The organism is Nocardioides epinepheli, assembly GCF_037936805.1.
In the GTDB taxonomy this organism is placed as follows: Bacteria; Actinomycetota; Actinomycetes; order Propionibacteriales; family Nocardioidaceae; genus Nocardioides.
On the sequence record NZ_JBBMMC010000008.1, the window covers coordinates 1 to 53,959 of the forward strand.

63 protein-coding genes (1 of these 63 cut by a window edge) are annotated in these 53,959 nt (G+C 69.5%); 20 read left to right on the forward strand and 43 right to left on the reverse strand.

Annotation, left to right across the window (positions count from 1 at the left end; all coding sequences use genetic code 11):
- Positions 1-363 precede the first annotated feature (363 nt).
- The 4 genes from WMR31_RS12000 to WMR31_RS12015 all read right to left on the reverse strand — a co-directional run bounded on the left by WMR31_RS12000 (position 364) and on the right by WMR31_RS12015 (position 3,484).
- A complete protein-coding gene (locus tag WMR31_RS12000; protein ID WP_340539071.1) occupies positions 364-927 on the reverse strand; it encodes a TetR/AcrR family transcriptional regulator in 564 nt (187 codons plus the stop codon).
- Positions 928-955: 28 nt separating this feature from the next.
- Positions 956-2,068, reverse strand: a complete 1,113-nt coding sequence (locus WMR31_RS12005) for an alpha/beta hydrolase (protein ID WP_340539072.1) — start codon at positions 2,066-2,068, stop codon at positions 956-958.
- Positions 2,069-2,200: 132 nt separating this feature from the next.
- Entirely contained in the window at positions 2,201-3,259 is a 1,059-nt protein-coding gene (locus WMR31_RS12010; RefSeq protein ID WP_340539073.1) for a PLP-dependent cysteine synthase family protein, read from the reverse strand.
- 36 nt (positions 3,260-3,295) lie between these two features.
- Positions 3,296-3,484: a hypothetical protein gene (locus tag WMR31_RS12015; protein ID WP_340539074.1), complete on the reverse strand. Its 189-nt coding sequence runs from the start codon at positions 3,482-3,484 to the stop codon at positions 3,296-3,298.
- 97 nt (positions 3,485-3,581) lie between these two features.
- Between WMR31_RS12015 and WMR31_RS12020 the strand changes: the two genes are divergently transcribed.
- Entirely contained in the window at positions 3,582-4,298 is a 717-nt protein-coding gene (locus tag WMR31_RS12020; protein ID WP_340539076.1) for a DUF5067 domain-containing protein, read from the forward strand.
- Positions 4,299-4,316: 18 nt separating this feature from the next.
- On the opposite strand, the gene WMR31_RS12025 is transcribed toward WMR31_RS12020, so the two are convergent.
- From WMR31_RS12025 to WMR31_RS12070, 10 genes are read right to left on the reverse strand one after another with little or no spacing between them, the layout of a single operon-like run.
- Positions 4,317-4,613, reverse strand: a complete 297-nt coding sequence (locus tag WMR31_RS12025) for a PhlB family protein (protein WP_340539077.1) — start codon at positions 4,611-4,613, stop codon at positions 4,317-4,319.
- Positions 4,610-5,755, reverse strand: coding sequence for a thiolase family protein (locus WMR31_RS12030; RefSeq protein WP_340539078.1), 1,146 nt, complete (start codon positions 5,753-5,755; stop codon positions 4,610-4,612). The genes WMR31_RS12025 and WMR31_RS12030 overlap by 4 nt, the downstream gene beginning before the upstream one ends.
- Positions 5,752-7,326 (reverse strand): class I adenylate-forming enzyme family protein, encoded by a 1,575-nt coding sequence (locus WMR31_RS12035; protein WP_340539079.1) that lies wholly within the window; start codon positions 7,324-7,326, stop codon positions 5,752-5,754. The genes WMR31_RS12030 and WMR31_RS12035 overlap by 4 nt, the downstream gene beginning before the upstream one ends.
- Positions 7,323-8,279 (reverse strand): TIGR03619 family F420-dependent LLM class oxidoreductase, encoded by a 957-nt coding sequence (locus WMR31_RS12040; RefSeq protein ID WP_340539080.1) that lies wholly within the window; start codon positions 8,277-8,279, stop codon positions 7,323-7,325. Before WMR31_RS12040 ends, WMR31_RS12035 begins: the two co-directional genes overlap by 4 nt.
- A 7-nt stretch (positions 8,280-8,286) precedes the next feature.
- Positions 8,287-9,042, reverse strand: a complete 756-nt coding sequence (locus tag WMR31_RS12045; RefSeq protein ID WP_340539082.1) for an enoyl-CoA hydratase/isomerase family protein — start codon at positions 9,040-9,042, stop codon at positions 8,287-8,289.
- Entirely contained in the window at positions 9,035-9,757 is a 723-nt protein-coding gene (locus tag WMR31_RS12050; protein ID WP_340539083.1) for an ABC transporter ATP-binding protein, read from the reverse strand. Before WMR31_RS12050 ends, WMR31_RS12045 begins: the two co-directional genes overlap by 8 nt.
- Positions 9,754-10,506, reverse strand: a complete 753-nt coding sequence (locus tag WMR31_RS12055) for an ABC transporter ATP-binding protein (RefSeq protein WP_340539084.1) — start codon at positions 10,504-10,506, stop codon at positions 9,754-9,756. The genes WMR31_RS12050 and WMR31_RS12055 overlap by 4 nt, the downstream gene beginning before the upstream one ends.
- Positions 10,487-11,500, reverse strand: a complete 1,014-nt coding sequence (locus WMR31_RS12060; RefSeq protein ID WP_340539085.1) for a branched-chain amino acid ABC transporter permease — start codon at positions 11,498-11,500, stop codon at positions 10,487-10,489. The genes WMR31_RS12055 and WMR31_RS12060 overlap by 20 nt, the downstream gene beginning before the upstream one ends.
- Positions 11,497-12,354: a branched-chain amino acid ABC transporter permease gene (locus WMR31_RS12065; RefSeq protein ID WP_340539086.1), complete on the reverse strand. Its 858-nt coding sequence runs from the start codon at positions 12,352-12,354 to the stop codon at positions 11,497-11,499. The genes WMR31_RS12060 and WMR31_RS12065 overlap by 4 nt, the downstream gene beginning before the upstream one ends.
- Before the next feature lie 9 nt (positions 12,355-12,363).
- Complete coding sequence (locus WMR31_RS12070; protein ID WP_340539087.1) at positions 12,364-13,578, reverse strand: ABC transporter substrate-binding protein; 1,215 nt, start codon at positions 13,576-13,578, stop codon at positions 12,364-12,366.
- Between the two features lie 146 nt (positions 13,579-13,724).
- Between WMR31_RS12070 and WMR31_RS12075 the strand changes: the two genes are divergently transcribed.
- Genes WMR31_RS12075 through WMR31_RS12085 form a run of 3 tightly spaced genes read left to right on the forward strand, consistent with a single transcriptional unit; the run spans position 13,725 to position 15,265 of the window.
- The gene (locus tag WMR31_RS12075; protein ID WP_340539088.1) at positions 13,725-14,213 is read left to right on the forward strand and encodes an FAS1-like dehydratase domain-containing protein; all 489 of its coding nucleotides are present in this window, start codon (positions 13,725-13,727) and stop codon (positions 14,211-14,213) included.
- Positions 14,210-14,614, forward strand: coding sequence for an HTD2 family dehydratase (locus tag WMR31_RS12080; RefSeq protein ID WP_340539089.1), 405 nt, complete (start codon positions 14,210-14,212; stop codon positions 14,612-14,614). Before WMR31_RS12075 ends, WMR31_RS12080 begins: the two co-directional genes overlap by 4 nt.
- A gap of 45 nt (positions 14,615-14,659) precedes the next feature.
- The gene (locus WMR31_RS12085) at positions 14,660-15,265 is read left to right on the forward strand and encodes a TetR/AcrR family transcriptional regulator (protein WP_340539090.1); all 606 of its coding nucleotides are present in this window, start codon (positions 14,660-14,662) and stop codon (positions 15,263-15,265) included.
- Positions 15,266-15,273: 8 nt separating this feature from the next.
- Here WMR31_RS12085 and WMR31_RS12090 read toward each other — a convergent pair whose 3' ends face one another.
- From WMR31_RS12090 to WMR31_RS12135, 10 genes are all read right to left on the reverse strand, one after another.
- Entirely contained in the window at positions 15,274-15,636 is a 363-nt protein-coding gene (locus tag WMR31_RS12090) for a MaoC family dehydratase (RefSeq protein WP_340539091.1), read from the reverse strand.
- Positions 15,633-16,043 (reverse strand): hypothetical protein, encoded by a 411-nt coding sequence (locus WMR31_RS12095; protein ID WP_340539092.1) that lies wholly within the window; start codon positions 16,041-16,043, stop codon positions 15,633-15,635. The genes WMR31_RS12090 and WMR31_RS12095 overlap by 4 nt, the downstream gene beginning before the upstream one ends.
- Positions 16,040-16,957 (reverse strand): hydroxymethylglutaryl-CoA lyase, encoded by a 918-nt coding sequence (locus tag WMR31_RS12100; RefSeq protein WP_340539093.1) that lies wholly within the window; start codon positions 16,955-16,957, stop codon positions 16,040-16,042. Before WMR31_RS12100 ends, WMR31_RS12095 begins: the two co-directional genes overlap by 4 nt.
- A complete protein-coding gene (locus WMR31_RS12105; RefSeq protein ID WP_340539094.1) occupies positions 16,954-18,207 on the reverse strand; it encodes an acetyl-CoA hydrolase/transferase family protein in 1,254 nt (417 codons plus the stop codon). The genes WMR31_RS12100 and WMR31_RS12105 overlap by 4 nt, the downstream gene beginning before the upstream one ends.
- Positions 18,204-18,593, reverse strand: a complete 390-nt coding sequence (locus WMR31_RS12110; protein ID WP_340539095.1) for a cobalamin-dependent protein — start codon at positions 18,591-18,593, stop codon at positions 18,204-18,206. The genes WMR31_RS12105 and WMR31_RS12110 overlap by 4 nt, the downstream gene beginning before the upstream one ends.
- Before the next feature lies 1 nt (position 18,594).
- Positions 18,595-20,214: a methylmalonyl-CoA mutase family protein gene (locus WMR31_RS12115; protein ID WP_340539096.1), complete on the reverse strand. Its 1,620-nt coding sequence runs from the start codon at positions 20,212-20,214 to the stop codon at positions 18,595-18,597.
- A 138-nt stretch (positions 20,215-20,352) separates the two neighbouring features.
- Positions 20,353-20,751, reverse strand: coding sequence for a PEP-utilizing enzyme (locus WMR31_RS12120; protein WP_340539097.1), 399 nt, complete (start codon positions 20,749-20,751; stop codon positions 20,353-20,355).
- Positions 20,752-20,891: 140 nt separating this feature from the next.
- Positions 20,892-21,668 carry an HNH endonuclease signature motif containing protein gene (locus WMR31_RS12125; protein WP_340539314.1) on the reverse strand — a complete coding sequence of 259 codons (777 nt, stop codon included), beginning with the start codon at positions 21,666-21,668 and terminating at the stop codon, positions 20,892-20,894.
- A complete protein-coding gene (locus WMR31_RS12130; protein ID WP_340539098.1) occupies positions 21,661-21,909 on the reverse strand; it encodes a hypothetical protein in 249 nt (82 codons plus the stop codon). Before WMR31_RS12130 ends, WMR31_RS12125 begins: the two co-directional genes overlap by 8 nt.
- A gap of 293 nt (positions 21,910-22,202) precedes the next feature.
- Positions 22,203-22,811: a helix-turn-helix transcriptional regulator gene (locus tag WMR31_RS12135; protein WP_340539099.1), complete on the reverse strand. Its 609-nt coding sequence runs from the start codon at positions 22,809-22,811 to the stop codon at positions 22,203-22,205.
- Positions 22,812-23,028: 217 nt separating this feature from the next.
- Between WMR31_RS12135 and WMR31_RS12140 the strand changes: the two genes are divergently transcribed.
- Genes WMR31_RS12140 through WMR31_RS12170 form a run of 7 tightly spaced genes read left to right on the forward strand, consistent with a single transcriptional unit; the run spans position 23,029 to position 31,908 of the window.
- Positions 23,029-24,294, forward strand: a complete 1,266-nt coding sequence (locus tag WMR31_RS12140) for an MFS transporter (RefSeq protein WP_340539100.1) — start codon at positions 23,029-23,031, stop codon at positions 24,292-24,294.
- 13 nt (positions 24,295-24,307) lie between these two features.
- Entirely contained in the window at positions 24,308-28,027 is a 3,720-nt protein-coding gene (locus WMR31_RS12145) for a nitrate reductase subunit alpha (RefSeq protein ID WP_340539101.1), read from the forward strand.
- Position 28,028: 1 nt separating this feature from the next.
- The gene (gene narH, locus WMR31_RS12150; RefSeq protein WP_340539102.1) at positions 28,029-29,678 is read left to right on the forward strand and encodes a nitrate reductase subunit beta; all 1,650 of its coding nucleotides are present in this window, start codon (positions 28,029-28,031) and stop codon (positions 29,676-29,678) included.
- Complete coding sequence (narJ, locus tag WMR31_RS12155) at positions 29,678-30,355, forward strand: nitrate reductase molybdenum cofactor assembly chaperone (RefSeq protein WP_340539103.1); 678 nt, start codon at positions 29,678-29,680, stop codon at positions 30,353-30,355. The genes narH and narJ overlap by 1 nt, the downstream gene beginning before the upstream one ends.
- Positions 30,355-31,083 (forward strand): respiratory nitrate reductase subunit gamma, encoded by a 729-nt coding sequence (gene narI, locus WMR31_RS12160; protein ID WP_340539104.1) that lies wholly within the window; start codon positions 30,355-30,357, stop codon positions 31,081-31,083. The genes narJ and narI overlap by 1 nt, the downstream gene beginning before the upstream one ends.
- Before the next feature lies 1 nt (position 31,084).
- A complete protein-coding gene (locus tag WMR31_RS12165) occupies positions 31,085-31,588 on the forward strand; it encodes a hemerythrin domain-containing protein (protein ID WP_340539105.1) in 504 nt (167 codons plus the stop codon).
- Positions 31,570-31,908 (forward strand): cupin domain-containing protein, encoded by a 339-nt coding sequence (locus WMR31_RS12170; RefSeq protein WP_340539106.1) that lies wholly within the window; start codon positions 31,570-31,572, stop codon positions 31,906-31,908. Before WMR31_RS12165 ends, WMR31_RS12170 begins: the two co-directional genes overlap by 19 nt.
- Positions 31,909-31,941: 33 nt before the next feature.
- Here WMR31_RS12170 and WMR31_RS12175 read toward each other — a convergent pair whose 3' ends face one another.
- Positions 31,942-32,478: a hypothetical protein gene (locus WMR31_RS12175; protein WP_340539107.1), complete on the reverse strand. Its 537-nt coding sequence runs from the start codon at positions 32,476-32,478 to the stop codon at positions 31,942-31,944.
- 364 nt (positions 32,479-32,842) lie between these two features.
- Complete coding sequence (locus WMR31_RS12180) at positions 32,843-33,175, reverse strand: nuclear transport factor 2 family protein (RefSeq protein WP_340539108.1); 333 nt, start codon at positions 33,173-33,175, stop codon at positions 32,843-32,845.
- Between the two features lie 115 nt (positions 33,176-33,290).
- Between WMR31_RS12180 and WMR31_RS12185 the strand changes: the two genes are divergently transcribed.
- Complete coding sequence (locus tag WMR31_RS12185; RefSeq protein ID WP_340539109.1) at positions 33,291-34,514, forward strand: glucose-1-phosphate adenylyltransferase family protein; 1,224 nt, start codon at positions 33,291-33,293, stop codon at positions 34,512-34,514.
- Positions 34,515-34,516: 2 nt separating this feature from the next.
- Here the strand turns inward: WMR31_RS12185 and WMR31_RS12190 are convergent, their stop codons facing one another.
- The 7 genes from WMR31_RS12190 to WMR31_RS12220 all read right to left on the reverse strand — a co-directional run bounded on the left by WMR31_RS12190 (position 34,517) and on the right by WMR31_RS12220 (position 39,179).
- The gene (locus WMR31_RS12190) at positions 34,517-35,113 is read right to left on the reverse strand and encodes a TetR/AcrR family transcriptional regulator (protein ID WP_340539110.1); all 597 of its coding nucleotides are present in this window, start codon (positions 35,111-35,113) and stop codon (positions 34,517-34,519) included.
- Between the two features lie 46 nt (positions 35,114-35,159).
- Complete coding sequence (locus tag WMR31_RS12195; protein WP_340539111.1) at positions 35,160-35,828, reverse strand: ABC transporter ATP-binding protein; 669 nt, start codon at positions 35,826-35,828, stop codon at positions 35,160-35,162.
- A complete protein-coding gene (locus WMR31_RS12200) occupies positions 35,825-36,964 on the reverse strand; it encodes an ABC transporter permease (RefSeq protein WP_340539112.1) in 1,140 nt (379 codons plus the stop codon). Before WMR31_RS12200 ends, WMR31_RS12195 begins: the two co-directional genes overlap by 4 nt.
- 76 nt (positions 36,965-37,040) lie before the next feature.
- Positions 37,041-37,397, reverse strand: a complete 357-nt coding sequence (locus WMR31_RS12205) for a DoxX family protein (protein ID WP_340539113.1) — start codon at positions 37,395-37,397, stop codon at positions 37,041-37,043.
- Positions 37,398-37,781, reverse strand: coding sequence for a nuclear transport factor 2 family protein (locus WMR31_RS12210; protein WP_340539114.1), 384 nt, complete (start codon positions 37,779-37,781; stop codon positions 37,398-37,400).
- Between the two features lie 3 nt (positions 37,782-37,784).
- Positions 37,785-38,306: an SRPBCC family protein gene (locus WMR31_RS12215; RefSeq protein ID WP_340539115.1), complete on the reverse strand. Its 522-nt coding sequence runs from the start codon at positions 38,304-38,306 to the stop codon at positions 37,785-37,787.
- A gap of 66 nt (positions 38,307-38,372) precedes the next feature.
- Positions 38,373-39,179 (reverse strand): enoyl-CoA hydratase/isomerase family protein, encoded by an 807-nt coding sequence (locus WMR31_RS12220; protein WP_340539116.1) that lies wholly within the window; start codon positions 39,177-39,179, stop codon positions 38,373-38,375.
- Between the two features lie 154 nt (positions 39,180-39,333).
- Between WMR31_RS12220 and WMR31_RS12225 the strand changes: the two genes are divergently transcribed.
- The 3 genes from WMR31_RS12225 to WMR31_RS12235 all read left to right on the forward strand — a co-directional run bounded on the left by WMR31_RS12225 (position 39,334) and on the right by WMR31_RS12235 (position 41,749).
- A complete protein-coding gene (locus WMR31_RS12225) occupies positions 39,334-39,525 on the forward strand; it encodes a hypothetical protein (RefSeq protein ID WP_340539117.1) in 192 nt (63 codons plus the stop codon).
- 89 nt (positions 39,526-39,614) lie between these two features.
- A complete protein-coding gene (locus WMR31_RS12230; protein ID WP_340539118.1) occupies positions 39,615-41,003 on the forward strand; it encodes an MFS transporter in 1,389 nt (462 codons plus the stop codon).
- A complete protein-coding gene (locus tag WMR31_RS12235; protein WP_340539119.1) occupies positions 41,003-41,749 on the forward strand; it encodes a class I SAM-dependent methyltransferase in 747 nt (248 codons plus the stop codon). The genes WMR31_RS12230 and WMR31_RS12235 overlap by 1 nt, the downstream gene beginning before the upstream one ends.
- On the opposite strand, the gene nuoH is transcribed toward WMR31_RS12235, so the two are convergent.
- Positions 41,722-43,074, reverse strand: a complete 1,353-nt coding sequence (gene nuoH, locus WMR31_RS12240; RefSeq protein WP_340539120.1) for an NADH-quinone oxidoreductase subunit NuoH — start codon at positions 43,072-43,074, stop codon at positions 41,722-41,724. The genes WMR31_RS12235 and nuoH overlap by 28 nt on opposite strands.
- 9 nt (positions 43,075-43,083) lie before the next feature.
- On the reverse strand, positions 43,084-43,452 hold the full coding sequence (locus tag WMR31_RS12245; RefSeq protein ID WP_340539121.1) for a DoxX family protein: 369 nt from the start codon (positions 43,450-43,452) through the stop codon (positions 43,084-43,086).
- Positions 43,453-43,561: 109 nt separating this feature from the next.
- Here WMR31_RS12245 and sigJ point away from each other — a divergent pair, with 109 nt between their 5' ends.
- The 4 genes from sigJ (at position 43,562) to WMR31_RS12265 (ending at position 47,256) form a co-directional block, all read left to right on the forward strand.
- Positions 43,562-44,500: an RNA polymerase sigma factor SigJ gene (gene sigJ, locus WMR31_RS12250; protein WP_340539122.1), complete on the forward strand. Its 939-nt coding sequence runs from the start codon at positions 43,562-43,564 to the stop codon at positions 44,498-44,500.
- 28 nt (positions 44,501-44,528) lie between these two features.
- Entirely contained in the window at positions 44,529-45,143 is a 615-nt protein-coding gene (locus tag WMR31_RS12255) for an MSMEG_1061 family FMN-dependent PPOX-type flavoprotein (RefSeq protein WP_340539123.1), read from the forward strand.
- Positions 45,144-45,198: 55 nt separating this feature from the next.
- Positions 45,199-45,654, forward strand: a complete 456-nt coding sequence (locus WMR31_RS12260) for a DUF6924 domain-containing protein (protein WP_340539124.1) — start codon at positions 45,199-45,201, stop codon at positions 45,652-45,654.
- A gap of 549 nt (positions 45,655-46,203) precedes the next feature.
- Positions 46,204-47,256, forward strand: a complete 1,053-nt coding sequence (locus tag WMR31_RS12265) for a nucleotide kinase domain-containing protein (protein WP_340539315.1) — start codon at positions 46,204-46,206, stop codon at positions 47,254-47,256.
- Between the two features lie 26 nt (positions 47,257-47,282).
- Here the strand turns inward: WMR31_RS12265 and WMR31_RS12270 are convergent, their stop codons facing one another.
- The 8 genes from WMR31_RS12270 to WMR31_RS12305 all read right to left on the reverse strand — a co-directional run bounded on the left by WMR31_RS12270 (position 47,283) and on the right by WMR31_RS12305 (position 53,064).
- A complete protein-coding gene (locus WMR31_RS12270) occupies positions 47,283-47,888 on the reverse strand; it encodes a dTMP kinase (RefSeq protein ID WP_340539125.1) in 606 nt (201 codons plus the stop codon).
- A 17-nt stretch (positions 47,889-47,905) separates the two neighbouring features.
- On the reverse strand, positions 47,906-48,793 hold the full coding sequence (locus WMR31_RS12275) for a nucleoside triphosphate pyrophosphohydrolase family protein (RefSeq protein WP_340539126.1): 888 nt from the start codon (positions 48,791-48,793) through the stop codon (positions 47,906-47,908).
- Positions 48,794-48,811: 18 nt separating this feature from the next.
- Positions 48,812-49,417 (reverse strand): C1 family peptidase, encoded by a 606-nt coding sequence (locus tag WMR31_RS12280; RefSeq protein WP_340539127.1) that lies wholly within the window; start codon positions 49,415-49,417, stop codon positions 48,812-48,814.
- Positions 49,418-49,517: 100 nt separating this feature from the next.
- Entirely contained in the window at positions 49,518-50,915 is a 1,398-nt protein-coding gene (locus tag WMR31_RS12285; RefSeq protein ID WP_340539316.1) for an ImmA/IrrE family metallo-endopeptidase, read from the reverse strand.
- Positions 50,916-50,926: 11 nt separating this feature from the next.
- Complete coding sequence (locus tag WMR31_RS12290; RefSeq protein ID WP_340539128.1) at positions 50,927-51,319, reverse strand: helix-turn-helix transcriptional regulator; 393 nt, start codon at positions 51,317-51,319, stop codon at positions 50,927-50,929.
- Between the two features lie 43 nt (positions 51,320-51,362).
- Entirely contained in the window at positions 51,363-51,758 is a 396-nt protein-coding gene (locus WMR31_RS12295; RefSeq protein WP_340539129.1) for a holo-ACP synthase, read from the reverse strand.
- A 2-nt stretch (positions 51,759-51,760) separates the two neighbouring features.
- A complete protein-coding gene (locus WMR31_RS12300) occupies positions 51,761-52,609 on the reverse strand; it encodes a hypothetical protein (protein ID WP_340539130.1) in 849 nt (282 codons plus the stop codon).
- Positions 52,606-53,064 carry a hypothetical protein gene (locus WMR31_RS12305; protein WP_340539131.1) on the reverse strand — a complete coding sequence of 153 codons (459 nt, stop codon included), beginning with the start codon at positions 53,062-53,064 and terminating at the stop codon, positions 52,606-52,608. The genes WMR31_RS12300 and WMR31_RS12305 overlap by 4 nt, the downstream gene beginning before the upstream one ends.
- A gap of 184 nt (positions 53,065-53,248) precedes the next feature.
- Here WMR31_RS12305 and WMR31_RS12310 point away from each other — a divergent pair, with 184 nt between their 5' ends.
- Positions 53,249-53,959, forward strand: partial view of a hypothetical protein gene (locus tag WMR31_RS12310; RefSeq protein ID WP_340539132.1) — the 5' portion only. 120 nt of this gene lie beyond the right edge of the window; only the first 711 of its 831 coding nucleotides appear in the window; its start codon is at positions 53,249-53,251; its stop codon lies off the right edge, out of view.

Here is a 53,959-nt window from a genome sequence, read left to right on the forward strand (position 1 = left end):
TACATCGCCCGCGAGATCTACCGACACCTCGCCACCACAATGGCTTGACAACCCATAGAAGCGTCTCAACCTCCGGCGGGAGGGCAACTTCGGAGGTTGAGCAAGCGGTGCGCGTGAGGAACGAGCGCGGACCGCGTCGACGAAACCCCGCAACCGACCCGGAAACGCGAGCCGCGCGAGCCGGGCGCGAGCGAGTCAGCGACGGCGGAGCGAGCAGGGGTGGCCGCGCAGGCGGCGGCGCGGGCGGAGCCCGTGCCGGCAGCGCGCCGGCCCACCGACCACAATCGCGCAGTCCGCCGCCGGGGTTTCGTCAGCGCTCGCTGGCTGTTCGCTTGCTCAACCTCCGACCGGACGATCACCGGCTCACTGCCGGGCGCCGATCCCGATCAGCCAGGCGCGGAGCACGTGAGCGGCGTCCACCCGTGAGCCGCGGACGCCGTTGCCGGCCAGCCGGTCGAACAGCAGGCCGTTCATCACCCCGATGAAGTCGATGGCTCGCTGGTCGGGCTCGGGCACCCCGAGGCTGGAGAGCATCCGTGCCACCTCGCCCAGCAGCTTGACGCGCACCGGGGACTCGGTGGTCAGCAGGGTGTGCAGCTCCTCGTCGTCGACGTAGTCGAGGGAGAGAGACATCCGGGCCCGCGTGTCCACGCCCCGTTCGATCGTCGTCTCCAGCGCCGGGACGAGCTGCGCGACCGCTTCGTCCACCGTGCTCGGCAGGGGTGGGTTGCCGCCCCGGATGTCGGCGAGGGCCGCGACCTCGTCGATCGCCATGCGCACCAACGCGCGGCGGTTGCGCGCGTAGTTCGACGTCGTCCCCTCCGGCAGGCCGAGCCGGCGGTCGATCCGGCGATGGGTCAGCGCATGGCTGCCGCCCTCGGAGACCAGCTCCAGCGCCGCGGCGCCGATCGCTTCCCGTCTGCCCATGCCCCCCACTCCTCGCCGTCGGCCGAGATCACGACGACCGTAGTCCACGGGGTCTGGGGAGCACGGATCGGGCGAGGAAGGCATCGACGCCGTCGATCACGGCGGCAGTGCGCCAGGAGAGCAGCGCATCGAAGCCGTGCTGCGCACCGGGAGGCTCGACGTACCACGTGGGTCGAGGGGAGCCTGCCTCGAGGTGCCGCCGCAGGGCTCGCGCATCCTCCACGGGGGCGTAGGAGTCGTGGTCACCGTGCGCGATGAAGAACGCCGGCGCGTCACCTGGGTCCAAGGCCAACGGCGTCGAGACGGGCGACTCGTCCACACCGCGGCCGTAGTACCTGCCGTAGTAGCCGTAGAGGCAGACGGCTGCGTCGACGGGAGGGCGATGGGGGTCGTCCCGATCCTGGGTGAGCGCGCACAGCGAGGCCAGGTGCGCCCCCGCGGAGCTGCCCGCCATCACCAGCGTGCTCGGGTCGCCGCCGTACTCGGCGGCGTGGTCGTGTGCCCAGCGCAGGGCGGCGCGGGCGTCGTCGAGATGGTCGGTGAAGTCGGCCGACGGGCGGAGCCGGTAGGTCGCGCTGAGGCAGACCCAGCCTCGCGCCGTGAGGTGGTGCAGCAGGCCCTTCCCCTCGCGTCGGTTGCTCCCGGAGAAGTAGCCGCCGCCGTGGAGGTAGACGAGCACCGGCCCGGCCTCCCCCACGTCCTTGCGCCGGTACACGTCGAGGCGCTGACGCCGGTGGTCGCCGTAGCGGATCGGCCCGACCCGCGTCACCGACCGGGGACGCCACGGGAACGGGAAGAGCCATGGGCGCAGCCTGCGCCGGGCCCGAGGTTCGGCGCCGTGCGCGCGGACGACGGCGGCCACCGCCCGCTCGGCGAGCAGTCCGCGCCGGGCGAGTTCGCCCAGCGCGACGAGCAGCGCCGCCGCGCAGCCGAGCAGGATCACACCGGGCACGCCGTCGAGGTCGCCCTCGCTCCAGGCGAGCGCGGTGGCCAGTAGCAGACCGAGCGCCGCCCAGTGCGGGAGCTCGTTGATCGCGACCGCGAGCGCATATCGCTTGCGGCTCATCCGCCGTGGGCGGGTCAGGGCCGCCAGTGCGCAGACGCCGAGCAGGGACAAGGTGATGAGGTAGCCGACGGGCACGTCGTCTCCAATGATCGGAATCACTACGTACGTTGTGACCATACCACTGCGATCGTAGTAGCCCGAGCCCATCGTCGAATGAAGCCCGGCACGCGAGCGCGACCGGACCGGGGCAGCGGATCCCCGGGCGGCTCAGGCCTCGGCGGTCAACCGCGCCCGGAGCTCGCCGAGGAACGGCTCGATGTCCAGGCCGAGGGACGACACCCACTCCGGGCAGTAGTAGGTGTCGGCGTAGCGCTCGCCCCGGTCGCACAGCAGGGTGACGATGCTGCCGCGCTCCCCGGACGCCGCCATCTGCTCGGCCAGCTCGAGCGCAACGACGAGGTTGGTGCCGGTCGAGGGTCCGGGGGCGACGCCGAGACGTTCGTGCACCACGTGCATGGCGGCGATGGAGGCGGCGTCCGGGACGGTGCGGACCAGGTCGACGACCTGCGGCAGGAACGACGGCTCCACCCGCGGGCGGCCGATCCCCTCGATCCGCGATCCGCAGGCGGTGAGGTCGCGGCGTCCGGTGCGCCAGGCCTGCTCGTTCACCGAGCCCTCGGGGTCGGCGACAGCGATCCGGGTGTGCGCGCCGTGGTAGCGCGCATAGCGGGCGATCGTGGCGCAGGTGCCCCCGGTGCCGGAGCCGACGACGACCCACGACGGCTCGGGATGCGGCTCCGCGGCGAGCTGCTCGAAGATCGAGCAGGCGATGTTGTTGTTGCCGCGCCAGTCGGTGGCGACCGAAGCATTGCCGAACTGGTCGAGGTAGTAGCCGTGGGTCTCGGCCGCGATCCGCTCCGCCTCGGCATACATCTCGCCGGCCGAGGCGACCGTGGCGCAGCGGGCGCCGTACTCCTCGATCAGCTCGATCTTGCGGTGGCTGGTCGACTCCGGCACCACCGCGATGAACGGCAGCCCGAGCAGGCGGGCGAAGTAGGCCTCGGAGATCGCGGTGGAGCCGCTCGAGGCCTCGGTGAGCGTGGTCTCCGGACCGATCCGGCCGCCCACCAGGCCGTAGAGGAACAGCGAGCGCGCGAGCCGGTGCTTGAGTGAGCCGGTGGGATGCGACGACTCGTCCTTGACGTACAAGTCGACGCCCCACGACGACGGCAGCGGGAACTGCAACAGGTGCGTGTCAGCGCTGCGGGTCGCGTCGGCGTGCAGCTTGCGGATGGCCTGGTTCACCCAGGCGCGGGTCGACGTCACGGGTCCTCTCCTGATGCCGGATGAGAGGACACTAGTTCACCCCGCCAGCTGGGCGGACAGCTCGGCGAGCGCCCCGGCGTAGATGCCCGCAATCACTTCCCGCAGCCCCGTCTCCTCCTCGTCTTCGTGCTGGACGATGCGCTCTCGTGGGCCACTCCCCGCCGCCGGCGACTCCGCGGTGCGCGTGTCGTCGGCCAGGCTGCTGGACTCGATGGCCGGATCCACGAGGCGATCCCGTCAGCGCCGAGAACCTTCCGGGAGTGGGGCGCGTCCGGCCCGGGATGGTGCCGGCGCCTGATCTGGTGGCCAAGACTGACGGCCGATGTACGGTTCGCCTGACGTCGATCGCAGAGACGGCGATACTGCCGAGAACCCGATCGACTCCGAAAGCGAACCACCGATGCTGCACCTACTTCGTTCCATGCGTCTGCTGCGCGCGCTCCAAGCCTCCGTTGCCCTGTCGGCCGGGCTTCTTCTTGCGGGATGTGGCACCGGCGGGGGCACAGCTGAGGCTCCAGCCGAGACGGTGACGGTGACGGTCACCGCTGGAACCGAGGACCCAGATTCCCCCGACGAGGCCGACAGCACGGACGAGACCGGCGAGGACTCCCAGGTTCCGGAGGACGCCAGCGGTTCGACCTTCCAGGACGGAGTCCTCTCGACCTCGGAGCTGCGGATCAAGATCACCCGTCACGAGGTCATCGACGTCGGCGCCCCGGGCAACGAATACGGCGACAAGCCGGTGATCGCGTTCTGGTATGAGACGACCAATCTGTCGGACGACGAGGTCGATCCCTCGGCCTTCATCTTCCATTTCAACGCGCTGCAGGACAACAATCCCGACGCGATCAACGAACTCGAGGTCGGCATGCTCCCAGACGACAGGTTCCTCGAGACTCAATCGGAGAAGATCAAGCAGGGCGGCACCGTCGAGTGCGCCATCGCGTACGAGTTGGACGACACCGTCACCCCTGTGGAACTGGTGGCGTACGAGGGATTCGACGAAGTCCTCGGGTCCGCCGTGTACGAGCTCAAGTAGCCGGGCTGCGCGAAGGGCTCACGACACAGCCGACCACCACCGCGTCTCGTCCGCCCCCACCCGGTCTCCGGCGACGAGCCCGTGGCAGCCTCGACCCATCACGACCGGTCCGTCGTCGAGCTGTACCAGGATCAGGACGGACGTCGTGTGATCCGATCCGGTGACCGCGGTACGCGCCAGACAGACACCCACACTCGGAACCAGGTGCTCGATCGGGTCACGGCCGCCACATTCCACGCAGAACGCCCGGGTGACGACCTCGACGGCGCCGCAGTGGTCGCAGCGGAAGACGCGGGTGGACGCGGGCCAGGTCATGTCGCCGCCCTCAGCACGAGAGCGACATGGGCGGAGAGCACGCCGCCTTCGGCGTGCACGTAGGCGTAGCGGGGACGCACGACCTGGTGGCCGGGGCGGTCGTGGCGTAGTTGGAGCACGGCCTCGACCAGATGGGCGAGGCCGCCGGCAACACCGCAGTGGCCGTAGGACATCAGGCCGCCGTGGGTGTTGAGGGGAAGATCGCCGTCGAGGCCGAACCGACCTCCCCGCGCGGACGCCCCGCTCATCCCCGGTGCCACGAAGCCGGTCTCCTCCAGGATCATCGCGAGGGTCACGGTGAAGCTGTCGTAGACGGCGAGGACGTCGATCTCCTCCCGCGAGATACCGGCCTCGCCCAGCGCCATCGCGGCGGCGTCGCCGGCGCCGGTGCGGGACGGGTCGAGCGTGCTGAGGTGCTGGTGTCGGTTGGCGCTGCCCAGTCCGACGATCGCCGGCGCGCGCGCGTCCGCGGCGGCCGAGACGAGGATCGCCGCGCCGCCATCGGAGACCGGGCAACACTGGAGCAGGGTGAGCGGGTTGGCGATCATTCGCGCCTCGAGGACGTCGGCCTCGGAGACGAGGTCGGTGAACTGGGCGCCGGGAGTGCGGGAGGCGTGCACGCGCTGCGGCACCGCGAGCGCCGCGAGGTCGCGAGGCCCGAGTCCGCGATCGGCGAGGTAGCGGGAGGCGAGGAGTCCGTAGTAGGCCGGCACCGTCGCGCCGAGTGGCACCTCGAGGTCGGGATGCCCGACGTCGGCGAGGGTGGCGGTGGTCGCGGCACGCGATCGCCCGCTGGCACGGTCCTCCCCCGCCACGACCAGGACCCGGCGCGCGCGACCCGCCTGCACCAGTGCGGACGCCGTCGCCACCATCGCCAGCCCGGTGGCTCCGCCGACGCTGGCACCCAGCGCGATGGCCGGCCGGATGCCGAGCCGCTCGGCGAAGGCGTTCGCGGGCATCAGATGCGGCGTCGTCGTCGAGTAGCCGACCAACAGACCGTCGACCGCCCCCGGCTCGAGATCGGCATCGTCCAGCGCGGCTCGAGCCGCGCGCACCTGCCAGCCGAGGGTGTCGGTGCCGGGTTGCACGCCGTACGGCGTTCGCGCGACACCTCGGATCCAGACGTCCGAGCCGCCGGTCATCGCGGCAGAAGGTCGCGCAGCCGGGCCTTCTGGATCTTCCCGCTCCCGGTCTTCGGCAGCTCGGCGCTGATCACGACCTCGCGCGGCACCTTGAACCCGGCCAGCCGCGACGCCGCGAACTCCGAGAGCTCGTCGGCGCCGATGCCCGCGCCGTCCTGGAGCACGACGAATGCCGCGGGCACCTCTCCCATCCGCGCGTGCGGGCGGCCGATCACCGCTACCTCCCGGACGTCGGGGTGCTCGAGCAGCGCTGCCTCGATCTCTGCCGGCGCGACGTTCTCGCCGCCGACGCGCAGCATGTCCTTGGCTCGGCCGTCGTAGCTCAGGTTGCCGTCGGAGTCGATGACGCCGAGGTCGCCGGTGTGTAGCCAGCCGTCCGCGGTGAACGCCGCGCGGGTGGCCGCCTCGTCGCGGTAGTAGCCGCGGGTCACGCACGGCCCGCGCACCTCGATGATGCCGGTCGTCCCGGCCCCCACCGGCGCGAGGGAGTCGGGGTCGACCACGCGCACCTCCATGCCCGAGTGCGTGGTGCCGCAGGTCATCCGTTGCTCCACGGGCCAGTCCGCGTCCGCTACGCACACGTTCGGCGAGGCCTCGGAGAGCCCATAGACATTGACGATTCCGGCGAGACCCATCCGCTCGTGCACCGTGCCGACCAGGTCTGCAGGAGCCGCAATCCATCCCGTGCGGACACCCGAGACGCGCGACGGCGAGAACGACGGGTGCGTCATCAGCTCCAGGAAGAACGCCTCGACGCCGCTGTAGACGGTGACTGCATGACGCTCGAGATGATCGAGCACCTCGCCCGGGTCGAAGCGCCCGAAGGAGTGCACCTCGGCACCGGAGACCAGGCCGACGCCCAGAGTCAGCGTGCTCCCCGCACAGTGGAAGAACGGCGAGGGCGAGCACACGATGTCGGTGTCGCGCACGTGCAGACGGCCGGCCACGCCGCGGGCATTGAGCAGGATCTGGCGGTGCGAGAGCATCACCCCCTTGGGGAAGGCGGTGGTGCCCGAGGTGAACTGCATGAGCAGGTCGTCGTCGGGCTCCGGGCCTTCCCACGTACTCGGGTCGATGCCGGACAGCGGCAGCAGGTCTCCGACGTCGGGCGCCCACGGCTCGCCGGCGCCGCCGCCGTCGGTCACCACCTGGCGCAACGACGGAAGGTCAGCCCGCACCGTGGTGCCGTCGGCCACGACGTCGCGGGCGGCGTCGATGGTCGCTTCGCTGAGCGCCAGCATCGTCGCGTCGGAGAAGTTGATCTGATAGGCCAGCTCGGCACCCCGTAGCCGGGTGTTGAGCGGCACCACGACCGCACCGTGGCTGGCGATCGCCAGGAGCCACACCGCCGCGGCCACCGAGTTCGGCATCAGGACGGCGACCTTGGAGCCGCGCCGCACGCCGCGCTCCTGGAGCAGCGCGCGTACCGCGTCGACGCGGTCGGCCAGCTCGGAGTAGGTCACCGACTCCCCGTCGATCTGCAGTGCCGCCGCGTCGGGGGCGTCGGCTCGCAGTTCGGCGAGGACGGCCGGGATCGTCAGACCGGTGGGTACGTCGGGGCGCCGGATCATCGACTCGCCGACAGCCCGACGGCGTCGGCCACCGTCTCCAGAGTGCGGATCCGTCGGGACGGACTGCCACCGAAGGTGAGCACGATGTGGTCCAGCCCGGCCTCCTCGTAGGCACCCAGGGTGTCGGCGAGAAAGGCCGGCGGCCCCTCGACCCGGCCGAGCTCGCACGGCGAGCCGCCCACCCGCTCGGTCAGCACCAGCGGGCAGTGCAGCGCGACTCCGATCTCGACGTCGCCGCGCCCCGCCGCAGCAGCCAACTCGCCCATCTCCTCGCGGCTGGCGTGCACGAGAGCAGGGGACGTGGTCCGCACGTGCGGATGCCACACGTCGCCGAGCCGGGCGGTGCGACGGCGGGCGGTGAGACCGTTCCCGCCCACCCAGACCGGCGGCGTCGAACCGCGCGCTCGAGACGGATTGATGTGCATGCCGTCGACCCGGGAGAACTCGCCGTCGAAGCTGACCGGCCCGTCCTGCGCCCACGTCGTACGCAGGAAGCGCAACGTCTCGTCGACCTGGCGGCCCCGAGTCGAGAACTCCGCGCCGAGCACGTCGAACTCCTCCTTGAGCCAGCCGACGCCGGCCCCCATCACGATTCGACCCTCGGCCAGCACATCGAGGGTGCCGATGGTCTTGGCCCAGACCGCCGGCGGCCGGTAGGGCAGGATCGCGACGCTGACGCCGAGGGTGATCTGCTCGGTCACCGCACTGAGGTAGGCGAGCGACGTGGTCGCTTCCAGGAACGGTCGGTCCGACGGAACCTCATAGCTGTCGTCGACGTCCTCGCCGCCGTACGGGTACGACGACTCCTGGACCGCCGGCAGAACGATGTGGTCTCCCACCCACATCGAGTCGTAGCCGAGGTCCTCGGCTGCGCGGCCGACCTCGCGCAGGGCGCTCGGCCCTGCGGCATTACCCGTGTGGGGCGCCAACACCCCGATCTTCAGGCGGCTCATGCTGATCTCACTTCTTCTTGAACTCGGCGATGCGGTCGCGGAAGGCGTCATAGGACGTCGTCATCCCGAACAGGGCGGCCTCGCCGGCAAGACCGGACGCCAGGCCTCCCTCGGACGCCACCCGCACGGCGTCGAGGATGAGCGCGGTCGTACGTGGATCGTTCTCGCAAAGCCGTCGGGCCAGAGCCGTCACGTCGTCGAGGAGCCGTTCGGCGGGGACGACGTCGTCGACGATCCCCAGCCGCAGGGCATCCTCGGCGGCTATCAGGTCGCCGAGGAGCAGCATCCGGAGCGCAACGCCCGGCGGCGCGAACCGCAGGATCCGCTGGGTTCCTCCCGCCCCGGCGAGGGTGGCCATGCGGACCTCGGGGAGTCCCACCTTCGCCCGATCCGAGGCCACCCGGAAGGTGCAGCACAGCGCGAGCTCCAGTCCGCCGGCCAGTGCGAGACCGTTGAGCATCGCGATGGTGGGCTTGCGCAGCTGCGCGAACTGGTTGCCGACGCTCTGGAGCCGGATCGCGTTCTCGTAGGCGGCGTACGCATCTCGCTCGGCCAGCTCGCCGAGGTCGGCGCCCGAACAGAAGGCCCGCTCGCCGGCGCCGCGGAGCACCACGACCTGTGCTCGCTCGTCGGCGCCGGCTGCGGTGGCCGCACGGGACAGATCGGTCCAGTCGTCGTAGGACAGGGCGTTGTGCTTGTCGGGTCGGTCGAGGGTGATCCAGGCGACGTCGTCGTCGATCTCCAGCCGTACGTGCTCAGACATGCTCTCCTCCTAGGTAGATGCCGGCCACCCGGTGGTCGGCGGCGAGCTCCACGGCTGGACCCTCGAGCGCGACCCGCCCCCGCTCGAGCACGTAGCCGTAGTCGGCGACGGCGAAGGAATGGGTGACGTTCTGTTCGACGATGAGCAGCGCGAGTCCCTGCGTGGTGAGAGCCACCAGGCGCTCGTAGATCTCCTCCACGACCTTGGGAGCCAGGCCGAGCGACGGCTCGTCGACCATCAACACCCGCGGCTCGCCCATGAGCGCCCGGCCGATCGCGACCATCTGCTGCTCTCCCCCAGACAGGCTGCCCGCGGGGACGTTCCAGCGGCGGGCCAATCCCGGGAACACCTCGCGCACCCAGGCCAGGTTGTCTGAGCGCTTGGCTCGCACCCGCTTGAAGGCGGAGGCCACCTTGAGGTTCTGCTCGACGGTGAGGTCCGGGAACAGGTGGCGTCCCTCAGGCACGTGGAGCAGTCCGCGGCGGGTGCGCTCGTGAGCGGCGAGCTTCGAGATGTCGTCGCCGTCGAATCGGATGGCACCGGAGGTCTGGTCGGCCACGCCCGACAGCGTCTTGAGCAGCGTGCTCTTACCGGCGCCGTTGGGCCCGACGACAGCAACCACGTGCCCGGCGGCGACCGACAGCTCGAGACCGTCGAGCACCTGGAACTGCCCGTACCCGGAGGCGAGGGCCTCCACCGAGAGAATCGTGCTCATGAGGACTCTCCCGTCTCGGGAAGGGCTGGATCCGTACCGACGCTCGACCCGAGATAGGCGGACCGTACGCCCTCGTCGCGCGCGATCTCGGCGGGCGAGCCGGATGCGATCACCGAGCCCTGGTCGAGGACGACAACGCGGGTGCACAGGTCGGCGATCATCGGCATGTCGTGCTCCACCAGGACGACGCTCGTCCCGTCCTCGTGCAGAGCCCGGACGGTCTCGGCGACCCGCCGACGTTCGGACATCGTCAGCCCGCTCATCGGCTCGTCGAGGAGCATCACCCGGGGCTCGAGTGCGAGGACTCGCGCGAACTCGAGCAGGCGTTGCCGGGCCAAGGACAGGGACTCGACGCGATCGTCGGCCATCGGCTCGAGTCCAACGAACTCCAGGCAACGCCGGGCGGCGTCCGCGGCCCTGCTCGGCCTGCGATGTCGCACGTGGCTGGTGACCATCACCGACTCCAGGCAGGTCATGCCGATGATCGGCTCGACGATCTGGAAGGTGCGGCCCAGGCCGCGCCGCACTCTCGCGGCCGCCGAACGGGTCGTGACGTCCTCGCCGAGCAGGTGCACGGTGCCGGCACTCGGCGGCACGAAGCCGGAGAGCAGGTGCAGCAGGGTGCTCTTGCCGGCGCCGTTGGGACCGACGAGGCCGAGACACTCGCCGTCGTCGAGCTCCATCGAGACCGTGTCGAGTGCGGTGACCCCTCGGTAGTGCTTGCTCACCTCATGCGCGGTCAGCAGCATGGGCGTCCACCTCCTCCGGCGACGAGTGCTCGGTCTTGCCACGAAGCCGTGCCCGCACCCGATCGACGACATCGAGCACGCCGCCGGGCATGAAGATCACCACCGCGATCAGCAGGAAGCCGCGCAGCAGGCCGGCGTACCCGGGATCGGCGTTCTGCCGGATGAGCTCCTCGAGCGGGATCAGCAGGAGCGCGCCGACCAGCGGCCCCTCCGCCCGCGACCTGCCGCCGACGATCACCGGGAGCAGGATCGCCAACGACACCGACCAGTGCAGCAGGCTGGCCGGGTCGACGAAGAGATTCTGCTGGGCGTAGAACGTGCCGCCCAGAGCGGTGAGCCCGCCGCCGATCGCCATGCCGACCGACGACACCAGGGTCGGGCTCAGGCCGCTGGCCTCCGCGGCGCGATCGTTGGCGCCGACCGCCGCGATCCACTTTCCCCATCGACGTCCGCGAAGCCACCAGGTGAAGATCAGGACGCCCATCGTCATCACCGCGATGATCCGCAGCAGCGCGGCCGGATCAGCGAACTGGTAGTCGGCGGCGCCGTCCGGACTCAGGGGCACCAGCAGACCCTGGGCACCGCCGAGGGTGCCGATGTTGGAGACCAGTTGGGCAGCCAACAGGGTGAGCGCGAGGGTCACCATGGCGAAGAAGATGCCCTCGAGCCGGTAGCGCGAGGCCAGCCAACCGACCAATGCCCCGCACGCCGCCCCGACCACCACGCCCAGGAACATCCCGATCCACGGCGAGATCCCCTGGTTGATGAAGAGCAGGGTCGAGGTGTAGGCGCCGGCGCCGAGGAAGATGGCATGGCCCAGGGAGAGCCGTCCGCCGTAGGAGCCGGTGACGTTCCAGCAGGTCCCGAGGTAGGCGTAGAACAGCGCACTGGTGGCGATCACCTGGATATTGATCGTGGCGAACAGCGGGAGCCCGAATCCGAGGAGAGCCACGACCGCCAGGGCGATGAGCTGGGTCCGACGACTGCTGTTCATACCCGATTCCCCATCAGTCCCTGCGGTCGGAAGAGAAGCACCAGCACGAAGAGGATCCACACCGCGCTCAGCCCGAGCGTTCCGGGCAGGTAGGCCGCCCCGAGCGTCTCGGTCAGCCCGACGATCACCGCCGCGATCGCGGCTCCGCGGATGCTGCCCGCGCCGCCCAGGATCACCACGACGAACGCGAGCAGCACGAACCGGTCGCCCAAGGTGGGCGAGACGCTCGTGGTCGTCACCAGGAACGGCGCGATCAGGCCGAGGACGCCGATGCCCATCGCCATCGCGACGGCGAGCACCTTCTGCACCGAGATGCCGGACAACTGCGCGGCCATGGTGTCCTGAGAGGCCGCGCGGATCTGCTGGCCCAGCTCAGAGCGGGTGATGAACAGGTACAGCGCGATCGTGATCGCCACTCCGATCGCCGCGAGCGCCACCCGGTTCCAGGGCAGCGCCGCACCGAGGATGCGCAGCGAGCCGTCGATCCCGGCGTCGGGACGGCTGCGGGGCTGGGCGCCGAAGTAGAGCAGCGCGGCGTTCTCCAGCACCACCGCCAGGCCCAGCGTGATCAGCAGCTGGAAGGTGTGGTCGAGGTGATAGGCAGGCCGGATCAGGGCGAGGTAGACGACGCCGCCGGCGATCGCCATAATCGCGAACAGGAGCAGCATCGTGATCCAGATCGAGCCGAGATCGCCCACCTCGATCGCGACGTACATCGCGACCATCAACAGTGCCCCGTGGGCGAAGTTGACGACCCCCATCACGCCGAACACCAGAGCGAGACCGACCGAGACCGCCATCAGCAGGCCCGCCTCGAGCAGACCGCTGAAGAGCGCCTGGACGAAGACATCCATGAGCTCGGGTCAGCCGCCGCTCGGCACATAGTCGGAAGAGGCGAACTCCTCGGGGAAGACCGAGTTCCACACGCCATCCTCGGCCTGGGCCATCAGGATCGCCGGGTGGGCCTGGCCCTTCTCGTCGAACTTGAGCGTGCCGCCGGTCGGGATGATGTTGGCTCCCTCGGAGGTGAACTCGGCGGTACGCAGCGTCTCCGCGATCGCCTCCGCATCCGCGTCCTCGCCGGCCTTCTCGATGGCTTCCTTGATCAGATAGGCGGCGGCGTAGGCGTAGGCGGCGTCATCGGTGGGCTCGGCGTCGTACTTGGCCTTGTATGCCTCGGCGAACTTCTTGCTCGCCTCGTTGTCGATCGTCGAGGCCCATGACGTCGTGCTCGTGACCCCGTTGGCGAGCTCGCCGAGATCGAAGAACGCCGGTGCGACGATGCCCGAGCCGACCGTCATGTACGGCACGTCCCAGTCGAGCGAGTCCAGGGTCCGGATCGCGCCCATGCTCGACTCGAGGTAGGTCGAGGCGAGAATCGCCTGGGCCCCGCTATTGCGCAGCTGGGTCATCTGCGCCGACAGGTTCGTGTCTCCCTGGGTCAGGGTCCGCTTGTCGACGACGGTCAGCCCGGCGGCCTGCGCTGCCTCCTCGTAGGCCGCCGCCGCGGTGTCGCCGTACTCGGTGCCGTCGACCAGCAGTCCGACCTTCTCGACCGGCTGACCACCGTTGTCGGCCTGCCAGGTGAGGAAGTCGGTCATCGTCTTGGCCCATTCGGGCAGCGGGGGGCGGGTACGGAAGGTGTAGGTGAAGCCCGACTCGGTGATCGAGGTCGCCGAGGAGTACGGGACGATGTACGGCGCCTTGAGCTGCTCGGCGGTCTGGGCGACCACGAGCGTCACGCCCGACTCGTAGGAGCCGGTCAGAGCGACCACCTTGTCCTGCTGGACCAGGGTGCGCGCCTCGCGGGCACCGGTCGCCGGGTCGCCGGCGTGGTCGCCGAACTTGAACTCGAGATCGCGCCCGTCGATCCCGCCGTCGGCGTTGATCTCCTCCTGCGCCAGCTCGTAGCCACGCTGGATGTACTCGCCCACTCCGGCAGTGGGGCCCGAGAGCGGGATGACGACGCCGACCTCGATCGCGTCCTCACTGCCGCCTGAGTCGCCATTGCATGCCGCCAGGACCAGCGAGGCGCTCAGCAGAGCCGCCACCTTCCAGGCCCCGCGCGTTCGACGCATTCCGCTCATGTTGCTCCTCCAGGATCCGTGCCGAGAGTCACTTGCTGACTAGCAAGCAAACACACTGGACGATGCTTACGTCAATAGTTCAGCCCATGAAATTCGCTCACTTGCGCAAGAGCAAGGAAATGCGATTCCCTGGAGGGGTGTCCCAACCACCAGCGTCTCCGCCGACCGCGGGCGTCGGCGACCAGATCACCTACCCGGTGTTCCACGTGACGTGCACCGACATCGCCCGATTCGCGCACAGCATCGGCAGCCGGGCCCCGGAGTACTTCGATGCCGGGGCGGCCAGATCGCGCGGGCATCGCGACGTCGTCGCCCCCTTGGGCTACTACGTCGCGATCCGCCACCAGACCGCGAGTCTGGTGGCGCTCGAGGAGCTCAGCGTCGACGGCATGCCTCCCGATCTGACCCCGGCCACCACCTACCTGAGGCGGGCTGCGGGCGAGTCCCGCGCCCGGTTCCACGACAGGTTCGTCGCGGGTGATCGGGTAGTCGTCACCAAGACCCTGGTCGACATCGCAGACAAGCAGGGCCGTAGCGGGGCGTTCACCGCGGTCACCCACGAGCTCCATTACGACACCGACCGGGGGACCGCGGTCGTCGAGCACTTCGTGAGGATCCTGCGATGACGCCACCATCGCCGCTCGCCGGCTTCGAGGTGTGCCCGGGCCCGCTCCAACTGTTCGCCTTCTCCGCAGCCACAGGGAACCCGCACCGGATCCACTACGACCGCGACTACGCCACGGCGGTGGAAGGACTGCCCGGCCTGCTGGTGCAAGGACCGCTGCTGGGGACCTGGATGCTCGAGCTGCTCGACCGGTGGGCCCAGCCGTCCGGGTCGGTCGAGTCCTTCACCTACCGATCGATCCGCCCGGTCACCGAGGGCGCGGTCCTGCACGTGGGGGGCGGGGTCGAGCCGTCCGCGTCGGAGCCCGGCATCGCAGTGCTCGAGACGTGGGTGCGCACCTCCGACGGCGAGACCGTCGCGACCGGTCGGGGCCGGGTTGCTACTAGAACCGAGTCGGCATGATTCGATCCATCCCAGGTGGATCACGTTGAGAAGGGGGAGCACGACGTGCCCAGACAGGCAGTGACGCGCCGCGAGGTGCTCAACCAGTCGGCGAGACTCTTCGCGACGCACGGCTACAAGGCGACCAGCCTCGCACTGGTCTCCGAACGGCTCGGCGTCACCCGGCAGGCGCTCTATTACCACTTCAAGAGCAAGGGCGCGATCCTCGCGGCACTCTTCGACGAGTTGATGACCAAGCTCGAGGCCGCCGTCGGCGAGGTCGAGATCACCGCTGCCGGTGAACGGTTCGAGGCTCTGCTCCGTGCGCACCTCACCGTGTGCGCCAACAACATCGACCTGCTGGCGCTACTCATGCACGAGCGGCCCGAGATCGCGAAGATCGAAGGCCTGCGGGCCAACAAGCGGCGTCGCGAGTACTCCGAGGGTCTGACGGCCGCCTACGACGAGGGCGTGTCGGCGGGAGTTCTCAGCGACGTCGACAGCTGGGTCGCGGTCAACGCGGCACTCTCGGCCGCCAACGGGATCAGCCTCTGGTTCCACGGCGCTCGCGCACAGCGGATGTCGACGGCGACGCTGGTCGACCTCCTCGTGGGCATGCTGGCGTCGGGCTACGCGACCTCCGGGCGCCCGTTCGTCGCGGGTGCCGAGTAGCCCATGCGTCAGCAGGGCTGAACCGCTAGACCCTCGACCACCAGCGTGCCGTCGCTCATGTCGACGACCTCGACATGCGCCTGCCCGCCGTCGGGCTCCCCCACCATCACCCGGTAGCGCCCACCGGGCCGCACCGGAGCTCGAAACCGGAGGTCGCGGAGCACGCCGCCGCGCAGCCACCGCTCGCCCCAGGACTCGAGAAGCAGGTCCTCGATGACCGCGAGCGTGTAGTGACCGTGGGCGATGGTGCCCCCGAAGCGGGTGCCTTCCGCATAGCCGATGTCGACGTGGAGCGGGTTGTGATCTCCCGACAGGTCGGCCCACGCGTCGATGACGCGTTGACTCATCTCATACTCACGGGCGAACTTCATGAGGGCCATCCCGCCTTGATCCGCACGGTTGCGACGTGGGTGTCGTCTTGGCGGGCTGTGGTCACGAACACGATCTGACGGCGACCGCGATCGTCCTCGACCGCGCTCTCGACGACCGACTTGATCCGCAGTGGTCTGGACGCCGACGCGGGCGCCAGCCAGGTGATCTCCTGGCCGAGTAGGACTCCCCCGCCGGGCATCGCGTGCTTGCGCAGGTAGCCCAACCGGCCGAAGATCGCCGCGATCCCGGGCGGCAGCACCTCGGTCGGCGTCGACCCGACGATGCGGTGGTAGTCGGCGAGCTCGTCCTCGTCGAAGTGGAGGTCGAACTCGGGGAACTCCCCCAGGTCGCGGGCGAGCTCGAAGGTGAGGGTCGGCAACTCGTCGTCGGCGTCGAGACCGGTCATGAGGCCGCTCCTTCCCAGTCGAACAGGCGGTGCCTCGGCGAGCGACTGGCGAGCGGGACGTCGAGAGCAGCGGCGAACCAGTTGCCCGCGCCGGCGATCGCCTCACGGTCGACACCGGTGGCGATGCCCATGCCCTCGAGCACCCAGACGACGTCCTCGAGAGAGACGTTTCCGGCCGCGCCCGGCGCGAACGGACAGCCACCGAGACCGGCGAGCGAGGCATCGACCAGCCGCGCCCCCGCCTCGACCGAGGCGACCACGTTGGCCACCGCGGCGCCGCGTGAGTCATGGAAGTGGACGCCGATCTCGACCTCGGGCAGATCGCGGCGGAGCCGGCCGACCAGGTCACGGGCCTGCGTCGGATTGGCGACGCCGATCGTGTCGCCGAGCAGGATCCGCTCGTAGCCCGCCTCCGCGAGACGGCTTGCGAGATCGACGACCCGGTCGGGCGCGACCTCGCCGGCGAACGGACAGCCGAAGGCCACCGCCACGGTCGCGCTCATCGCGACGTCGCCGGCCGCCGCCTTCATGGCGCGCGCCTCCTCGATCATCTGGGGGACGTCGCGCCGGAAGTTGGCCTGCGACATCTCGTCGGTCGCCGGAACCGCCATCGAGATCTCGTCGGGCTCCGCCTCCAGCGCGCAGTCGATCCACGAGGCCGTGCCGACGAAGACCGAGAGCCTCGCCGGCGGACGGTCGGCGACGAACCGGCGGGTCAGGTCGGCGGCGTCGGCCAGTTGCGGCACGACCTTGGGGGAGACGAACGAGGTGACCTCGACCTCTCGCACACCGGCGTCGACGACGCGGCGGACCAGCTCCTCCTTCAGCTCGGTGGGGACCTGGTGTGGGTGGTCCTGGAGACCATCTCTCGGGCTCACGTCGCGGAGCACGACATCGGGTGGTTGAGAAGTCACGAAGCCTCTTCCTCTCGGGCCGGTCGGACGGGGTCGGCGGCCGGCGGTGCGATGCTCAGCAACGCCTCGGCCCGCTCGGCGAGCGGGAGCGCCGCCAGGCTGACCGCGCCGTGCTCGGTGACCACCCATTCGACCGAGTGCCGAGGTATCGACACCTGCGCTCCCGCGCCGAGCTCGGGGACGATCTTGCTCACACCGCGACGCACATCGCTCGCGGGCAGGGCGATCACCCGGACACCGCCCTCGGAGTGCATCGCGGACTCGAAGAAGTCGACGCTTCCACCTACGCCGCTGACCTGCTTGCCGCCGAGCGCCTCGGCCGACACCTGTCCGGTGAGGTCGACGGCGAGGGCGGAGTTGATCGAGACGAAGCGGTCCATGCCCCACAGCGTGGACGCGGTGATCCCGCGCTCGGTGCTGTAGGTGCCCAGCGCAGGGTTGTCGTCGGCGAAGTCCATCAGGGTCCGGGTGCCCATCAGCTCGGCCGACATCACCGGCGGGTACTCGCCGCGGCCGCGGTCGATGAGCCCGGCGGCGAAGAGGTCGGCGATCCCGTCGGTGGCCATCCCGGCGAACCGGAGGCCGGCGACACCTTCGGCGAGCAGCAGGTCGACGAACGCCTCGGGGATCGCGCCGATCCCGATCTGGATCGTCGGGCGCTCGGGGAGCAGGGCGAGCAGATGCCGGGCGATCTGCTCGCTCACCTCGCTGCTCGGTGCTCGCCGGTACTCCGGAAGCGGCCGTGCGGAGCGGATCGCCAGGTCGATCTGGTCGACGTGGATCTCGCTCTCCCCACGTGTGCGCGGCACGGCTTCGTCGATCTCGGCGATCACCGTGGTGGCCAGCTCGACGGCGGTGCGCGGATAGCTCACCGATGCCCCGAGGCTGCAGAACCCGTGCCGATCGGGCGGGCTGACGCGGATCAGCGCGGTGTCCATCTCCAAGGCACCGAGCAGCCAGGGCACCCGAGAGGCACGGACCGGATAGAAGGGCACGGTGCCGGCCTCGACGAGCTCTCGTACCGCGGGCATCACGTGCCACGTGCCGTAGGCGATCTGACCGGACTCGACGGCGTCGAGGAAGGGGTAGTCGCCCAGCAGCAGGCCGGAGTAGAGCCGGAGCCCGGGGAGCCGGTCGGCGTGCTCGCCGATCAGGGCGAGGAGGGTCGAGGGCTCACCGCATCCGGGCGAGGCGACCGCGGTGGCGCCCGCCAGCCGCTCGACGATCTCCGCGGGCGTGACCCACCTCATCGGGAACGCTCCTGGAACCAGGTGCGGATGTCGTCGAGGGTGCTCCCGATGCCGAAGACCGCGGCCGCGCCGGCATCGAGAAGGGGCTGGACGTCGTGGGGCGGGACCGTGCCGCCGACCACGACGTCGACGTCCTCGGCGAGGCCGCGGGTGCGCAACTCGGAGAGTACCGCCTCGGTGAGCACCTGGTGCGCGCCGGAGAGGATCGAGAGGCCGATCACGTCGGCGTCCTCCTGCTCGGCCGCCGCGACCACGAGCGCGGGCTGCTGGCGCAGTCCGGTGTAGATGACCTCGTGGCCGTCGTCGCGGAGCAGGCGGGCGACCACCTTGGCGCCGCGGTCGTGTCCGTCGAGCCCGACCTTGGCCACCACCACTCTCGTGCTCATCTCAGACTCCCGTCGGCTGCTGATAGACGCCGAGCACGTCGTCGATCACCCGCGAGATCTCGCCGATGGTCGCGTAGGCCTCGGCCGCGACGATCATCGGCTGGACGACGTTGGTGCCCTCGACCAGCGCGTGGCGTACCGACTCGAGCGCGGCGTCGACGGCGGCGGCGTCCCGCTCGCTCCGGAGCTTCGCGAGTGTGCCCTTGCGTTCCTCGAAGAGCCCGGCATCGGCCTGATGGAGCTCGAGGGAGGGGATCTCGTCGGGTACGTAGATGTTCTCGGAGACGATCAGCCGCTCACCGCGCGCCAGCTCGTTCTCCAGCTCGTAGGCCCGCTCGGCCAGCATGCCCTGCGCGCGGCCGGAGGTGATGGCCTCGACGACCCCCTCGGAGCCGCCGAGCAGTTCCATCTGCTCCACGGCCGAGGCCTCGATCGTGTCGGTGAGCGCTTCGATGAAGTAGGAGCCGCCGAGCGGATCGACCGTCGCGCACACGTCGGACTCGAGGGTGACGATCTGCTGGGTGCGCAGGGCCAGTCGCTGGGTCTCCTCGGTGGGGATGTCGTAGGCCTCGTCGATCGTGGTTCCCAGCATCGCCTGCACGCCTCCCAGCGCGCCAGCGAGGACGCCCAGGGTGCCGCGGACGAGGTTGAGCTGCGGGTCGGCGGCGGTGAAGTGGCTCCCACAGGGCGCCACGGAGGTGAGCTTGAGCCGCAGGCTCGCGGGCTTGGAGGCGCCATACCGCTCCGCGAGCAGACGGCACCACAACCGACGGGCCGCGCGGAACTTCGCGGCCTCCTCGAGGAAGTGGGTGCCGGTGCCGAAGAAGAACGACATGCGCGGCGCGAAGTCGTCGATGTCGAGGCCGCGCGCGATGAGCTCGTCGACGTAGCGACACGCGATCGCGAAGGTGAAGCCGATCTCCTGGCCGGGATGGGCGCCCGACTCGTGCAGCAGGATGCTGCGAATGTTGAAGGGGTAGAGCCTCGGCGTGTGCTCGGTGGCGTACTCGACGACGTCGGCCATCAGCCGAAGCGCACCGGTCGGCTCGTTGCGCCACATCCCGCGGGCGAGGTACTCGTGCAGGATGTCGTTGGCGATGGTGCCCGACAGCGCGGCCGGATCGACCCCCTGCTTCCGGGCGGTCGCGACAAGCATGGCCAGCACGATCGGAGCCGTGGTGTTGACGTTGAACGACAGCGGGATCCGGTCGAGCGGGACCTGGTCGAACATCACCTCGAAGTCGGCCAGCGAGTCCAGGGCGACGCCGACGCGGCCGACCTCGCCCATCGCCAGCGGGTCGTCGGAGTCCAGGCCGATCTGCGTGGGAAGGTCCGAGGCCACGTTGGCTCGCCCGTTCCCCTGGGCGAGCAGATAGCGGTACCGCTCGTTGGCCTCCTCCGGACGCCCGAAGCCCGAGTACAGGCTCGGCGCCCACGGCCGCTCGCGGTAGCCGGTCGGGTAGATGTGTCGGGTGTACGGCGGCTTGCCCGGACGTCCGATGCCGTCCAGAACGCTAGCGTCGGTCGCGCCATGAGCGCCCGGTCCGTACTCGGCCTCGATGGCCGGACCGGTCTCGCTGCGCCAGCGAACCTCCCCGTCGACATCCTCTCGCACTGCCATGTCGAGCAGTCTCATACTTGCTTTCGCGCAAGTCAAGAAGTTGGTCCGACGGGTGTCCTCGCTAGCGCCTCTCTTGCCTGGGCGCAAGCGCTAGCGACACCGGGCGATCACCGAGGTCACTCGGTGCCCAGACGGCGGTCATGCGGTCGCCTCGGCCCGGTCGGCGACCCGGTCGGCCGCACCGCGCACGATTCGCGCTGCCTCGGCGTCGGAGAGGTCGATCGACACCGTCTCGCCGTCGGTCACCTCGCCGGCGAGGTCGGCGGCGAGCACGCACGGCACGGCCGACTCGCGGCACAGGATCGCCAGATGCGACTCGTGGCTTCCGGCGCTGCACACGATCGCCCTGAGGTCGGGAAGGATCGGCGACAGGAACGTCATCCCGCCCTTGTTGACGAACGCGATGGTCTCCTCGAGGTCGTCGTCGTCGATGGCGAGCACGTCGGCGGTATCGAGGAACCAGCGCTCCGTCCAGGTCATCGTCGGGCCGGCGAACAGGTTGGTGCCGGTCCCTATGAGGTCGTCAGCTGCGGTCATCGTGGCTCCGTTTCCTGGGCGCGAGATCCGCTCCGTCTCGGAGCCGATGCCTGCACGCTAGAAACGTGTGAGGCCGGTCACGATCCATCTTGGGGACAGTCCCGGATCTGCTCGACGCGAACCCCGGCACCGCCGTCGACCTACGTCCGCATCGGGTGCGACTTGCCGGAGGCGTGGATCTGGTGGTGATGGAAGGGGCAGTGGGGTCGGGCGTCGTGGAGGTTCGCGTGGCCACCTCGGCTCCAGGGCTGGTCGTGGTGCGCGTGGCAGTACGCGGCGGGGACATCGCATCCCACGGATTGGCAGTGCTTCTGCTCGACGGTCATCGCGATGCGTTGGGCTCGGGCGTGGAAGCGGCGAGTCCGGTCGAGGTCGAGGACTTCGCTGCGGCTGCCGAGGACGGCGGGGATGATCCCGGCCTCGCACGCAAGCCGTCGGGCTTGCCCGGGTGAGACAGCCACGCCGGTGTCGAGGTGCGCGGCCTTCAGCTCTCCGAGGAGGGCGTCGAGGGTCATGGTGACGATGACGGTCGCGTTGAGCCCGTCGGTCCTCGGGAGCCGGGCGGCGGGGAACCGCTCCACGTACTCGGCGAACGCCCGTCCGAGTTTCTCGGGGGTCGGTCGCTCGTAGTCGTAGGTCCCGGCGCCGTCAGTGGCGCGGACGTGTTTGGGTGCGGCGAGGGCGGCGAGGGCTTTGCGGAGCATCGAGCCCTGGGCTGCAGGCAGGGTGAACCGGCCGTGAGTGAGTCCCTGGTCGTCGTCGTAGATCGAGAACGACGTGTGCCTGCGGGCCCGTGCTTCTTCGGCCTCCAAGAGCCGGGCTTCGTGTTCGTCGGCGCGAGCCGGATCGATGACTTCGAGGATGCGGCGGCCGAAGATCTTGAGCCCTTTCGCGTCGTGATGGGCGGCCTCACTGATGAGGTGTTTTCTCGGCCAGGTCGCGGTGGGTGGGGTCGAACTCGTCGACGGCCGCGACGATCACCTGCGCCTGGTCCGGCAGCACCCTGCCTTCGGCTGCGGCGCCCCTGGTCTGTTCGTGGCTGGCGAGCTCATGGGCGAGGCGCGCGGTGCGGTGCGCCTGGCCGGGGGTGATCGGGACCAGTCGGCGCAGCCAGGCGCCGATGCTGCCGGGCATGTCGAGTGCTTCGGCCTGGCTCACCGCTCGGGCTTTGGAGTGCCGGGGTTTCGTCGGCGCTCGCTGGCGCTCGCTTACTCAACCTCCGGCCGCAGGAGCTGCGACGAAGGAGCAGATCCGTCGCGGACGGAGGTTGAGCGAGCCCCGCGGCTGAGGAACGAAGCCGCGTCGGGCGAGACGAAACCCTCGTGACCGTCCTCGGGAACGCTGGCAAGAACGGTCGCCGGGGTTTCGTCAGCGCTCGCTGGCGCTCGCTTGCTCAACCTCCGGCGGAGGGGCGCGCTCCGGACCCCCAGGTTTCGTCGGCGCTCGCTGACTCAACCTCCGGCAGCGCCGTCGCGACCCAGCTTCAACACACAAGCCCCCGGCTCGGCGAACGGGAGGAGCTCGGAGCCCTCGGGGTCGGCGCCGTACTCGGTCAGGGCACCGCGTGCCAGGCCGAGGTGGACGCCGCAGACGGCGACCGGGTAGCGATGCGCGGCCTCGAGCAGTGGGCAGCGGGTGAGCTTCACGGTGTGGTGACCGTCTGCGGAGGTGGGCTCGAAGCCCATCTCGTCGAGCAGGTCCTGCACGCGCTCGCGCGCGACGGTCTGCTCAGTGGCAGCAGCGCCTCGAGCCTGGGCGAGATCGCGGCCCCAGTCCTCGCCCGCAGCCACCGCCGGATCCCAAGGCTCGTCGGTCGTCTTGTGGATGGCAGCGGCGAGGGCGGCGGCGAGGCCGGCGTACTCGGGCGCGGCGGCGGCGTCGGGGCCGGTCGCCTCGTAGAGCCACGCGGGGCGTCCGCGCTCCCCGGTCTCCAACGGATCGCGTTGGGCGAGCCCCATGCCGACCAGCGCGGACAGGTGCTCGCGCACCGTGTTCTCGTGCAGACCGGACAACGCGACCAGGGCCGCCAAGGTGGTGGGCTCGATCTGTGCGCGCAGCACCTCGAGGACCTTCGCGCGCGAGGGAGACAGTGGCCGGCGGGACCGTCCGAGACCCGGTCGCGGCCCCCGCCGCGTCGGATTATTTTCCACGGACCTCACTCTATTAGCGTCCCGAACGTGGCGCCGGGGCAGACCGATTCGGCCCCGACACCCGGTTGACCAACGACACTCGCGAGGTCACTCGCGTCGTGTCCCACGTGTCTGGAGGGAACGTCGGATGTCTGCTCCCGAGAGCCGAGAGGCCGGCCAGAACCCTGGCGGGTCGCCCTGGCTGATGCTCGTCCTGGCCACCATCGGCTTCGCGGTGAACTTCTGGGCATGGGCGCTGATCAGCCCGCTGGGTGCCCTCTACCTGAAGCAGGGGGCCGACAGCCCACTCGGCGAGCTCAGCCAGTCCGAGGTCGCGCTGATGGTCGCGGTTCCGGTGATCGTGGGGTCCCTCGGCCGGATCCTCGTCGGTGCGCTCACCGACCGGTTCGGTGGCCGGTTGATGTTCCCGATCGTGTCGGGCGTGACGATCATCCCGGTCCTGTTCCTGGCCTTCTTCGCCCTCGACTCCTACTCGCTGATGCTCTTCGGCGGCTTCTTCCTCGGCATCGCCGGGACAGCGTTCGCGGTGGGCGTGCCCTTCGTGAACGCCTGGTTCCCGCCGGAGCGCCGCGGCCTCGCCATCGGCGTGTTCGGCGCCGGCATGGGCGGCACGGCGATCAGTGCGCTCACCACGGTCCCGCTGTCGGAGGACTACGGGCGCACCGCTCCGTTCCTCATCACCGCGGTCGTGCTCGCGGTCTACGCCGTGGTGTCGTGGCTGGTCATGCGCGATGCGCCCGGTCGCGTCGTCCCGACCACCAGCCTGGGGTCCCGGCTGGCGGCCAACTCCAAGCTCCCGATCACCTGGCAGGCCTGCGTCCTGTACTCGGTGGCCTTCGGCGGCTACGTCGCGTTCTCGGTGTTCCTGCCGACCTACCTCAAGACAGCCCACGGCCTCGAGCCCGCCGACGCCGCCAACCGGATGGCCGGCTTCGTCGTCGTCGCGGTCATCATGCGCCCGGTCGGCGGCTGGCTCTCCGACCGGCTCGGGTCCATCCCCGTCCTGTCGGCCTCCTTCGCGGTGGTCGCCGCGTGCGCAGCCGTCTGCGCTCCGAATCCCCCGGTCACTGCCGACGACGGTGGCTACCTCACCGTCGGCACGGTGGCCTTCCTGCTGATGGCCGCCGCCCTCGGCGCGGGCTCGGGCGCCACGTTCGCGCTCATCGCCCAGGCCACCGAGCCGGCGCGGGTCGGCGGGGTGACCGGGCTGGTCGGCGCCGCCGGCGGCCTCGGCGGCTTCGTTCCCCCACTGCTGATGGGCTGGATCTACGGCGCCACCGAGTCCTACGCGATCGGCCTGTGGCTGCTGGCCGTCACCGCCGCGTTGACCCTGGTGCTGACCCTCACCGTCGTGCGCCGCACGGCGGTGACCGGGACCCCCGCGACCGTCTGACCCGATCCCCCGGATGAGAGGCACCGATGTGACCGAGCTCGAGAACCAGTTGCAGAAGGCCCTGATCGGCGGGCGCCGCTTCTTCACCAAGGCCGAGGTCAGCGACGACCTGCGCACGGTGCACAAGAAGGGCGGCCGCGAGGGCGACGTCTTCTATCGCGAGCGCTGGAGCCACGACAAGGTCGTGCGCTCCACCCACGGCGTCAACTGCACCGGATCGTGCTCCTGGAAGGTCTACGTCAAGGACGGGATCATCACCTGGGAGGCCCAGCAGACCGACTACCCCAGCGCCGGCGCCGACCGGCCGGAGTACGAGCCGCGGGGCTGTCCGCGCGGCGCCGCGTTCTCCTGGTACACCTACAGCCCGACCCGGGTCCGCTATCCGTACGTGCGGGGCGTCCTGCTGGAGATGTTCCGGGCCGCCAAGCAGCGCCACGGGGGTGACCCCGTGCTCGCGTGGGGCTCGATCGTCGAGGACGATGAGAAGGCCCGCGCCTACAAGTCGGCCCGCGGCAAGGGCGGCCTGGTGCGCGCGAGCTGGGACGAGGTCGCGGAGATCGCCGCCGCCGCGCACGTCTACACGGTCAAGCGGTGGGGCCCCGACCGGATCGCCGGCTTCAGCCCGATCCCGGCGATGTCGCCGGTCTCCTACGCCTCCGGCGCCCGGTTCCTCGAGCTCATCGGCGCTCCGATGCTGTCGTTCTACGACTGGTACGCCGACCTGCCCAACGCCTCGCCGCAGATGTTCGGCGACCAGACCGACGTCCCGGAGTCCGGCGACTGGTGGGACGCCGGCTACCTGATCATGTGGGGCTCGAACGTGCCCCTGACCCGCACGCCGGACGCGCACTGGATGACCGAGGCCCGCTACCGCGGCCAGAAGGTGCTCGCGGTGGCGCCCGACTACGCGGAGAACGTGAAGTTCGCCGACGAGTGGCTCACGGTCGCGCCTGGCACCGACGGCGCGCTGGCGATGGCGATGGGCCACGTGATCCTGCGCGAGTTCTTCGTCGACCAGCAGACGCCGTTCTTCACCGACTACAACAAGCGCTACACCGACCTGCCCTACCTGATCTGCCTGGAGGAGCACGACGGCGTCCTGCGCCCCGGCAAGTTCCTGGTCGAGGGCGACCTCGGCGGGACGTCGGAGAACGCGATGTGGAAGCCCGCGGTGATCGATTCCGCCACCGGCGAGGTGCGGATCCCCGACGGCGCGATCGGACACCGCTACGGCGAGGAGGGCCTCGGGCACTGGAACCTCCACCTCGGCGACCTCGACCCCGCGCTCACGATGTACCGCGACCACGAGGGCGGGGTGGCCGAGGCCGTCGAGATCGAGCTCCCGCGCTTCGACACCACCGACGGCAAGGTCGCCTACGACCGGCGCGGCGTGCCGATCGCGCGCGTCGGGGACCGCCTGGTCACCACCGTGCTCGACCTGCTGCTGGCCCAGTACGGCGTGGCCCGCGACGGCCTGCCCGGCTCCTGGCCACGGACCTCGGCCGAGGACCCGCGCGGCTACGACGACCCCGCGGTGCCGGCCACCCCCGCCTGGCAGGAGCCGCACACCGGCGTCCCGGCCGCACAGGTGACCCGGCTGGCGCGGGAGTGGGCGCAGAACGCCATCGACACCGAGGGCCGCGGCATGATCCTGCTCGGCGCCGGCACGAACCACTGGTTCCACTCCGACCAGATCTACCGCGCCATCCTGCTGCTGACCACGATCACCGGCACCCAGGGCCGCAACGGCGGCGGCTGGGCGCACTACGTGGGCCAGGAGAAGATCCGGCCGATCATGGGCTTCCAGCACATGGCCTTCGCCCTCGACTGGCACCGGCCGCCGCGGCACATGAACCAGACGGCCTACTGGTACACCCACACCAGCCAGTACCGCTACGACACCTTCACCGCCGACGACCTCGACTCCGGCACGGGCGTGTTCGCCGGCAAGACGGTGATGGACCTGCTGGCGCAGTCGGCCCGGCTGGGCTGGACGCCGTCGTACCCGACCTTCGACCGCAGCAGCCTCGACCTCGCCGACGACGCCGAGGCGGCGGGCATGGAGGTGCCGGCCTACGTCGCCCAGGAGCTCAAGAAGGGCAACCTGCGCTTCGCCGTCGAGGACCCGGAGAGCGGCGACAACCACCCGCGGGTGCTGTCCCTGTGGCGCTCCAACCTGCTCGGCTCCAGCGCCAAGGGCAACGAGTACTTCCTGCGCCACCTGCTCGGCACCGACTCCGCGGCCACCGCCAAAGAGGCGGCGCCCGAGCAGCGTCCGACGACGATCCGCTGGGCCGACGAGGCACCGGAGGGCAAGCTCGACCTGCTGATGACGATCGACTTCCGGATGACGTCGTCGACGATCCTCAGCGACATCGTGCTGCCGGCGGCCACCTGGTACGAGAAGCACGACCTCTCCACCACCGACATGCACCCCTTCGTGCACTCCTTCAACCCCGCGATCGCGCCACCGTGGCAGACCCGCTCGGACTGGGATGCGTGGAAGACCATCGCCAAGCGGTTCAGCGAGCTCGCCGCCGACCATCTCGGCACCCGCAAGGACGTGATCGCCAAGCCGCTGTGGCACGACACCCCCGAGGCGATGGCCAGCGAGCACGGCGTGGTGAAGGACTGGCGGCTCGGCGAGTGCGAGCCGATCCCGGGCAAGACGATGCCCGTCATCGCCGTCGCCGAGCGCGACTACACCGCCGTCTTCGACAAGATGACGTCGATCGGCCCGCTGCTGGAGAAGGCCGGGATGCTCACCAAGGGCGTGGCCTACGACGTGAAGCGCGAGGTCGAGATCCTCCGCAAGCGCAACGGCGTCGTCCGTGGCGGCGTCGGGGACGGGCAGCCGAAGGTGGAGACCGACGTCCAGATGGCCGACGCGATGCTCCATCTCGCCGGGGTCTCCAACGGCCACCTCGCCACGCAGGGGTTCAAGTTCCTCGAGAAGCGGACCGGCACCCAGCTGCACGACCTGTCGGCCGAGCACGAGGGCAAGCAGATCACCTTCGCCGACACCCAGGTCGCGCCGGTGCCGGTGATCACCAGCCCGGAGTGGTCGGGCTCGGAGTCCGGCGGACGCCGCTACAGCCCGTTCACGATCAACATCGAGCGGCACAAGCCGTTCCACACCCTCACCGGGCGACAGCAGTTCTACGTCGACCACGACTGGTTCCTCGGGATGGGCGAGATGCTCCCGGTGTACCGGCCTCCGCTCGACATGACCTCGCTGTTCGGGGAGACGCCGCTCGGCGAGCAGAACGAGCTCGGCGTCTCGGTGCGCTACCTCACGCCCCACAACAAGTGGTCGATCCACTCCGAGTACCAGGACAACCTGTTCATGCTCTCGCTCTCGCGCGGCGGCCAGTCGGTGTGGATGAGCAACCGCGACGCCGACAAGATCGGCGTGCGCGACAACGACTGGATCGAGATGGTCAACCGCAACGGCGTCGTCGCGGCCCGCGCGATCGTGAGCCACCGGATGCCGGAGGGCACGGTGTACATGCACCACGCGCAGGACCGGCTCATCGACGTCCCCCTCACCGAGCGCGATCGCAAGCGCGGCGGCATCCACAACTCGCTGACCCGGATCCTGCTCAAGCCGAACCACATCGTGGGCGGCTACGCCCAGCTCGCCTACTTCTTCAACTACATCGGTCCGATCGGCAACAACCGGGACGAGGTCACGATGATCCGCAGGCGCACCAACCAGAAGGTGGAGTACTGACATGCGCGTCATGGCACAGATGGCCATGGTCATGAACCTGGACAAGTGCATCGGCTGCCACACCTGCTCGGTCACCTGCAAGCAGGCGTGGACGAACCGGGCCGGCACCGAGTACGTGTGGTTCAACAACGTCGAGACACGGCCCGGCCTCGGCTATCCGCGCACCTACGAGGACCAGGAGACCTGGGAGGGCGGCTGGATCCGCAAGCCCAACGGACGACTGGCCCTGCGCTCCGGCGGGCGGCTGAAGAAGCTGCTCACGATCTTCTCCAACCCCAAGCTCCCCTCGATCGAGGACTACTACGAGCCCTGGACCTACGACTACGAGACGCTCACCAGCTCGCCGCAGACCGAGACCTTCCCGGTGGCGCGGCCCAAGTCGCTGCTGTCGGGCGAGGACATGTCGGTGGAGTGGTCGGCCAACTGGGACGACGACCTCGGCGGCAGCCAGGAGCACGCGGCGCGCGACGTGATGCTCAAGGGCATCGAGGACAAGGTCCGCCTCGAGTTCGAGGAGACCTTCATGTTCTACCTGCCGCGCATCTGCGAGCACTGCCTCAACCCCTCGTGCGCGGCCTCCTGCCCCAGCGGCGCGATCTACAAGCGCGAGGAGGACGGCATCGTCCTGGTCGACCAGGACCGCTGCCGCGGCTGGCGGATGTGCGTCTCCGGCTGCCCGTACAAGAAGGTCTACTTCAACCACAAGACCGGCAAGGCCGAGAAGTGCACCTTCTGCTACCCGCGCATCGAGGTCGGCATCCCGACCGTGTGCTCGGAGACCTGCGTGGGCCGGCTGCGCTACCTCGGCCTGATGCTCTACGACGCCGACAAAGTGCTCGAGGCGGCCAGCGTCGAGGACGACCACGACCTGTACGAGGCGCAGCGCGCGGTCTTCCTCGACCCGCGCGACCCCGAGGTCGAGCGCGCCGCCGAGGCCGCGGGCATCGCGCCGGACTGGATCGAGGCGGCCAAGCGGTCGCCGGTCCTCAAGCTCATCAAGGACTACGGCGTCGCGCTGCCGCTGCATCCGGAGTACCGCACGATGCCGATGGTCTGGTACATCCCGCCGCTCTCGCCGGTCGTCGACGTCATCAAGGACACCGGACACGACGCCGAGGACCGCGGCAACCTGTTCGCCGCCATCGACGCGCTCCGGATCCCGGTGGAGTACCTGGCGAACCTGTTCACCGCCGGCGACGTCCGGCCGGTCGACGGCGTGCTGCGGCGCCTCGCGGCGATGCGCTCCTACATGCGCGACCTCAACCTCGGCCGCGACGGCGACCCGTCGATCCCGGAGAGCGTGGGGATGGACGAGGAGTCGATGTATGAGATGTTCCGGCTGCTCGCGATCGCCAAGTATTCCGAGCGCTACGTCATCCCCTCGGCCCACGCCGAGCAGGCGCACGCCCTGGAGGAACTGGCCACCGACTGCCCGGTGAGCGAGTACGGCGGCGGCCAGCAGGACCTCTTCGGCGAGGGCTCGGGCTTCCCGACGCCGGTGGCGGTGGAGAACTTCCGGGTGCTCCAGGACCGCGCGACCGCCGACACCGTCGCCGACGCCGGGCCGCAGACGCTGCTGGGCATGCCGCGGGTGCGTCGCAGCGGCGACTCCGCCGACGGATCCGGCGGTGAGCCGAAGGGAGGCGCGTGATGTTCCGGTTCAGTCGCAAGCACCGCCGGCCCGACGGCGTCGAGCCGGTCTGGGCTGCGTGCGCGGCACTGCTCGACTACCCGACCGCCGACCTGCTCGCCTCGCTCGACGACGTGCGCGCGCTGGTGCCGAGCCATCCGCAGCTCGTCGCGCTCATCGACCACCTGGTCGCCACCCCCCTGGCCACGCTCCAGGCCGACTACGTCGAGACCTTCGACCACACCCGCAAGTGCGCGCTGTACCTCACCTACTCCGCCTACGGCGACACCCGGCGTCGCGGCGTCGCGCTGGTGGAGTTCAAGCAGGCCTACCGCCGCGCGGGCGTGGAGTGGGACGAGGCGTCCGGCGAGCTCCCCGACCACCTGTGCGGCGTCCTCCAGCTCGGCGCGACGGTCGACGCCGACGCCGCCTGGCGCCTGCTAAACGACCACCGGGCCGCGGTCGAGATGCTGCGCCTGGCGCTCACCTCCTGGCGCAACGACGACGGCACCACCGGCTCGCCTTGGGCCGCGGTGCTGGTCGCGCTCTGCGGCACGCTCCCCGCCCTGCAGGGCGAGGAGGCCGACGCCGTGCGCCGTCTGATCGAGCAGGGCCCGCCGGCCGAGGACGTCGGACTCGACGGCTACGGCGCCGACCCGCTCATCGCCCCCGCCACCCTCCCAGTAGGAGCCCCGTGATGGACGTGTTCTTGTGGGTCATCGTGCCGTACCTGTGCCTGGCGACGTTCGTCGTCGGTCACGTGTGGCGCTACCGCTACGACAAGTTCGGGTGGACCACCCGCTCCTCCCAGCTCTACGAGAACCGCTTGCTCCGCCTGGGCTCTCCGCTGTTCCACTTCGGCATGCTCGGCGTCGTCGGCGGTCACGTGATCGGCCTGCTGATCCCCGAGTCCTGGACCGACGCGATCGGCATCGACGAGCACCTCTACCACCTGATCGCCGTCGTCGGTGGGCTCATCGCCGGCGTCATGGCGTTGGTCGGCATGCTGATCCTGGTCTACCGACGGCGCACGGTCGGGCCGGTCTTCTCGGCCACCACCCGCATGGACAAGGTGATGTATCTCTTCCTCGGCGCCGCGATCGTCCTCGGCATGTGGAACACCATCGCGGGCTCGATCTTCACGCTCGGCGGTGAGTACAACTACCGTGAGGGAGTGTCGGTCTGGTACCGCTCGTTCCTCGCCTTCGACCCGCAGCCGGAGCTGATGGCCGACGCACCGATCGGCTTCCAGCTGCACGCCCTGGTGGCCTTCGGCCTCTTCGCACTGTGGCCGTTCACCCGGCTGGTGCACGTGTTCTCCGCACCGCTGGGCTACGTCACCCGCCCCTACATCGTCTACCGATCGCGCGACGAGCGGCCGCTGGGCAACGCCTCCACGCGGCGGGGCTGGGACCGGGTCGGCTGAGATGTGCGAGTACTGCGGCTGCAAGCAGATGCCGGCGATCGGGGAGCTGATGGCCGAGCACGCCGCGCTGCTCGACGAGGCGTCCGGCGTCCGCGGTGCTCTCGACGCCGGCGACCGCACGCTCGCCCATGAGCGGCTGACCGCGATGGTCGGCCACCTGGTGCGCCACGTCGACCGCGAGGAGGCCGGGGTGTTCACCGCGCTGCGCGAGGACGGCGAGTTCGCCGACGAGGTGGCCGCACTCGAAGGTGAGCACCGCGACCTCGATTCTGCGATCAGTGCTCTCGATCCCTCGGATCCCGGGTATGCCGACGCCGTCCTCCGGCTCTTCGACGACCTCGCCGAGCACATCGAGCGCGAGGACCTCGGCGTCTTCCCGGTCTCGGTGGTCACGTTGCGCTCCGCCGGCTGGGACATCGTCACCCGAGCCCACGAGGCGTCTCCGACCTTCCTCGACGACCCCGCCCCCACGACAGGAGACCACTCATGCAGTCACTCTCACTGACCCAGCTCGCGCTCGACCACCTCGATGCCGCCCGTGGTGCCGCGAGCGGCCGCAGCGCGGTGACCATCTACGGCGGGCACGAGCACCAACTGCGCCAGACCCTGATCGCCCTCACCGCCGACCAGGCGCTCGGCGAGCACGAGTCGCCCGGCGAGGCCACCCTCCAGGTGATCACCGGTCAGGTGCGGCTCTCCACCTCGACCGACTCCTGGACCGGCTCGACCGGCGAATTCCTCGTCGTCCCGCCCGAGCGTCACGACCTGCACGCACTCACCGACGCCGTCGTGCTGCTGACGGTGGCGCTGAGGGCCAGCGAGTAGCGCTGCGGCCCGCGCCCCGGCTCCCGACCAGCCTCAGGACTCCGTGGCCGCCGCGGGCTCCAACGTCAAGAGATAGGACGTCGTCGCCTCAGCCGGCGCAGTCGTGGTCGTCGTCGCGCGCGCACCGAACCTGTCGATTCGCACGATCTCCGCGACGCGCCAGGAACGGACCAAGTCGTCCGCTAGCCATCGTGGGCGGGATCTGCCGACGTAGGGATCTGCGCAGAGCGCGACCCGCAGAGCATGGACGCCGCCTGGGACGATCGGGCCGAACCACCTCTCGGCGGTCTCGGTTCTCACGTAAGCGGGCATTCCGAACTCGAGCACTGTGGATTGCGGGTTCGTGGATCGCGCACGCGCGACGACGTCATACACGTTGTCACCGACGTGTCGAAGCCCTGGTGACGCCGAAGCCCGCGCCGCGCCTTCCGCGACGTCGACGATCTGCAGTTCCAACCCCATCGCGACTTCGTCGCCCGCGACGATCGCCACCGACTGCCCGCTGTCGAGGATCCAGCCCTCTAGCGCGACGAGGAGAGGATCCTGATTGCTCAGAGCGCACGAATCCATGCTGGGCACCTACCCGTATCTCCGCGCAGTGCATCGTCCCGAGCGCCCCTCGCCGGAGGTTGAGCAAGCGAGCGCCAGCGAGCGCCGACGAAACCCCGGCACCCGTCCTCACCAACGTCTCCGAGGAGGCCTGCGAGGTTTCGTCGGCGCCGGCCGGGCTCGTTCCTCGCCCGCCAGCTTGCTCAACATCCGAGAACTGCCCGCCGCCGGAGGTTGAGCAAGCGAGCGCCAGCGAGCGCCGACGAAACCCCGGTACCCGGCGCCGCCTACGTTCCCGAGGACGGTCACGTGGTTTCGTCGGCGCGGGACGAGCTCGTTCCTCACTCGCCGGCTTGCTCAACCTCCGAGACCCGGGAGCCGTCGCTCAGCGACCGGCGCTGAATACCGTCCGGATCGAGGTGATCCGGTCGCCGGCGATCTCGAGCCAGGTGGCCGCGGGCGTCGCGGGCCCCTCCGAGGTGGTGATCTCTGACCAGATGAGTGCGTTCTGGTCGTCGGTGAGGCGCACCAGGACCTCGTCGCCCTTCGTCATCTTCGACATCTGGACGATCCCGGCCACGGTGTCGTCGCGGCCCGAGGAGGATGCCATCGGTCCGGTGAAGGTGACGTCGTCGCTGAGGATGGAGTTCAGGATCTCGGTATCGCCGGACAGCATCGCGGCGTGGAAACGGTCGGCCAGATCTTCAGAAGCAGTCATCGCACTCTTCCTTCTCGTTCGGGTCCACCTGACTCCTGCACCCTGCCACAGGTGGCAGCGACTTCCCACCCGCAAGGTCGGTCCCAGGATCGACTCCGCCTGCCAGGATCGGGCGATGCCTCGGTCTCGCGTCCTCGCCATCGTCCAGGCCGGCGGCGCCGGCAGCCGGATGGACGTCCTCACCCGCGAACGGGCCAAGCCCGTGCTGCCGTTCGCCGGGGTCTTCCAGCTGGTCGACTTCCCGCTCTCGAATCTCACTCACAGCGGCATCACCCACGTCTGGCTCGCGGTGCAGTTCCAGGCGGGCACGCTCGAGGACGAGGTGGCCGGCGGCCGGCCGTGGGACCTGGACCGCAACCACGAGGGCCTGCGGCTGTTGATGCCGCAGGAGGGCACCGGCAGCATGGACGAGGAGGGCTTCGCCACCGGTAACGCAGACGGGCTGTTCCGCATCCGCGACCAGATCCAGGCGGCCGGCCCCGAGGTGGTGTTGGTGGTGAGCGCCGACCACGTGTACCGCGCCGACCTCGACGACGTCGTCCAGCGGCACCTGGCCACCGGGGCCGAGTGCACCGTCGTCACGACCGAGGTCGACATCGAGGACGCCGGCGACCACGCCACCGTGCAGGTGGAGGACGGCCGGGTGGTCGGCTTCGAGTACAAGCCCGAGGATCCGTCGACCGGCACGGTGGCCGCCGAGATCTTCGCCTACGATCCCGCCGTGCTCGTCGAGGTGCTGGAGGAGCTGCATCGCGAGCTCGGCGCCGAGGCGGAGGAGGGCGACAGCGGTCTGGGCGACTTCGGCGAGCACCTGCTGCCCCGGCTGGTCGAGCGTGGCCGGACCGTCGCCCATCCGCTGGGCGGCTACTGGCGTGACCTGGGGATGCCGCACAAGTACCTCGCGGCGCACCGCGACATCCTCCTCGACGACGTCGGCGTGCTCGGTGTCCACGGTTGGCCGATCCTCACCCAGCAGCCGCAGCGCCGGCCACCGCGGATCCTCGACGGCGCCCAGATCGTCGACAGTCTCGTCAGCCCCGGCTGCACCGTCGCGGGCGAGGTGCGGTGCAGCGTGCTCTCACCGGGCGTGGTGGTCGAGCCCGGGGCCAAGGTCGTCGACAGCGTGATCTTCTCCGATACCACCGTGCGCGCCGGCGCCGCGGTCTACCGCTCGATCATCGACCGCGACTGCGAGATCGGAGCCGACGCCGTCGTCGGCGCCCCAGACGCCGATCTCGACGACAGCGACGCGATCGCCCTGGTCGGGCAGCGCAGCACGGTGGCGCCCGGTGTGCGACTCGACGCCGGCGCGCGGCTCGAACCGGGCACCACGGCCTGAGATCAGGCGATCCCGAGGTAGCCGCCGAGCAGCCGGCGCAGCCGGGCGAGGGTGGCCTCGGGCGACACGTCGCCCGTTACGCAGATCGCACCGGAGGCGTCGGCCCGCGAGGCCTGCACGATGATCGAGTCGATCAGCTCGGCCATCGAGACGACGTCCGGCTCACCGAGGTCGGCGAGCGCCTCGCGCAGCGGCACCTGGAGCGCCGCGTGGAACTCCTGCATCGGACCGCGCAGGTCCTGCGGATCGACCACGCGCGCCAGAGCGTGGGCGACGACCTGCTCGGCACTGGCGAAGAGGTCCACGTTGCCCGCGATGTAGGCCCACACCCGCTCCCCTGGGGTGTCCGCCGCCGCGACCAGCGCGTGCACCTGCGCGGCCCATGCCGGCAGGACGTCGGCGACCACCGCATGCAGCAAGGCCTGCGGGGACTCGAAGTACTGGTACACGCTGCTGCGGGCCAGGCCCGCCCGGCGCCCGACGGCCGCCATCGACGGCGCCTCGCCGGTCTCGGCGAGCAGGGCCTTGGCGGCGTCGAGGAGCGCTCGCTGCTGTCGCTGGTGATGCTCGGCGACAGTGGGTGCGTCGATGCGTGGCACCTGCTCCTCCCCTCCTCCCCTCGTCGACTCCGCCGACGATGACGCGTCACTCGGCTGGGGCCAGCCGCCCGTCGATCATCTCGTAGACCCGATCGCAGTGCCGCAGGACGTCGTGGTCGTGGGTGACCATCAACGTGGCGACCTTGTGGTCGTGCGCCTCACGACCGAGCAGGCCCACGATCTCATGACTGCGCTGGCGGTCCAGGGCCGCGGTGGGCTCGTCGACGAGCAGCAGCTCGGGCCGCGTGACCAGGGCCCGTGCGACGCCGATGCGCTGGCGCTCGCCGCCCGACAGCTCGTGCGGGCGGCGGTTCGCCTTGTGCTCCATGCCCACCTCGGCGAGCAGCTCGCGCGGATCGCGCCCCTCGACGCCGCGGGCGAAGGTCATCGGCAGCCGGATCTGGTCCAAGGCGGTGAGCGCGGGCACCAGGTTGGCGCTCTGGAACACGAACCCGATCCGGGTGCGGCGCAGGGTGTCGCGCTCGCGACGCGAGGCCGCGACGACGTCGGTGTCGCCGATCCTGACGTCGCCGGCGGTGGGCGTGGTGAGCGCACCGGCCACCGCGAGCAGGCTGGACTTGCCCGAGCCGGAGGGGCCGATCACGGCGATGAACTCCCCCGGCTGCACCTCGAGGCTCACCCGGTCGAGGGCGGTGACCGTCTCGTCGCCGTCGCCGAGGGTCAAGGTGACGTCGGTCAGGCGCAGCGCGGTCATCGGCTTCCTCCCAGGGCAGCGAGCGGGTCGATCCGGGTGACCCGCAGGACGGCGATCGCGGCACCGGCCAGGCCGAGTGCCAACAGCAGGATCGTGGCGCCCACGATCGGACCCACCTCCAGCGCGAAGGGCATCGCCGTGGCGCCGATCGCCGCCCCGAGCGCGACCCCGGCGCCGATGCCGACGGCGGCCGAGAGGGCCAGCAGCACCAGCGACTGGAGCAGGCTCTCGCGCAGCAGGTAGCCCCGGCTCGCGCCGAGGGCCCGCAGCACGGCGAGCTCCTTGGAGCGCTGGATGGTCAGCACGGTGAAGAAGGCGCCCACGACGAGCGCGGAGATGAGGTAGAGGAAGCCCTGGATCAGTTGCAGCGTCGAGGTCTCGGCGGTGTAGCCGGGCGAGGCGCCGAAGGAGTCCTCGAGGGTCATCGACGTCGTGTCCGCCGCCTTGTCGCCGGCCGCGAGGTCGACGTCGGCGCCGTCCTCGGCCTGGACGGCGATCGCGGTGACCTCGTCCGCGGCACGCGCGGGGAGCGGCTCACCGTCCCCCAGGCCGGCCTTGGCCTGCTGCCAGGTCGGCAGCGTCACGTAGCCGACGTCGACGTGCCCGAAGGTGTGCTGGCCCTCCAGGATGCCGACCACCTCCAGCTCCTGCCCGCTGGGCTGGAGGGTGACGGTGTCGCTGAGGTCGACACCCTCGTCGGTGGCGGACTCGGCGAGGACGATCTGCCCGTCGGCCGACAGCGGCTCCCCCTCGTCGGCGCCGGGGTCGAGGAACGAGTCGCGCTCGACACCGAACAGGGCCAGGTCGATCTCGACGCCGCGGTCGGTCTTGCCGTTGACCAGGGTGTTGCCGAACGGCGCCGCGTCGGCGACGCCGGGCTGGTCGGCCCACGCCTCGGCGTCCTCCAGGTTGACGATGCTTCGCGAGAACGCGGCGTCCTTCTTCGCATCGTGCTGGAAGGCGAACGAGGTCACCGGCATTCGCTGGAGCCCGGACACGCCGTCGTTCACCAGGCCGACCGAGAGGCCGCTGAGCAACACCATGAGCATCGCGATCAGCGCGACCACGGCCCCCATCAGCAGGAACCTGCCGCGCGCGAAGGTCAGCTCGCGCACGGCCAGGAAAGACGGCCTCATCGCTTCGAGTCAGTTATCGACACCATGTCGGCAAGTTTAACGACGCCCTGTCGGCAACTTGGAGTCGGCCCTGTCTTCACCAACCCTGGCGATAGGCGACGTCGCTCAGCAGCGCGGCCGCGGCCAGCACCAGGAAGAACACCGCGCCACCCAGACCCGTGTCGTGGACGCGCAGGTGCGCGGCCACGGCGCACACGAAGTAGCCGACGAGGCCGGCCGCCGCGGCGATTCCGAGCGCCGGCACCGCGAGACCTGCGAGGAGTCCCAGCGCGCCGCACGTCAGCACGAGGCCGAACGGACGCATCCACCGCCGCGAGATCTCGAGCCGATCGGCGATCGCGCCCACCGACGCGGCCCCGGTGAGACTCAGGAACGCGGCGTAGCCGTTCATGAGTGCCGCCAGGATCGTGAGCGCCAGGTAGGCGATCCGCATCTAGGCCAGACCCGCCGCTGACGACATCACGGCCTGCATCCGCTCGGCGAGCACGATCAGGCCCGAGAGCGGGCGGACCAGCACGACCAGCTCGGAGATCGACCCATCCTGGTTCCAGGTCACCAGGTCACAGCCCTCCACCTCGTGGGACCCGGCGCGGGCCTGGAAGTGCAGGCTCTCGGTGCGACCGTCGGCGCTCCGGCACTCGTGGGTGTAGGCGAAGTCCGAGAAGACCTCCGCGACGGCGTGGACCAGTGGCGCGACCTGCGCCGGGCCTCGGTACTCCCGGAAGACGACCGGGCTGCGGAACACGACGTCGTCGGCCAGGAGCGCCACCGCGGCGTCGATGTCTCGCCGTTCGATCGCCGCACGGAACCTCGACATCGCTCAGTCCTCCCAGCTGTTGGTCTTGCGCGCGGCGTCCGATCCCGCCTCCGCGGTCGCCTTGATCCCGCGCAGGGTCTGCCGCATCCCGGCGAGCATGAACCGGGAGAACGCCTCCTGGCCGCCGAAGTAGGTCTCGGTGAGCTCCAGCGACAACGGCGAGATGCCGTCCGGCGTCTCGCGTCGCTGGATCAGGCGAGTGCCTCCCGAACCGGTCGGCTCGACCCGGAACGACCAGACCACCCAGTTCTCCTCGATCCGGAACGCCATCTCGTCCTCGGGCGAGTAGCGCACCACCTCTCCGTGGGTCTGCCATCGCAGCGGGCCGTGGCTGTTGCTGCTCACGAACTTGGCACCCAGGCCCATCCGTTCGACGCCCGCGCGAAGCGCGCTCGCCTCCACCTGCGGGCTCCACTGCGACATCCGGCGGACGTCGCTGACGACGTCCCACACGTGGGACACCGAGGCGTCGACGTCGATCGTCGCCTCGAGATCCGTCCACCGTTCAGGGGCATCTCGCACCACGATGACTCCTCTCGCCGATCCTGCGGTTGTCACCTTCAGACGAGACGTCGGGGGCGATCTGTGACATCACCGCGGCTCCACGTCGGCCAGGGCCCGCAGTGCCTCACGGAAGTGCTCGGATCTCAGGCAGTGGGCCTGTTCGCGCACCGCGGCGAGCAGCCGCGCCTCCTCCTCGCCCTCCCCGCGCAGCAGCCGACGCGCAGCGGCGACGGCGGTCGGCGACTGCCCGACCACCTTCTCCGCGAGCTCCTGGACCGCGCCGTCGAGCTCGTCGGCGTCGACGACGCGATTCGCCAGGCCGATCTGGTAGGCGCGCTCGCCGTCGATGATCTCGCCCAGGAGGATCAGCTCCCGGGCGACGCCGGGAGCGACGATGCGTGGCAGGCGGAAGGTGGCGCCCATGTCGGGCACCAGCCCGAACCGGGACTCGGTGAGGCCGACCAGGGCATCGCGGGCGAACACCCGCAGGTCGCAGGCCAAGGCGAGCTGGAAGCCGCCGCCATAGGCGTGGCCGCGGACGGCCGCGATGCTCGGATAGGGGAGCCGCGGGAGCCATTCGAAGGAGCCGGCGAGGTCGAGGCCGTCGCCGATCATGGAGTCGGGCGACGGCCGGGTCGCCAGCTCGGCGATCACCCCGCCACTGAACTCGGTCAGGTCGAGACCGGTCGAGAACGATCGTCCGTCGCCGCTGACGACCAGGCAGCGCAGCGCGGAGTCCCGATCGGCGAGGAGGCGACCGCCGAGGTCACGGAGCTCGCCGAGCATCGAGGAGCTCATCGCGTTGAGCCTGTTCGCCCGCGCGAGGACCAGGCGCCCGACGTGCTTGGTGCGGGTGAATCGCAGAGAGCGGTAGCGCGGCAGATCCGATGTCATCGAAGACCTCCTGTGCCGGATGCACCTCTGAGACGGATCGCTCGAGCGATCCGTGACGCCGCGGCATCCGTCGTCACAAGCCACGACGCGGGTCCGTCTGAGGGACGACGGCGCAGACCGTCGGCCAGCAGGGCGAGTGGAGGAGGTAGCTCGGATGTGTCATCGAGCGGCAGCGACCGGCACCGCGATCGCGGGGATCATCGGAGTCGCCAGACGGCCCCGGCGCGCGCCCGGCGACGGCGCGCTGCCGACCCTCGGCGGGCCGGTCCCCGACACCGTCGAGCGCCCCCGGCCGCACGAGGCGGGCGACCTTGCCTACGACCACCGAGGCGGGTGGGTGCGCTGAGCCGCCAGACGCGACCGATCGCCCCGCCCGACGCGGTAGATGTCGCGCCCGAACCGGATCCGGGACCGAGACGTGAGCAGCGCTCTCAGGTGGCCGGGCTGGTGGTCGTGCTCTCGGCGACGTTCCTGGGCCAGTTCGACTTCTTCGTCGTCAACGTCGCCGGCCCGTCGATCCGCGACTCGCTGGACGCCGACGCCGGCCTCCTCGAGCTGATCGTCGGCGGCTACGCGTTCGCCTACGCCGCCGGCCTGATGACGGCCGGCAGGCTCGGCGACCTCTTCGGGTTCCGGCGGATGTTCCTCCTCGGCGTCCTCGCGTTCGGGGCCGCCTCGCTGCTGTGCGGCGTGAGCCAGAACGCGCCGCAGCTCATCGTCGCCCGGCTGCTCCAGGGAGCGGCGGCGTCCGTGATGCTCCCCCAGGTCCTGGCCTACATCACCGCGACCGTCGCGGCTCCGCGTCGCGCCAGGGCGATCGCCTGGTACGCCGTCGCCGCCGGACTCGGGTCGATCTGCGGGCAGGTCCTCGGCGGCGTCCTCGTCGGGGGTTCCGGCTGGGGCTGGCGCTGGATCTTCCTGGTGAACCTGCCGGTCGTGCTGGCAGCCGCGGTGCTCGGCGCGCTCGTGCTCCCGCGACCGCGGCGTGGGGCGCGTCCCGAGTTCGACGTCGCGGGCGCGGCCGGTGTCGCGCTCACGGTGGCTGCCGTGCTCGTGCCGCTCACGCTGGGGCCCGGCCACGGGTGGCCCGCGTGGACGGCGTTGGTGATCGCCGCTGCGCCGCTCCTGCTCGGCGCGACCGCGGCGTGGGAGCGCCGCGTCCTGCAGCGTGGGGGCCAGGCGGTGGTGGCGCCGCACCTGTTCGGGATCAGGAGCTTCACCTCCGGGTTGCTGGGCATCGGCGCCTTCATGCTGTTCTTCCCCAGCTTCGCCTTCACGCTGGCGCTGCTGCTCCAAGACGGCCTCCGACTCGAACCGCTGGACGCCGGACTGGTGTTCGTGCCCGCGGCCGTCACGTTCTCGGCGAGCTCGTTGGTCGCACGCCGGCTCTTCGGACGGTTCGGACTGCGCGCGCCCGCGGGGGCCATCGGCCTGACCGCGCTCGGCCTGGTCGCGCTGATCCTCGCCGCGCGCTCGGGAGCCGAGCACACGTCGGTGGCGATGATCACCGTCTGCGCGGCGGTGATGAGCCTCGGCAACGGAGTCGTGCTGCCGACGATGACCACGCTGGCACTGGTCGACGTCGCCGCCGCGGCGGCCGGCGCGGCGTCGGGCCTGATCGTGACGGTGCAGCAGTTCGCGAGCGCCGTAGGGGTCGCGATGGTCGGCACGGTCTTCTTCACGATCTCCGGCACCGGCGGGCCACCGGTCGACACCGTCCACGCCGCCGTCGTGGCCAGCCTCGTCGACCTGGCGCTCCTGGGCGTCATGGCCGCCTCGGTGCTCGGCGTCCGCCTCTCGCGTGCGCGGGCGACCACGCCCTGATGAGCACCGGGGATCCTTACGCCGCCCTCGGCGACGGCTACGCACGACGGCGCCGCCCCGACCCGCGCATCGCCGCCGCGATCGCCCAAGCGCTCGGTGACGCGCGCTCCGTGGTCAACGTCGGCGCGGGTGCGGGCTCCTACGAGCCGACCGACCGCCTCGTGCTCGCCGTCGAGCCGTCCGCGACGATGATCGGGCAGCGGCCGCCCGGCGCTGCGCCCGCCGTCCAGGCCTTCGCCGAGGACCTCCCCTTCGACGACCGGGCCTTCGACGTCGGGCTCGCGGTCCTGACCGTGCATCACTGGCGCGATCCCGGCAGGGGGCTGACCGAGCTGCGCCGCGTCTCGCGACGCCAGGTCGTGCTGACCTGGGATCCGGTCCGGATATCGCGCATGTGGCTGGTCGCCGACTACCTGCCCGAGATCGCCACCCTCGAGGAGTCCCTCGCCACCCTGCCCGAGATCGCCGCGGCCCTCGCCCCGGCGTCGGTCCGCCCGGTCCCGGTGCCCTGGGACTGCACCGACGGGTTCCTGGCCGCCAACTGGCGGCGACCCCGCGCCTACCTCGACCACGACGTCCGCGCCGGCGCCTCCAGCATCGCCGCGCTCCCACGCGCCGTCGTCGAGCGCGCGATGCGACGGCTGCGTGACGACCTCGACCGGGGACGGTGGCACGCGCGCCACCGCGATCTGCTGGCGCGGACCTCGCTCGACGTCGGCTACCGACTCGTCGTGTCGGACGGGTGACGCCCGCTCCGCCCGCTCAGCGTCCGGGCACCCTGGTTCTCGATGTCGAGGGGCGCCGCGGCGCCACGCACCGGTCCGCCCTCGGGCAGCGGCGGCACGGGGAAACCGCCGGTCGCGGCCGGGACGCGGGCGGCCCGGCGTCGGCGCTCCCGCAGATCGCCACGGCGCAGGAGCACCAGCGCCGCGACCAGCACCACGACCACGCTCAGCGCGCTCATCACGAGCTGCCGGCGGCCCTCGGCGGCGTCGGCGGCGGTGTCTTCGAAGACCACCCGGACCGTGGCGACGAGCAGGATCCACACCAGGGACGCCGGGATCAGCCGCTTCCAGCCGAACGCCATGAACTGGTCGTAGCGCAACCGCGGGAGCGTCCCCCGCAGCCACACGAAGACGAACACGAAGCACAGCACCTTGCCGAAGAACCACACCAGCGGCAGGTAGCCCTGGTTCGCGCCGGCCCACAGCCGATCGAGCCAGAACGGCGCGTGCCAGCCGCCCAGGAACAGCGTCGTGGCGAGCGCCGAGACGGTGCTCATGTTGGTGTACTCGGCCAAGAAGAAGAGCATGAACTTCACGCTGGAGTACTCGGTGTGGAAGCCGCCGACCAGCTCGCCCTCGGCCTCGGGCAGGTCGAACGGCGCCCGGTTGGTCTCCCCCACCATCGCGATCGTGTAGATCACGAAGGAGGGCATCAGCAGCAGCCCGAACCAGGTGTCGTGCTGGGCGGCGACGATCTCGCTGGTCGACATCGATCCGGCCCACAGGAACACCGCGACGAAGGCGAGCCCCATGGCGACCTCGTAGGAGATCATCTGGGCGCTGGAGCGCAGGCCGCCGAGCAGCGAGTACGTCGCCCCGCTGGACCATCCGGCGAGCACGATGCCGTAGATGCCGATGCTCGCGACCGCCGTCACGAACAGCACCGAGACCGACAGGTCGGTCAGCTGCAGCGGCGTCCGATGCCCGAACAGGCTCACCTCCGGGCCGAACGGGATCACCGCGAAGGTCACGAACGCGGGCACGGTGGCAAGGATCGGGGCTGCCACGAACACGGCGCGGTCGGCCGCCCTGGGGGTCAGGTCCTCCTTGAAGATCAGCTTGGTGCCGTCGGCCAGCGACTGGAGGATGCCGAACGGCCCCGCGACGGCGGGACCGATCCGCTGCTGCATACGGGCCAGGACGCGGCGCTCGGCCCAGATGTTGAACAGCGCCAGCAGCAACAGGGCCACGACGATCAGGGCGGCCTTGAGCGCCATCAGCCACCAGGGGTCACGCCCGAAGGCGTCGAGGGACTCGGCGCTCTCGTACACCGCGGGAGCGATCATCGGCGGGCCCTACAGCTGGGCGAAGCGGCCGGCCGCGATGAACGCGCACACGCAGAGGATGGCGACGACGGCCGCGGTCTGCTTCGGCTCGCGCAGCGACGCGTGCGAGACCGCGGCGCCGTACATGACGCCGGCCAGGCCGAGGGCGGCCAGCGGGGTGAGGACGCGCGCGGTGTCGCTGAGCCACGGGGCGAAGAGGCCGAAGACGGCGGCGAGCTCGCAGACCGCCACCACGCGGACCAGCGGCATCGGGAACGGGCCGATCCCACGCTGGCCGGAGGCGAGCAGTCGTTCGCGGGGCAACAATGACTTGACGACCCCGGAGAAGACGAAGACGAGAGAGACCACGACGGAGGTGGTCCACAAAGCGATGTCCATGCTCTCGAGACGAGCAGCCGCCGACCCCTGTGACAGCGGGCCGACCGGTGCGCCGCTGTCACAGATCACCAGCCTCGACCGTCTCGAGGGGTGAGGAGAGGGGCAGAGGATGACCAGAGCCGAACCGAGGGACGAGGCGTCCGACTTCGTGGATCTGCGCGGGCTGCTGTTCTCGATCGCCTACCAGATGACCGGGAGCGTCGCCGACGCCGAGGACATCGTGTCCGAGGCGTACCTGCGGATGCGCGGTGCGCGTGATCGCGGGGTGGAGATCCGGTCGGTGAAGGCCTACCTGTCCTCCACCGTGACCCGGCTCAGCATCGACCACCTCCGGTCGGCCCGGGTGCAGCGGGAGGTGTCGGTCGGGTCGTGGATGCCCGAGCCGCTCGTCGGCGACGCCCCGTCCGCCGAGTTCGAGCGGGTCGAGCTGTCCGACTCGCTCTCCCTGGCCTTCCTGGTGATGCTGGAGAGCCTGTCGCCGGCCGAACGCGCGGTCTTCGTGCTGCGCGAGGTGTTCGTGTTCGACTACCCGCAGATCGCGCGGATCCTGGACAAGTCCGAGGCGTCGTGTCGCCAGCTCCTGCACCGGGCGCGACAGCACGTGGAGGAGCGCAAGCCGCGCTTCGACGTCGACCGCGAGGCCAACCGGGAGCTGGCCGACCGGTTCTTCACCGCGCTCGAGCGCGGCGATCTGGCACCGCTGATCGACCTGCTCTCGGCCGACGTCGTCATGTGCGGCGACGGTGGGGACGGTCCGTCGTGGCCGCGACCGTTCAACGGTCCCGAGCGGGTACTGAAGGTCCTCGGGGCGGTCGTGAAGATGTACGCAAAGGGTGGCCTGCACATCGAGCAGACGCTCGTGAACGGCCAGCCGGGCGCCGTCGTCCGCGACCGGCAGGGACGGCTGCTCAACGTCTGGGCCCTCGACATCGCCGACGGCCGGATCCAGACGCTGCGTTCGATCCTGAACCCGGCCAAGCTGCAGCACCTGGGGCCGCTGGTCGAGAGACCGACCCCCCGGAACCCGAGGCGGAGGACCCGTGGCTGACGGCGCGCGCTGGCGTGAGGAGGCACGCGTGATCTCGACGGTCGCCGAGCTCGAGGAGCTCGGGAGGCCGGCGCCGATCGTGCGCGACAAGGTGCTCGACGTGCTCCACGACACCCACCTCGCCTGGCTCGCGGCCACTCCCCTCGCGTTCCTGGCGACCGCCGGCGCCGACGGCCGCTGCGACGTCTCCCCGAAGGGCGACCCCGCGGGCTTCATCAAGGTCCTCGACCGGCACACCGTCGCGGTGCCCGAGCGCCCCGGCAACCGACGGATGGACGGCCACCACAACATCCTCGCCAACCCTCACGTCGGCATGGTCTGCGTGATCCCCGGCCGCGCCGACACGATGCGCCTCAACGGCCGGGCCACCCTCGTGCGCGACGCCGCGTTCATGGACGACATGCGGGTGCGAGGCCACCGCCCGCAGCTCGCCGTCGTCGTCGAGGTGGAGGAGGTCTTCTTCCACTGCCCCAAGTCGTTCCGCCGGGCCGACGCCTGGAACCCGACCGCCTGGCGCCCCGACGCCGCCCCCGCCCCCGCCGACATCGCGCTCGCCCTCTGGCGCAAGGGCCAGGCCCGCGAGGAGGTCGTCGAGTACTACCAGCGGCCGATGTCGCGCGACGACCTGTACGACCCGAGCTGACCGTCGACCTCACGGAACTGCTTCGGACGCCGCTACGACCTGCCACCATGCCGACATGAACGTCGACGATCTGCTGAGCTACTTCGAGTCCGAGTCCACACCCCTGGTCCGCACCGACTTCTCCGACGACGACGCGTGGCAGCGAACCGTTGCGCTCGTGTCGGCCCCGATGCGGATCGACGACGACCCCAATGGGTCCAGCGACTACCGACCCAACATCGTGCCCATCGACGATCGAACCTTCGAGGGCCTCGATCCCGAGACTCTCGCGCTCGCGTACCGCGAGGACTGCGTGGGATACGTGCTCCTCGCCGACGCCACCACGATGGCCACACCCGATGACCCCACCGTGCTCTACGTCGACCTGGACGAAGATCCCGGCCGTTCCTTCCGCTGCGCCGCACCCGAGATCGCGTCGATCGAGGCCAACCTCTCGATCGCCAACATGGACTTCGAGGAGTTCGCAGACGCCGTCGGCGAGGACGGGGTCTTCCGCGGTTTCGAGGAGTGAGCCGAGGCGGCAGTTCGCTAACGCTGACCGCCACACGTAACCGACCGGTCTGGTGCGCACCGGCAGGGGTCCAGCTCGAGTTCCACGAGACGTTGCTCGAACTCGTCGGCACGCGAGCCCCAGGCATACAGTGCGGCCGCACTCGAGCACCGGGGTCACCGCCTTGCGCAGAGAGGGCGGCGTAGGACGGCAAATGCGTCATTCCGCCCACTTTGACGCGTTGGTGACCGAGTACAGGTCTGGCACAGGACCTCCAAACCTGGCGAAGGCCTTCGGGATCCACCATGAGACCGTGGTCGCCCACCTGCGTCGACAAGGCGTCCGCCTTCGGCGTGACTTACTGGAGCCGGAGAACATCCAGAGCGCGATCCAGCTCTACGACGACGTCTGGTCACTGGCTCGGATCGCGGCAAGATTCGGCACGACGGCAAACCCCGTGAGGGCAGTGCTTGTCGCGAACGGGGTTGAAATGAGGAAGCCCTGGGAGCGACCGGCCGGTCGCCCTGACTAGCCGTACGAAGACTGGGGAGCGCAGGGGCACCTGTGAGCATGGAACCAACTGACGCCCAGCCGGGCTTCTGGCCAGTCGCAGCACTCGCGGGAGGCGATCTGCGAGAAGATGACGGCGTGTGGACTGGAGCGCTTGGCGGACGGCAGATTGTGGGCAGCGAAGTACTGCGCAGTTACTGGACGCTTGCAGCGGAGCGGCAGCGGGTCTATCACGCTCGGCTTCAGGGTCAGGCTCCACCCTGGACCGAAGACCCAGTGGTGACTCAGTATCGGTTCACGAACGCCTATCGTGCGGCGGACAGAGTCTCGCAAGACTTGATCAAGGTGATCTACAGCGGAACGCAAGACCCGCAGAATGTCTTGCTCCGGGTCCTGTTGTTCCGCTTCTTCAACAAGCCCGAGACTTGGGCAGCGCTCGAGGAGGCGCGCGGGGAGATCACTGTTGACGACTTCGACGTTGAGCGATACTCGCGCATTCTTGACGACCGGCTCGCTCGCGGCCAACGCGTGTACTCGGCCGCCTACATCGTGCCGCCGCCGCCATTCGGCGAGCGCCGCAAGCACCGCAACCACTTGCGACTTATCGAGCACATGATGACGAGCGGCTTGGAACGTGACCTCGCCAGTGCTCCCTCGCTCGAGGCAGTCTTCTCCCGACTGATCAAGTTTCCGTCCCTAGGTCCATTTCTCGCCTATCAGTTGACGATCGACCTGAACTACTCGACTCTGATCGACTTCGATGAGGACGACTTCGTCGTCGCCGGGCCGGGAGCGCTCAGCGGTCTGGCGAAGTGCTTCCCCAACGCGGACCGCATTGATCCGGCTGACCTGATCCGAATGATGGTCGAGACGCAGGACGAGCAGCTCGACTTCTACGGGATTGACTTCGTTGATCTGTTCGGCCGACCGTTGAAGCTGATCGATTGTCAGAATCTGTTCTGCGAGACCGACAAGTACGCCCGTGTCATGCATCCGGAACAGCGTGGGCTCGGCAACCGCACGCGCATCAAGCAGCAGTTCTCGCCGAACGGCCGCCCGGCCGCTCCGTTCTTTCCGCCGAAGTGGGGTCTCGCGACCGTAACCACGGCCTGACTCATGCCTGCCTATGCGCAGGGATGTCAGCCGCCGATGAGGCCGAGCCGCCTGAGTTCACCCACCAGGAGCTCGTGGGTCTCCTCCTCGGCCAAGGCAGGGACGTGGATCACGGTCGTGGGACTCTGGTCGGCGATCGTCTGGTAGCCCCCTGACACTCCGTCAACGTTGTTGCTGTCGGCTTCGTACGTTTGGCGAAAGAGGAAGACGACGTCAGCAGACAGTGGCGCCCAGATGGCCTCTGTAAGGGCCCGGAAGGTGCGCTCGTCGATTCCGAGGTCGACTTCTCCCCTGCCGTACCAGCCGTAGGCCAGCGTTGACCACCACCAGCGGTCGAGAACAAGCGCGCCGCTCTTGGCCTTCGACGCAAGAGTTGCCATGGATTCGCTGTGGCAGGCAAGGTGAGCGAGCTGTCGTGCGAGGGGATCGGTCGGCCGGTTGTCTTGATCCTCCAGCAGTGCATAGACCCCGCCGGTGAATCCACTGAAGCCGGACGGCATGTGCACGAACGTCGTGCTGACCGGGTCGATTACCTGCCTCATCCGATCTAGCTGAGTGGACTTGCCGGCCTTGTCGAGGCCTTCAAAGACGACCACGCTTCCCTGCGCGAGAACCAGGGGGTTCGGTGACATTGCGCTAGCTCCCATGCTCAGCGGGTCGGAGGGGTGAAGCTGAGGCTGCGAGCGTCGAGGTCGGCGTGGAGCGTGCCTCCGCGGTGGTCGCGCAGCTCGCGGAAGGCTCGGTAGCCAGCGAGGATCGCGTACTCCCAGTCAGCCGCGCTTCGTTCAGCCACTTCCAGATGGCTGGTCATTCGTTGGCAGGCTTTGATGAGGTCGGCGGGCACGCGGTCGCTGGTTGCAAACAGACTGTGCTCGGTGGCGACGGAGAATACGTAGGCGGTCAGACCCTCCTCAAGGGCCGCTGAGCGACCTCCGTCCTGGATGCGGTCGGCGTCGCGATCACCCTTGCGCTTCACCTTGAGCAGGCCACGAAGGGTTGGGGACCATCCGAGGACTGCCATGTGTCCAAGGTGGAGTGCGTCGTGGTAGCGGTAATCATCGTTGTCGTCGCGGTTGTCGTCGAGTGGATCGCCAACGGCGTCAGTCCCGCGGTAGATGCGCACAACGGGGACTGGACGTGCACCGCGGTCAGTCTCAATGGTCTCGGTGAAGGTGATGTCGATCCGGCGCGGAAACTGCTCATCCTCTGGCCGTTCATCATCGAATAGCCGATGCGGAGGCGGGTTGGCGGGACGATTGAATCTGATCTCTGTCTTGTGGAGGTTGTCCTGGAGAATCTCATCGAGGTCGAGGTCGCAGCGGCGCGCGAGGGCGGCGGCGTACCAGGCGAGGTCGCCGAGCTCTTCGCGGACTTCGTCGCGAAATGCCCGGTAGCCGATGGTGTCGCGTTGCTGCTTCTTGTACTCGGCCGCAAGGTTTCCGACCTCGCCGGCGAGTCCGAGGAGGATCAAGGTGAGGTCATCGTCGGGCAGGATGTCGCTGGCAGCCGATCGGCGCTGATACTCACTGATATCCATTGCTTCCCTCTCTCTGCTTCAGGGTCGTTGGGTGACGACGACTGCCGCTTGGACGGCGTTTGCCACGAGATAGTCCAGGGGAAGCCAGCCGTAACCTGCCGCGCCCCAGGCTTCGGACCAGCTGTTGCGGATCAGCAGCCGTCGTCCTATGACGGGGTCCGTGGCGCATCCAACGACAAGTACTGCGTGGTAGTCGCCGGGCGGGCTGCGTATGTCGGGCACGTCGATCGAGCCGTCTGGGGCTGGGTTTTCGAACTCGTGGGTGACCTCGACGACCAGCACTAGGGGGTACCCCGCAGCAAGAGCATCCTCGATTCGATCTTCGACTCCGTCGTGCGAGGGTTCGAAAGTAAGCGTTCTGGCCTGCTGCCACGGCGGCGCGCCTGCTGTGGCGGGCGGGTCTTCGGTCCCGTACCCCAGGTTCGGGTTCCAAGGCCACTCGCTCAACGGAGGTTGGCCCGAACCCGCCAATGCGTCGCCGGCGTGGTTGAGATCCATGCCGTCGGGGTGGGTTTGGCCGCGCTGCGCGCAGTGCCACCAGATCGCCTCTGGCGCCTTGGCTGTGTCCACGCTCGAGGCCGATCCGCCGAGCGCATCGTGCGCGTGGCTGAGCGAGATCGGCACGCATAGTGGTCTCGGGCCTTGGCACATTAGCGGACTGGAGATTCGGCCGCGGAGATCGACGTCCGGGCGAGCCGCGGGAGCTTGGCCGGGAGCGGGAGCGTTAGTCACCGTCGAGCCCGCCTTGGTCACGACCCTGTGCCTCAGTTGGTTCGCCGTCGCCCCTGAACTCGGCGGCCACGCTGAGGTGGTGCTGCCGCCGGGCGATAGACGGCGCCCGCGCAATCGTGACGTCAATCTCGTAGGACTCTGCTGCGGCCGCGCTGGGGTCGTAGGCGGAGCTGTATACGAGGCGAACCGTATCGCGGCCTTCTCCGCTTGAGCGCAGCGCAAGGAGGCGGGTTCCGGTCCCGCCGACCAGGAGATCTGCAGCTGAGGGTGCTGTGGAATCGACCGCACCATGTGCGGGCGCGGGAGGCCTGCCAATCCCTGCTTGGAGCGGCTCACCACGTGCGATAGACCTGCGTAGCGCGCGCAGCTCCGACGGCCGGGCTGCAGTCCATGAGGAGCGATAGACGTCTTCCACGGCGCGGAGTCTGGGACCCGATTGGAGGACGAGGGTTTCATCAGCCTCACGGCCTAGCTCGTCTGTTTCCACGCCTACGGGCTCCGCGTCCGGCAGGATGCGCGTCGCTCCAGCGTTGCCACGGATGGCGAGCAGAGCGCGGTCGACGTCCTGGCGCGACCGGGCGGGAAGAGTGGCGGGCGGAGCCCAGCCCAGTTCGGGATCGGGCGTCTGAGCACCACTCTCGGTCGGCGGAGCCGGATGGACACGTCGCCGGGCTCGTGCCTGGAGATCATCCTCGGTGAGCCATTTGTAGCCAGTGGTGCGGTTCTCGGGCAGCATGACGACGATTTCGTCGCCTTCGGTCACGGCGATCGCACCGCCGGAGGAGCGAACGTCCACGGGCCAGACATCGACGTTTCCGGCCGGCCGGTGTCCCAGTGCGAGTTGCGCCTTGATGGTGGCGGGCTGGATCGCGAGCAACTCGTCTCGCTTGTTTCGACTGATCAGGTCGAGGTTGTCCAACTGGCGCACGACGGCTTCGTAGCTGGCGCCCATGTCGCGAGCCATCGAGTAGACCAACGGGCCTGTAGCTGTGGGCGAGTTGGTGACGCCGTACCGGCCGGCGGTGGCGTAGACCAAAGGCGGGGGCATGAGTAGCTGACTGGCAAAGATCTGGGCGAGTTGCTCGCGATCGTGCGTCGGGTAGTACAGATCCGCCTCAGTGTCGAACGCCGCTTCGTGATCGAGGACCCAGTGCCCGATCTCGTGTGCAGCGGTGTAGCGCTGGACGGCGGCACCCCGCTGGGTGCTGAGCATGATGCCGCCATCTCCGTGAGGAACCAACGCACCGAGGAGCGTCTTGAGGTTGTTGAAGACGAGCTCGAGGTCGAGCTTCTCGATCAGTGCGAAGACGTCGACCGGCGCGTCCTGCGGAACGTCAAGTTCACGCAGGAGGGCATCCGCTTCTTGTAGCGCGTGACGGCGCGCCTGCATCGTGACCACACTCAGTCTCCATCGACAACGGGTCGCGTGCGTGCCGTCCGGGCTCGAGGCTTGGAGGTCTGTTGAGCTTTTGCGGCGGCCAAGAACTCGGCAAACCGGAGCACCTGCTCCTTGTCCTGCGGCGAGAGCTCCGCGGTCGCTCGGAAGAGCGCGCCGTTGTCGCCGACAATTTCAGCGTCAGGTTCCTCGCCGAGAATCCACGCCACACTGCGGCGGTAGATCCGAGCGAGTCTGCGGAGCTCTAGCGCACCTACGTTCCGTTTCCCTGCCTCCATCGCGATAACGCTGGTCCGCTGGATCCCGAGCGCGCCTGCAACGTCCTCTTGGGTCAGACCAAGAGTCTCGCGAGCACTCCTTAGCCGTTGCCCCACTGCCTGCTGTTCGTTCAGGTCCATGTTCATCTCCTTCCGATTGGCTCGTCGACTCTGGCGCCGGCCATCACAGGGTTTCAGAGGCGTGGTTCGCGCAGCACCAGGTTGCAATCACGAAGGCGGTGGCGAGGTCGCCCTCGTGGCTGATCGACAGGCTCAGCGACACGCCTGCCTGTTGGGCGAACGCGTCCGCTGTTCCTGACAGTCGGAGCTGGGGGCGCTGGCCTTCGTGGGCGAGGACCTCGATGTCAAGCGGATCGACCTCTCCTATGCCGTGACCCAGCGCCTTCATGACGGCCTCTTTGGCCGCCCATCGCGTTGCGTACCTTGCTGGAGAGTCGCCGCAGTAGGCCTGTTCTGCGGGGCTCCAACACAGGTCGCGGTAGGTCTGACCAGATGCCTCGAGCATGGAGGCCATCTGGGTGATGCTCACCATGTCTACGCCGGCGTCAGTGGCACACATGTCTACTGCACCGCGCTGGCGGCAGTGATCAGTTCGGCCACGCCGGCCTTGGTGTAGTTGCTGTGCTCTGCATCCGCGAAGGTTGCATTGACCATCAATTCCCCAACGCCGTAGCCGCTCTGTTGAGCGAGGAACCCGAGCAGTCGGCTGAGTCCGAGCAGATTGCCGTAGGCCTTGGTCACCAGATATTGATGTCGGTAGGTGGCGGCCATGCTGATGCGGTTCTGGTACAGCGTGAGATCTACATGGACCAGACACGGGAATCCATATTCGCGCAGGTCGCTGGCTGCGTAGACCTGGAGACCCTCTGGCATGTCGAACCGGTCAGCTTCTCCTCCGACCGCGATGTCCTCAAGATTCCGCTGGCTGACATTCCGTGTGCGCGCGCTACGGAAGTGCTTGATTCGGTCGGCGAGCTGGTTCCTCCCACCTCCCGTCTTGCCGGGCCAGCTGACCATCCGTCCGAAGTAGGTTCCATTCCGGTTTGCCGTGTCGGTCGTCAGGACAGGCAGCATTTCCCCGTAGCACTCGTAGAGGTCTGCGGCACTTGCGTCCAGCTTGGCCAGCGCATCGTCGTCCATGTCGGGACTGAAACTGAGTCCAGTGTCGGCGTAGACCTCGTGCGGGAACAGCGTGCCCGAGACCGTCTCGACGGGCTGTACGCGCACCTTCTTTCGCGGTACCGCCATGACACCATCTAGTGCTGCGCGGATCGTGTCGGTTTCGGGTGCCAGCGGGTCCTTGACCGTCGTGATCACGTTGACTGCGTGCCCACCTTCGTAGGCAACTCGTTCCAGGGTGCGCAGCCATGCCTCACTGATGTTGACAGCAGGCTCGATGTAGACGCTCATACCAGGGTGCCTTCCGAATCGGCGTTGATCACTGATCTCAGGAGCCCGGTGAGTCCGCCCAGGCTGCGAAGTGACTCGAGGTCCTTCACGCGCGACAGGTTCACGAGCTTGCGACGCCCGTATGCCTGGGAGACCCGGCCGATCAGCCAGACCGCAACTTGGCTGCTGATCCGCGCTGTTCCATCGGGATGCATCTCCCCCGCCGCAAGTTCCTGCGTGGGGCGGTTCGTCATCGCGGCCCAAAGCTCCAGCAGGGTGGCGGACATCGCGGTTGCGTCCGCGATCCGCAGATCGGCGCGCCCGAGCCCCGGCACTGCGGCTACGCGCTGCGCCAAGGTCAGGCCCGGCCGAGCAGCCTTCGTCGTCGGCGCAGGAACGGTGGACACGGCGGACACTGACCGAGGAAAGAAGCTCCCTCCGCTCGCCTTCGCGTCCGACGCCACGTCCGATGTCATGACTTTAATGTCGCATTTTCCGACATCGGATGCAAGGGCTTCCGCTCAGGAAGTTGACGCGCCCCGGCCTGATTCCTCGCCGGGTCGGGGGGCGCGGGTGCTCGGCCGCCACGTACGCTCCTGGACGTGGGTTTCGCAACACACCCCGTCGGAGGTCGACGCCCGACTGGGCGAGATAGCTGGCTTGTTCCTCGCCTGCCGTGATGCGTTCTTCAACACGGCAGACCGGTTCCACGGGATTCCAGAGCCAGGTTCCGGCGCCGCGACGGCCACGTTGGACCTACCGTCGCCCGACCCGGCAATTACCGAACCGCGCGGAGAGACCGGGCATCGGCTCATCGCCGAAGTCGTCCAGACCTACCTACTCACGGCGAGCGGCCAGCTCGGTGCGCTTGCCAGCCTGTACGCGAGTGGCGAGGTCATCTTCCCGACGCCAGCCCTCATCCGCTCAGTCATCGAAAACTGCGCTCACGCGGTGTGGGTGCTCGGCGAGGACCCCGACGAACCGTCGGACGACCGGCTCGCCCGCGCCTATCTGGAGGAGATTCTCAGCGCGGAGGAGGCGAAGAAGAATGCCGGCCGATTGCACGCCAAGACGCACCCGTCCTATGTCCGGGCAAGCGCATACTACAAGGCACTGAAGAGCGAGATCCTTCAGCGGTTCCCCGGGGCGACGCGCGAGTCACCGGGTGCCCGGACACTAAACGGACAAACCCTGCCGAGCCTCAAGGCCGCCGTCGAAGGGATGTACGAACTGACCAGGACCTTCGGCGGAACCATCGACGGGCGCACCGGAACCGGCATCTACGGCATCCTGTCCAACCAGACCCACCCGACCCTCTACGCCGCCCGTGAGCGACGTGTCTGGGCCGAGAATCCAGCGGCAGGCCACCAC

Excerpts from the sequence above, each read along its gene's own strand:
- WMR31_RS12000 (WP_340539071.1), bottom strand. The coding sequence starts at position 927 with ATGGGCAGACGGGAAGCGATCGGCGCCGCGGCGCTGGAGCTGGTCTCC.
- WMR31_RS12020 (WP_340539076.1), top strand. The coding sequence starts at position 3,582 with ATGTACGGTTCGCCTGACGTCGATCGCAGAGACGGCGATACTGCCGAG.
- WMR31_RS12025 (WP_340539077.1), bottom strand. The coding sequence starts at position 4,613 with ATGACCTGGCCCGCGTCCACCCGCGTCTTCCGCTGCGACCACTGCGGC.
- WMR31_RS12030 (WP_340539078.1), bottom strand. The coding sequence starts at position 5,755 with ATGACCGGCGGCTCGGACGTCTGGATCCGAGGTGTCGCGCGAACGCCG.
- WMR31_RS12035 (WP_340539079.1), bottom strand. The coding sequence starts at position 7,326 with ATGATCCGGCGCCCCGACGTACCCACCGGTCTGACGATCCCGGCCGTC.
- WMR31_RS12040 (WP_340539080.1), bottom strand. The coding sequence starts at position 8,279 with ATGAGCCGCCTGAAGATCGGGGTGTTGGCGCCCCACACGGGTAATGCC.
- WMR31_RS12045 (WP_340539082.1), bottom strand. The coding sequence starts at position 9,042 with ATGTCTGAGCACGTACGGCTGGAGATCGACGACGACGTCGCCTGGATC.
- WMR31_RS12050 (WP_340539083.1), bottom strand. The coding sequence starts at position 9,757 with ATGAGCACGATTCTCTCGGTGGAGGCCCTCGCCTCCGGGTACGGGCAG.
- WMR31_RS12055 (WP_340539084.1), bottom strand. The coding sequence starts at position 10,506 with ATGCTGCTGACCGCGCATGAGGTGAGCAAGCACTACCGAGGGGTCACC.
- WMR31_RS12060 (WP_340539085.1), bottom strand. The coding sequence starts at position 11,500 with ATGAACAGCAGTCGTCGGACCCAGCTCATCGCCCTGGCGGTCGTGGCT.
- WMR31_RS12065 (WP_340539086.1), bottom strand. The coding sequence starts at position 12,354 with ATGGATGTCTTCGTCCAGGCGCTCTTCAGCGGTCTGCTCGAGGCGGGC.
- WMR31_RS12070 (WP_340539087.1), bottom strand. The coding sequence starts at position 13,578 with ATGCGTCGAACGCGCGGGGCCTGGAAGGTGGCGGCTCTGCTGAGCGCC.
- WMR31_RS12080 (WP_340539089.1), top strand. The coding sequence starts at position 14,210 with ATGACGCCACCATCGCCGCTCGCCGGCTTCGAGGTGTGCCCGGGCCCG.
- WMR31_RS12090 (WP_340539091.1), bottom strand. The coding sequence starts at position 15,636 with ATGAAGTTCGCCCGTGAGTATGAGATGAGTCAACGCGTCATCGACGCG.
- WMR31_RS12095 (WP_340539092.1), bottom strand. The coding sequence starts at position 16,043 with ATGACCGGTCTCGACGCCGACGACGAGTTGCCGACCCTCACCTTCGAG.
- WMR31_RS12105 (WP_340539094.1), bottom strand. The coding sequence starts at position 18,207 with ATGAGGTGGGTCACGCCCGCGGAGATCGTCGAGCGGCTGGCGGGCGCC.
- WMR31_RS12110 (WP_340539095.1), bottom strand. The coding sequence starts at position 18,593 with ATGAGCACGAGAGTGGTGGTGGCCAAGGTCGGGCTCGACGGACACGAC.
- WMR31_RS12115 (WP_340539096.1), bottom strand. The coding sequence starts at position 20,214 with ATGGCAGTGCGAGAGGATGTCGACGGGGAGGTTCGCTGGCGCAGCGAG.
- WMR31_RS12120 (WP_340539097.1), bottom strand. The coding sequence starts at position 20,751 with ATGACCGCAGCTGACGACCTCATAGGGACCGGCACCAACCTGTTCGCC.
- WMR31_RS12140 (WP_340539100.1), top strand. The coding sequence starts at position 23,029 with ATGTCTGCTCCCGAGAGCCGAGAGGCCGGCCAGAACCCTGGCGGGTCG.
- WMR31_RS12145 (WP_340539101.1), top strand. The coding sequence starts at position 24,308 with ATGAGAGGCACCGATGTGACCGAGCTCGAGAACCAGTTGCAGAAGGCC.
- narH (WP_340539102.1), top strand. The coding sequence starts at position 28,029 with ATGCGCGTCATGGCACAGATGGCCATGGTCATGAACCTGGACAAGTGC.
- narJ (WP_340539103.1), top strand. The coding sequence starts at position 29,678 with ATGTTCCGGTTCAGTCGCAAGCACCGCCGGCCCGACGGCGTCGAGCCG.
- narI (WP_340539104.1), top strand. The coding sequence starts at position 30,355 with ATGGACGTGTTCTTGTGGGTCATCGTGCCGTACCTGTGCCTGGCGACG.
- WMR31_RS12165 (WP_340539105.1), top strand. The coding sequence starts at position 31,085 with ATGTGCGAGTACTGCGGCTGCAAGCAGATGCCGGCGATCGGGGAGCTG.
- WMR31_RS12170 (WP_340539106.1), top strand. The coding sequence starts at position 31,570 with ATGCAGTCACTCTCACTGACCCAGCTCGCGCTCGACCACCTCGATGCC.
- WMR31_RS12175 (WP_340539107.1), bottom strand. The coding sequence starts at position 32,478 with ATGGATTCGTGCGCTCTGAGCAATCAGGATCCTCTCCTCGTCGCGCTA.
- WMR31_RS12180 (WP_340539108.1), bottom strand. The coding sequence starts at position 33,175 with ATGACTGCTTCTGAAGATCTGGCCGACCGTTTCCACGCCGCGATGCTG.
- WMR31_RS12185 (WP_340539109.1), top strand. The coding sequence starts at position 33,291 with ATGCCTCGGTCTCGCGTCCTCGCCATCGTCCAGGCCGGCGGCGCCGGC.
- WMR31_RS12195 (WP_340539111.1), bottom strand. The coding sequence starts at position 35,828 with ATGACCGCGCTGCGCCTGACCGACGTCACCTTGACCCTCGGCGACGGC.
- WMR31_RS12200 (WP_340539112.1), bottom strand. The coding sequence starts at position 36,964 with ATGAGGCCGTCTTTCCTGGCCGTGCGCGAGCTGACCTTCGCGCGCGGC.
- WMR31_RS12205 (WP_340539113.1), bottom strand. The coding sequence starts at position 37,397 with ATGCGGATCGCCTACCTGGCGCTCACGATCCTGGCGGCACTCATGAAC.
- WMR31_RS12210 (WP_340539114.1), bottom strand. The coding sequence starts at position 37,781 with ATGTCGAGGTTCCGTGCGGCGATCGAACGGCGAGACATCGACGCCGCG.
- WMR31_RS12220 (WP_340539116.1), bottom strand. The coding sequence starts at position 39,179 with ATGACATCGGATCTGCCGCGCTACCGCTCTCTGCGATTCACCCGCACC.
- WMR31_RS12225 (WP_340539117.1), top strand. The coding sequence starts at position 39,334 with ATGTGTCATCGAGCGGCAGCGACCGGCACCGCGATCGCGGGGATCATC.
- WMR31_RS12235 (WP_340539119.1), top strand. The coding sequence starts at position 41,003 with ATGAGCACCGGGGATCCTTACGCCGCCCTCGGCGACGGCTACGCACGA.
- nuoH (WP_340539120.1), bottom strand. The coding sequence starts at position 43,074 with ATGATCGCTCCCGCGGTGTACGAGAGCGCCGAGTCCCTCGACGCCTTC.
- WMR31_RS12245 (WP_340539121.1), bottom strand. The coding sequence starts at position 43,452 with ATGGACATCGCTTTGTGGACCACCTCCGTCGTGGTCTCTCTCGTCTTC.
- sigJ (WP_340539122.1), top strand. The coding sequence starts at position 43,562 with ATGACCAGAGCCGAACCGAGGGACGAGGCGTCCGACTTCGTGGATCTG.
- WMR31_RS12260 (WP_340539124.1), top strand. The coding sequence starts at position 45,199 with ATGAACGTCGACGATCTGCTGAGCTACTTCGAGTCCGAGTCCACACCC.
- WMR31_RS12265 (WP_340539315.1), top strand. The coding sequence starts at position 46,204 with ATGGAACCAACTGACGCCCAGCCGGGCTTCTGGCCAGTCGCAGCACTC.
- WMR31_RS12270 (WP_340539125.1), bottom strand. The coding sequence starts at position 47,888 with ATGTCACCGAACCCCCTGGTTCTCGCGCAGGGAAGCGTGGTCGTCTTT.
- WMR31_RS12275 (WP_340539126.1), bottom strand. The coding sequence starts at position 48,793 with ATGGATATCAGTGAGTATCAGCGCCGATCGGCTGCCAGCGACATCCTG.
- WMR31_RS12285 (WP_340539316.1), bottom strand. The coding sequence starts at position 50,915 with ATGCAGGCGCGCCGTCACGCGCTACAAGAAGCGGATGCCCTCCTGCGT.
- WMR31_RS12290 (WP_340539128.1), bottom strand. The coding sequence starts at position 51,319 with ATGGACCTGAACGAACAGCAGGCAGTGGGGCAACGGCTAAGGAGTGCT.
- WMR31_RS12295 (WP_340539129.1), bottom strand. The coding sequence starts at position 51,758 with ATGTGTGCCACTGACGCCGGCGTAGACATGGTGAGCATCACCCAGATG.
- WMR31_RS12300 (WP_340539130.1), bottom strand. The coding sequence starts at position 52,609 with ATGAGCGTCTACATCGAGCCTGCTGTCAACATCAGTGAGGCATGGCTG.
- WMR31_RS12305 (WP_340539131.1), bottom strand. The coding sequence starts at position 53,064 with ATGACATCGGACGTGGCGTCGGACGCGAAGGCGAGCGGAGGGAGCTTC.